Consider the following 56,495-nt stretch of genomic DNA (forward strand, 5'->3'; position numbering starts at 1 on the left):
TATTCATCATTAGTCGCAGCATCCGCTTTAGGTGGATGTCCTGGCTCTTGTTCTGCATCTGACAGAAACCGGTTTGTAGGGTGATTCATTCAGGTATCTCATGCTACATTGCCCCACTTGTTATTGGTCTGTGAATCAATGGAGTGACCCATGTCTGCCATCCCCTTTTCCGTGCTCGATCTGGTGCCGGTTCCTGAAGGCTCCCAGCCAGCCGAGTCGTTCCACCGCTCGCGCGATCTGGCGCAACATGCCGAGCGCTGGGGTTACCACCGCTACTGGCTGGCCGAGCATCACAACATGCCGGGCATCGCCAGTGCCGCCACTGCGGTGCTGATCGGCCATCTGGCGGGAGCGACCCGCACCCTGAGGATAGGGGCGGGTGGCATCATGCTGCCGAATCACTCGCCGCTGGTGATCGCCGAGCAGTTTGGCACGCTCGCCTCCCTCTATCCGGATCGAATCGATCTGGGCCTTGGGCGCGCACCGGGCACCGATCAGCGCACCATGCAGGCACTGCGCCGCCAGCGCAGCGGGGAAGTGGATGATTTTCCGGCAGATGTGCGCGAGCTGATGGACTATTTTGGCGACGAGGTGGGAGCGGTGCAGGCGGTACCCGGCCAGGGATTACATCTGCCGGTCTGGTTGCTGGGTTCGAGTCTCTACAGTGCCCAGCTGGCGGCGGCCATGGGGTTGCCGTTTGGTTTTGCCTCTCACTTCGCCCCCGCGTTACTGCTGCAGGCGCTGGAGATTTACCGCACCCAGTATCGCCCCTCGGCCCGCTGGCCCAAGCCCTATGCGGTGGTGTGCGTCAACATGATCGCCGCCGACAGCGAGCGGGAGGCCCGCTTCCAGTTCACTACGGTGCAGCAGCAATTCCTGCGCCTCTATCGCGGTGATGCCGGCAAGTTGCCTGCCCCTGTCCAGTCACTGGGTGATACCTGGTCACCCCGCGAGCTGATGGCCATGGAACAGACCCTGGCCCGCTCCCTGGTAGGGGATCAGGAACAGGTGCGTCATGGCCTCAAGTCGCTGCTGGTGGAAACCCGGGCCGACGAGCTGATGTTCAACGGCCCTATCGTCGATCATCAGGCGCGGCTGCGCTCCTTCGAGATCGCCGCCGAGTTGATGAAGAGTCTGTAAGCCAGGCAGTTTGCGGCTGGTGCTTGTCAGCCGCAGGCGACACCTGTTTCCATGGCCTGTAGTTAACATTATGATTTTAAAAGGTTGTCAGGTTTATGTCGGCTTGCTGTCGTCTCACCTTGCCCGATGTTGACCCTATGCTGGCCCCGTCAATCACCACAAGGAGTGCAAGATGATCGTCAGGAAGTTGAGATTGCAGCGGGGCTGGTCACAGGAGCAGTTGGCGACCTTCTCCGGCTTGAGTGTCCGCACCATCCAGCGGATTGAGCAGGGGCAGCAGCCCGGACTGGAATCCCTCAAGGCCCTGGCCGCCGTCTTTGAACTCGATGTGGCTCAACTGGATGGAGTACAGCAACAGGAGCACGAGATGAAAGGCAGCGAGACGAGGAAACGGGATTGGGGGCAGGTATCGGCCGAGGAGCGGGCGGCGATGAGCTATGTGGAGGATCTCAGAGGCTTCTACTACCACATCGCCAGCTATCTGGTGGTGATCGGCGGGCTGTTTGTCATCAACTACCTGAGCAACCCGGGTTATATCTGGGCCTGGTGGGCGGCGCTGGGCTGGGGGCTGGGACTGATCTCTCACGCCATCAACCTGTTCCAGCCCTTCAAGTTGTTCGGCCCGGAGTGGGAGCGGCGCCAGATAGAGAAACGGCTGGGGCGCAAGTTGTAACCCGCCTGACAATAAAAAGCCCGACTATCAGTCGGGCTTTTTCATGCAGCCAGTATGGGCTGCGATCAGCTCGCATGCACCGGGCAGGGGGTAGCGATCAGGGCATCATCCTCGTAGCGCCACAGGGTGAGGCTGTTGCCCCAGACGCAGCCAGTATCCAGCGCCTTGATATCCTGCTTGTCGGTCTTGCCCATCAGGGCTGCCCAGTGGCCGAACACCAGGATGGGATCATCCACATGGTGCTCGCGCTGCTCGAACCAGGGGCGCAGGCCCGGGGTCGATTCGCTGGGACCCTTCTTGCATTTGAAGTCGAGCCGGCCGTCGAAGTAGCAAAAGCGCATCCGGGTGAAGGTGTTGATGATGTAGCGGTAGCGGTCGATCCCGACCAGATCGTCCCGCCAGCAGTCTGGCTGGTCGCCATACATGTTGTGCAGCAGCCAGCTGTACTGGTCACCGCGCAGCAGGCTCTCCACCTCGCGGGCACAGTTGCGGGCGGTGCGGGCATCCCAGGCCGGCGAGATGCCGGCATGCACCATCATGATCGGCAGATCTGGGTGTTCCGCCAGGAGCGGCCGGTGGCGCAGCCACTCCAGCAGTTCGTCCCGATCCGGCGCCTCCATCAGGCTCTGCAACCGGTCTCTTTTCTTGAGCGGTGCGACGCCGTTGGCGACAGCCAGCAGGTGCAGATCGTGGTTGCCGAGCACGGTGACGGCGCGGTTGCCCAGTCCCTTGACGAAGCGCAGGGTGTTGAGGGAGTCGGGGCCGCGGGCGACCAGGTCGCCACAGAGCCAGAGTACGTCATGCGCGGGATCGAACTCGGCCAGATCCAGCAGACGGCGCAAGTCGTCGTAGCAGCCCTGGATATCGCCGACAAAACAGTTCGCCATGAAACCTCAGTTGATAATATTGGGGATGGCCAGCGTGAAGGGGGCGATGGGCGCCTCAAATTGCTGACCAGAGCCATCTTGCAGGGTATAACGTCCTTCCATCACCCCGAGCGGGGTCGCCAGCGGGACGCCGCTCTGGTAGCGGTAGGTCTCCCCTTCGGCGATCACGGGTTGTTCCCCCACCACGCCCGGACCTTCGACTTCCAGCATCTTGCCATTGGCATCCGTAATGAGCCAACGCCGGTGCAGCAATTGCACCGGGCCGGGACCCAGATTCTCGATTTCAATGAGATAGTGAAACTGATATGGGTCTTTGGAGTCCGCCACATAACTGGGGTAGGGGCGGATCACAATGCGCGGGGTGGTCACGGGATCAGGCCTTTGGCTGATCCGCCAGCCAGTTGGCGATCATGACAAATTGCTCCAGGGTGAGGTTCTCGGGGCGCAGGTTGCCATCGATGCCAAGCTCGGTCAGCTGGGCGTCGGTGATGAAGTTGGAGAAGCTGTTGCGAATGGTCTTGCGACGCTGGCCGAAGCCCTCGGTGCAGACGCGATTCAGGCAACGGATATCCTTGGCGACGATGGTCGGGTTCTTGTGCGGCACCAGACGCACCACGGCGGAGTCCACCTTGGGGGCCGGCTTGAAGGCGCCCGGGCCCACTTCCAGCACCGGGATGACCTGGCAGTAGTACTGGGTCATCACGCTCAAACGGCCATAGGCCTTGCTGCCGGGACCGGCGGCCAGACGCAGTACCACTTCCTTTTGCAGCATGAAGTGCATGTCCTCCACCCGATCGGCGAACTCGCACAGGTGGAAGATGAGCGGGGTGGAGATGTTGTAGGGCAGGTTGCCAAAGATGCGCAGCGGCCCCTTGCCTTCTCCCATCAGGGTGCTGAAGTCAAAACGCATGGCGTCGGCTTCGATGACGGTGAGCTTGTCCTTCAGTGTCGGGTGCTCGCGCAGGCGGGCCGCCAGATCCCGGTCCAGCTCGACCACGGTCATCTTGTCCATCTGGGCGGCAACCGGCTCGGTCAGCGCGGCCAGACCCGGGCCGATCTCCACCAGGTTCTGGCCCGGCTGCGGATTGATGGCGGCCACGATCTGGTCGATCACGTAGCGATCGTGCAAGAAGTTCTGACCGAAACGCTTACGGGCCGTGTGGCCCATGTGCACCTTACTGCTCATATCTTTTTTTCTCTACCATCTTGATGGCGTGGTTAATCGCGGTGGTAAGGCTACCGGGATCGGCCAGGCCTTTGCCTGCCAGATCCAGTGCGGTGCCGTGATCCACCGAAGTGCGGATGAAAGGGAGTCCAAGGGTGATATTGACCGAACTGCCGAAGCCCTTGTATTTGAGCACGGGCAGTCCCTGGTCGTGGTACATGGCGAGTACCGCATCCGCATCCTTGAGGTATTTCTCCTGGAACAGGGTGTCGGCCGGCAATGGGCCGACCAGATCGATTCCCTCCTGGCGCAAGGTGGCCAGGGCGGGTTCGATCACGTCAATTTCTTCACGACCGAGATGGCCCCCTTCCCCGGCGTGGGGATTGAGGCCGCAGACGTAAATGCGCGGTTTGGCGATGCCAAACTTGGCCTTGAGATCCGCATCCAGGATACGGATCACCTTGCCGAGGCGATCCTCGGTGATGGCCTTCGCCACATAGGCCAGGGGGATGTGAGTGGTTGCAAGCGCCACCCGCAGCCCCTCGGTTGCCAGCAGCATCACCACGTCGGCGGTGTTGGATTGCTGGGCGAAAAACTCGGTGTGGCCGCTAAACGATACGCCCGCCTGGTTGATGATCCCCTTGTGCACGGGTCCGGTCACCACGGCGGCAAACTCACCGCTCATGTTGCCGTCGCAGGCGCGCTGCAGGGTGGCCAGCACATAGGCGCCGTTGCCTTCGTCGAGCTCTCCGGGCACCACGGTGGCGCCGAGAGAGACGGGGCTGACGGTCAGGGTGCCGGCCCGCTGTGGATGCGCGGGCGCGGCGGGATCGTAGGGCTCAAGCTCGATGGACAGACCCAGCAGGGCGGCGCGTTGACGCAGCAGCGCCGGATCGGCGATCACCACCAGCTGGTGGGGCCAATCCTGCTGGGCTATCTGCAACACAAGATCCGGACCAACCCCGGCCGGTTCACCCGGGGTCACGGCAAGGCGACGACAACGCATCAGCTGCTGGCGCCTTCGATCTGGATGTAAGCCTCATCACGCAGCTCATCCAGCCACGCCTGGGACTCTTCCACGAAGCGGCGGTTGTAGATCAGCTGATAGGCGCGCTGTTCCTGGGCCTTGTCGGTGGCATCCTGGCTGCGACGATCTTCCAGCTGGACAATGTGCCAGCCGTGAGAGCTGCGGAACGGGGCACTGATCTGGCCCGGTTGCAGGCGGCCCACCATGTCGCGGAACTCCGGCACATAGACGTTGGGATCAGACCAGCCCAGTTCACCACCCTGCACTGCGGAGCCCGGGTCTTCGGAGTATTTCTCCGCCATGCTGGCGAAGCTCGCCTTGCCGCTCTTGATGTCGTGCAAAATGCCGTCCAGCATGCCCTTGGCTTTCTCTTCGCTCAGAATGATGGAGGGCTTGATCAGGATGTGACGGGCTTTCACCTCGGTCTGCATCACCTGCTGCTGACCCTTGGTGTCGAATACCTTGATAATGTGCAGGCCGGCACCGGAGCGCAGCGGGCCTACTATGTCTCCCTTGGTCGTGCCCTGAACCGCTTCGGCCATCAGGGTCGGCATCTCCTGCGGGCTCATCCAGCCCCAGTCACCTCCTTCCAGCGCCTTGGGGCCGTTGCTCTCGGCAATGGCCAGCTTGCGGAAATCGGCCCCCTGTTTGAGCGCGGCCAGAATGCCCTCGATCTTGCTCTTGGCGGCATCCAGCTGGGCTGCGGAAGGGTTGTCAGGCAGGGCAATCTGGATATGACCGAGGTGATACTCGTTCTGCTGCTGACCCTGTTTTTTCAGGATGTCGACTACCTGTTTCACCTCCTGCTCGGAGATGTTGATGCGACGGCGCACCTGGTTGCGGCGTACCTCGTTCATCAGGATCTCGCGGCGTACCTCTTCCCGGTACTGGGCATAGCTCATGCCTTCGCGCGCGAGCTGGGCACGCAGCTGATCCAGGGTCATCTTGTTGTCGGCGGCGATCCCCTGGATGGCTTGTTCCAGCTGGGTATCGCTGATCTTCAGGCCCTGGCGTTCGGCCAACTGCAGTTGCAGGCTCTCCTGGATCAGGCGATCCAGCGCCTGTTTGCGCAGTGTGGCGTCGTCAGGCAGAGACTGGCCGCTCTCCTGGGCGGAGATTTTGACCTTGTTGACCAGGGCATCCTGTTGGCTGGCAAGTACCACGTCCTTGTTGACCACGGCCAGAACCTTGTCCATCAGCTCGGGGGCAGCCATGGCGGCCTGGCTCATGGCGCCGAACATTCCCGCGGTCAGCAGGGCTATCAGGGTCTTTTTCATATCCATCTCTCAAGGCTGGACCAGCATCATTGCTGGTCTTTCAGATTAAACGGGCGAACATAGGGCAACAGTTCGGTATCCATCGTGACGCTGCGGCCACCGGTACCGACACTGCCGAGTCCCTTCATCTCGAACTGCAGACCGATCGATTTCTCCGAAGTGGGTCTCAGGGTGACGTTGTCAGGCTGGTTGTGCCACTCCAGGCTCAGGTTGATGCTCCAGCAGCAGGAGTCGTATTTGACACCGATCTTGCGGTCAATGTTCACATCCTGCTTGATATCGCGATAGTAGCCGCCGTAAACCTGCCACTGATCGGCAATCGGCGCCATCATGACCAGACCTGCCTGGCTAAGGTCCTCTGCCAGGGCGGCGTTGGTCGGGTAGCGGTAATCCCGGTTGCCATCCTGAATAAAGCGGTAGTTGAGCTGGGTTACCAGCTTGTCATGACGGTATTCCACGGCACCATTGCCTGAACTGAACGCTCCCTCCTCGGTATCGTACTGGGCGCCAGCGTGGGCGAACCACTGATCCGTGATCCGGGCATCCCCCTCAAAGGAGAGCAGAGAACGGGCGTTGGTGCTCTCGGGATCCGAGGAATAGAGACGAACCTTGGGAGAGGTCAGCTCGAACGCCTGGGCGACGGAGAGACGCAGCCGCTCATCCCCGACGTTGTCATAGATCCGGCTGGTGAGACCAGCGCTGATCCGGTTGGCATCGCTGATCCTGTCGAGACCGGCGTAACGGCGATCGCTGAACAGGCTGTAGTAGTCCTGTCGGGTAGTAGTGGAGTCGTAGACCCCGATATCGTCCTGGTTCTCGTAGGGGATGTAGAGATACTGGAACTCGGGTTCCAGAGTTTGGGTTCCCTTGCCGTCAAACCAGTCGACCGAGCGATCGAAATTGAGGCCCCCCTTGAGGCGGAAGGACGGCAGGGTGCGGGTAATGGTGCCCTCTTTCAGTGCTGATTCGTTCCCTTGCATATACAACCGGGCATCGCGATCCAATGCCGTGTTACCCCTTGGGTTAGGGTGTTTATAAGTATCAGGAACGTCTTGGTCGTAGGAGGTAAACATCAGCTTGTATTGGCTGGTGAGGTAGTAACCGGGCGCGTCCACCAAGGGAACCGTCAGGGTTGGGGCCAGGTGCAGTCGGGTCGCGGTATAGCGCTCCCCTTTCTGGAAGTCGCTGGCGTTGCCGCGGTCATAACCAAACTTGGTCAGCTCGCTGTTCCAGGCCAGATCGAACCACTTTCCCTGCTGGTAGTAGTTGTAGTCGATGCGCGGCATCATCTCGTGCGGCAGCAGCGCATAGGGGCTCAGGATCTGGTAGCGGCGCACTTCCGAAGTGAGATTCCAGCTCTCCTGGTAGTAACCGGCGGTAAAGGATTGCTGCAACTGATCATCAATCTGGGTGCCTACCAGCGGGTCGAAGTCGTTGAAGTAGTTGTAGTCCCTGTCCCGCACCTTGGTGTAGTCGAGCCCGAAGCGCAGGGAACCGTCCATCAGGCTGGAACCGTGGCGAACGTTCAGCAGATAGCGGTGGCCGTCAGACAAACCGGCCAGGCTGGGGTTGCTCGGGCTGTATTGCTTGTCATCCGCCAGGTTTTCGAAATAGAGAGTGCCGACGTGGGCGGGGTCCGGCATGTAGCGGAATTCCACCTGTTCCATCAGGCCGCGCTTGTCCATGAAGCGGGAGGTGATGGTGGCGTCGTAATTGGGGGCAATGTTCCAGTAGAAAGGCTGGGTGATCTCCATGCCGTTGCCGGAGCTCTGCTTGTAGCCCGGATAGAGCAGACCCGTCTTGCGTTCATCCTTGATGGGGAAGTTGATGTACGGGAAATAGAACACCGGATAGTCATAGAGCCAGAGGCTGGCGTTCCAGGCTTCACCGAACACCTCCTTCTGATCGATGTCGATGCTGCCTGCCTTGAGGGTCCACACCTCCTGACCGGGGGGACAGGTAGTGTACTGGGCCCCCTCCATGGTGATGTTCTGGTTGTTGTTGGTCATGGTGACCCGTTTGGCAAAGCCGCGCACCGGTGAACCATGAACCTGATACTTGCCCTCTTCCAGTTCGGAATTTTTGGTATCCAGGTTGGACTTGAGGGTCTTGTCGCTGGTGACGGTCACCTGACCGTCGTTGTAATAGATGTTGCCGATGGCGATGACATCCCGGCTCTTCTGATCGAGTTGGGCATAGTCGGAGTCAAACTTGCGAACCCCCTGACGCACCTTGACGTCCCCTTCATAGACGGCGGTGCCGCCCTGCTTGGCCTCAAGGCGATCGGCGTCGACCTCGACCGGCAGGGCATTGGCATCTTCCGCCGAAGAGGGCTTTTCGACCTTGGGGACATAGTCATAGCAGAGGCTGTCGAGAATACCGGTCGCAGGCGGCGGATTGAACGGGGCCGCCTGCACCATCATGGAGGTCAGGGCCGGTGCCAGGCTGATAGTCAGGGCGATGGGATAGCGGTATCCCAGTGTCCATTTTGTCATGTGAAAGACTCGTGCAATCCGTGATAGGTACGGTTGATCCAGGGCATGCATTTTACGACAGGTTTCATCGAGTTGACATTGCATGTCATTGCTTTATGTTAGCCGGCAATGATAAAGCATTATTGCGGCCAGGGCTAACAGCCAAGTGCTGCTTTCCACCTTGGTCCTCGACTTATGCACGATCGCGATTCCCTGCTTCTGCAGTGGGCACGCCGACTCTCCGGTGATGCCAGCCTCCATCTTACCCTTATTTCCGGTGATGCCAGTTTCCGCCGCTACTTTCGTGGCGGTGGTCTTATCTGGGTGGATGCCAATCCAAAAACCGAAAAAAATCATGAGTTTGTTCGCAATGCGGCGGCCTTGCGTGCGCGTCAGCTGCTGGCGCCCGAGGTCAAGGCAGTGGACTATGAACTCGGTCTGCTGGCGGTGACCGATCTGGGGGATACCCAGCTTATTGGCTGTCTGAATACCGACAACGTACTGGCCTGGTATGACAAGGCCATCGGGCTGTTGCCCCGCCTTGGGGCTGTTGAGCTGGACTTGGAGCCCTTTGATGCCGCCTTTATGGCCAGGGAGAACAGCATCTTCCCCGAGTGGCTGCTGGGCCACCACCTTCAACTGACCCTGAGCGCGGCAGAACAACAGCTGCTCGACGATACCTTTGCCTGCCTGACCGCCAGCAACCTGGCCCAGCCGCAGGGAGTGATGCACCGGGATTTTCACAGCCGCAACCTGATGGTATGTGGTGGCAATACCCCCGATACCAGCGAGCTTGCCATCATCGATTTTCAGGACATGGTCATCGGCCCCCTTAGCTATGATCTGGTCTCCCTGCTCAAGGATTGCTACGTGCGCTGGCCGGACGAAGTGATCGAACAGGGGATGCGCCATGGTTTTGCGACCCTGCAGCAGGCGGGGCTGCTCGGCGATCTCGATTACGCCAGCTTCCGCCGCCATGCGGATCTCACTGGCATGCAGCGTCACCTGAAAGCCGCCGGCATCTTCACCCGACTCTATCATCGGGATGGCAAGTCAGGTTACCTCCAGGATATTCCCCGTACCCTGGGATATGTGGTGGATGTCTGCCAGCTGCACGGGGCCAGCGAGCCCGTGCTCGCCCGTTTTGGCGACTGGTTGCGGCAGGTGGTGCTGCCGGGACTCGCCCGGGTGGCAGAGGAGCAGGCATGAGGGCGATGATCCTGGCGGCAGGACGTGGCGAGCGGATGCGCCCGCTTACCGATACCCTGCCCAAGCCGCTGCTGGTAGTGGGGGGCAAGCCCCTCATCGTGCATCATATCGAAAAGCTTAAAGCTGCGGGGGTGACCGAATTGGTCATCAACACAGCCTGGCTCGGCCACAGGCTGGTGGAGGTGCTGGGGGATGGCAGCCAGTTCGGGGTGACCATCAACTGGTCGGCAGAGGAGAGTGCGCTGGAGACCGCAGGGGGCATAGTGCAGGCACTGCCGCTGCTGGGCAGCGACTCCTTTCTGGTGATCAACGGGGATACCTGGCTCGATCTGGACTACCGTACCCTGGTGACCCAGCCTCTGGGTGAGGATCTGGCCCATCTCTGGCTGGTACCCAATCCCCCCCAGCATCCCCAGGGGGATTTTTCCCTGCAAGAGGGGCGGGTGCTGGATATTCCCGGGTTTACCTTCAGTGGCGTCGGACTCTATCATCCGGCAGCATTCTCCGGCCTGACGAGCGGTGCGCGCAAGCTGGCCCCCCTGCTGCGGGAGTGGATGGCACAAGGACGAGTGGGCGGCAGCCTGCTGGCCGGCGAGTGGCACGACATAGGCACAGTCCCGCGACTGCGCGAGCTGGATGATCTGCTTCTGGCTCGCGCTCATTAACATCAAGAGGTCTTGAACCATGCGTATTTGGGGTAAGGTGCTCGGCGCCTTCTTCGGTTTTCTGCTCGGCCACCTGATCGGTGCCTTCATCGGCCTCTGGATTGGCCACCGCTTCGATCGGGGCATGGGATTACAAAGTGCATTTCGTCGCGGGCCGACCCAGGAGCAGCAGGCGGTCTTCTTTCATGCCACCTTCGCCGTCATGGGGCACATTGCCAAGTCCAGTGGTCAGGTGACCGAGCAGGAGATCCGGGTGGCCTCCAATCTGATGGACCGGATGCGACTGGCAGGAGAGCTGCGAGCCCGCGCCCAGGAGTCGTTCCGTCAGGGCAAGGAGGCCGGTTTCCCGCTGCGTGAGACCCTGGCCGAGTTTCGTCGTGCCAGCCAGGGGCAGCGGGACATTCTGCGCTTCTTTCTGGAAGTGCAGTTGCAGGCCGCGTTTGCCGATGGCCGGGTCGAGGATGGGGAACGTGCCATTCTGCACACCATCGCCGACGAGCTGGGCTTCAGCCGTATCGAGCTGGCCCGGATCCTGGCCATGGCCGAAGCGCAGATGAACTTCTTCAATCGCGCCCATGGCCAGTACCAGGGCGGTGGTGCGGGTGGCCAACAGTATCGTCAGGAAGCACCGTCAGCCGATCGTCTCAAGGATGCTTATCAGCTGCTCGGGGTGAACGAGAGTGACAGCGATCAGGATATCAAGCGTGCCTATCGCAAGGAGATGAGCAAGCACCACCCCGACAAGTTGGCCGCCAAGGGGCTGCCACCCGAGATGATGGAGATGGCCAAGGAGAAGGCCCAGGAGATCCAGCAGGCCTGGGAGTGGATCCGCGAAGCCCGCGGCATTCGATGACCTGTTCTCGTCGATGACAAAAAAGCCCCGCATGATGCGGGGCTTTCTTGTTTATGGCTGGTGCCGTTTATTTGGCCGGGATCTGCTCCAGCACGCGGGTCAGCAGCTGCCAGAAGCGCTCGACCGCGACGATGTGCACCTTCTCGTCCGGGGAGTGGGCGCCGCGGATGGTCGGGCCGAAGGAGACCATGTCCCACTCTGGGTAGGCGCTCTTGAACAGACCGCACTCGAGGCCGGCGTGGATCACCATGATGTTGGGGCGGCTGCCGAACAGCTCCTCATAGGTGCCGCGCACCAGCTCCATCACCGGGGAGTTGACGTTCGGGGCCCAGCCCGGGTAGGCGCCGGTGAACTCGCAGCTGGCGCCGGCCAGGGTGAACAGGGAGCGGGTCATCTGCTCAATCTGGTCGCGGCCCGAGTCGATGAGGGAGCGGATCAGGCACTGGACGTACACTTCCCCGTCCAGGGTCTTGATGACGCCCAGGTTAGTGGAGGTCTCGACCACGCCGGTCATGCTGTCACTCATGCGCATTACGCCGTTCGGGCAGGCCATCAGGGCATCCAGCAGGCGATCGCGCAGGGAGGCGCTCATCACCTTGGCGGGGGCGGCAGTCTGGGTCAGCAGGAGGGTCAGGTGCGGCTCGGTGGCGGCCAGCTCGGTCTGGTAGATGCCGGTGAAGCGATCGACCAGGGCCTTGAACTCGGCTACGTTGGCACCCGGCACCACCAAGGTGGCACGGGCCTCACGGGGGATGGCGTTGCGCAGGGTGCCGCCATGGATCCCGGCGAGCTCCACATTCAGGGCCTGGGCGGCCTTGAGCAGGCGCACCAGCAGCTTGTTGGCGTTGCCGCGGCCGCGGTGGATATCGCCGCCGGAGTGGCCACCGACCAGCCCCTTCACCTGCAGCTCGAATGCCTCACCCGCCGGGGCAGCGGTCAGCTCGAGGGGGAAGCGGATGTTGGCGTCGACGCCACCGGCGCAGCCCATGTAGACTTCACCGTCCTCTTCGGAATCGGTGTTGATGAGGATCTCGCCCTCCAGCCAGCCGGCCTCGAGGCCGAAGGCGCCGGTCATGCCGGTCTCTTCGTCGGAGGTGAGCAGCACCTCCAGCGGGCCGTGCTTGAGGCTCTTGTCGGCCAGCACCGCCAGGCAGGCGGCCATGCCGACGCCGTTGTCGGCGCCCAGGGTGGTACCGCGGGCGGTGACCCACTCACCGTCCACGTAGGCATCGATGGGGTCCTTGGTGAAATCGTGCGGGGTATCGGCGTTGGCCTGGGGCACCATGTCGAGGTGCGCCTGCAGCACTACCGGCTTGCGGTTTTCCATGCCCGGGGTAGCGGGCTTCTTGATGAAGAGGTTGCCGACCTTGTCCTGCTTCACCGCCAGCCCTTCGGCGCTGGCCCACTCGGTGATCCAGCTGGCGAGCGCCTGCTCGTGCTTGGAGGGGTGGGGGATGGAGCAGATTTTCTCGAAGAAATGCCACACCAGGGTGGGAGAGAGGGAACTCAGTTGTGCCACGTCAGGACTCCTTACCAGCACGGAATAGTGAGAGGCCCCGTCAACGGGCCCGGGAAGTGGATAACGATAATACAGCCAATCGCAGAAAAATGTGAGCAGACAGCGTAAATCTCGGGTCGGTTATGCTGCTGGGAAAGGTTGTGGCAGGCAATGATCAGGTTCGAGGGGGGCTGGCTGGTGGAAAAGAAATTATGTGACGCATCTCACAAAAAAAGTTGAATTTATGGCGCCGACTGGTAAATTAGCTCCCGTGGTTCGCCACCCGTCAGGATGACGATGAAAGCCTCCAGGGAACCGAAGCAAAGACAAGTGCGCCTCCATGGAACCGAGTGTTCGTTCAAGGATTTGAGCCCGCATTAAAGGTACGTAACTTGTTAAGCAATCAGGAGTTTAAAGATGCCAGGCAGCAACTCAACCTATTGGTTCGCCCCGTCTCTCTATACCCAGGGTTTCAGCTACCCTAACCCCTTCGTCACCCGTCGCTAAGACGGTCTGTCCGAACAAACGGACAACCCGCCTGTGACAAACAGGCATGACGAGAAAGCAGCAGGTGTGTGAGGTAAATCCTCCTCCCTGCTATTTTTTTATCTGCTGTTTGGCGTTGTGATGGATTTTGCGTCAACCGGACGGGTAGTCGCTTGGTCATTTGGCTCTTTATATGAGTCATCTGGGGATAATCTGGACGATCTTTCCTTCATTTGGCATACGTTTGCCAGTCATTTTATCTGCAAACGGTGCTATCATACCGGCCCAACAGCCTGTCCGCGGTGTTGGCACTCCATGCAACCGATCGCCGGATATGCCCATCTTGCTTCCACTGCCATAGATCCGCTGCCGAGGCTTAGCCCTGAGGCAGCCAAAGTGCAATCTGAATTCAGTCGAGCAAGGGCCGTCATTGCTTGGTTATCGGGGAAGCGTCCCGGTTACCATCATTTTAAGTGATTGTTTTAAATAACTATTCGAGATCGATAACATGCCGAAGAAGTTTTATGTATCGTGGGACAACCTGCAACGTGAAGCGCGCCGTCTGGCCCGTCGTCAACTGCCAGTCAGCCAGTGGAAAGGGATCATCGCGGTCAGCCGTGGCGGCCTGGTGCCCGCTGCCCTGATGGCCCGTGAACTCGGCATTCGCAACGTGGAGACCCTGTGCATCTCCAGCTATGACCATGACAACCAGCGCGAGCTGGTGGTGGTCAAGGCCGCGACCACCGCAGGGGATGGTGAAGGTTGGCTGGTGGTGGACGATCTGGTGGATACCGGTGGCACAGCCAAGGCGATCCGCGAACTCTATCCCCGCGCCAAGTTCATCACCATCTTCGCCAAGCCGATGGGCGAGCCGCTGGTAGATGACTTCGAGGTTGCCATTCCGCAGGATACCTGGATTGAACAACCTTGGGATATGGCGCTGGAGTTCACCACGCCAATCTGCGACGAAAAATAACAGTTTCACAGGGCTCCACTTCGGAGCCCTGTTTTTTTGTCTGTCAATTGGGCCTGGGGTGGCTGTGTGACGACAAATCTGGTTAAGATGAACCATTGCCTGATCATGAATGAGATTTTACCTTGGACTTGAACGACGACCTCAACCTGACCGACCGACTGTTTACCCGCGTCAAGAAGGTATTGGAGACTTCCGAGATATCCAATACCAGTCCGGCGGCGGAAGAGGGCGAGTCAGAGGAGATGTTTATCGATGGCTCCCTGTCAAATCGCTGGTATCGTCTGCTGCGGCGCCCTTCCTGGGCCTGGCAGGGCGCCGATCCGGTCGAAGTGGAGCAGACCCTGGCGCGCATCGCCATGGCGACCGGGGAGCGAACCCATGATTGCTACTTCGATACCATCAAGGGTTATGTGCCGGGCAACTGGATCTATGAGTGGAGCCAGGTGGCCGGCACCTATTTCAAACGGGGACGCGAACTGCGCGAGCAGGGAGATTCGGCGGCTGCGCTGAAGCAACTGCTCAAGGCGGTGCGCTACTACTCCATCGCCAGCTACCCACACCTCAAGAATGACGAGCTGGCGGATCAAGCCCAGCTTTTAGGCAACATGGCCTATCGCGAGGCGGGCCGGCTGTTCAAGGTGCCGCTCAAAGAGATCCAGGTGCCGTTTCGCGGCAAGCATATTCAGGGCTATCTGCACCTGCCGACCACCGACAAGCCGGTGCCTCTGGTGATCATCAGCGGTGGGATCGACTCCCTGCAGCTCGATTTCCTCGCCTTCTATCTCAAGCGGCTGGAACCCAACGGCATCGGCATGCTCTCGCTGGACATGCCGGGGATCGGCTATGCCGAACATTGGCCGCTGGTGCAGGACACCAGTCGCCTCCATCAGGCGGTGCTGCAGTATCTCTCCGAGGTGGCCTGGGTCGATCACCAGCGCATCGCCATGGTAGGCATGCGCCTTGCAGGGAATATTGCTGCGCGTTTGGCCTTCATCGAGCCTTTCAAGCTGCGTACCGTGGTGTGCGTGGGGGCGGGGGTCAATCAGGTATTCACCAGTCCTGAGCTTTTTGCAAAATGCCCTCGCATGATGCGAGACAGCCTGGCCAACCGGCTGGGAGAGGATGCAGCCCAGTGGGATACCATGCGCACCAAGTGCCAGGTATTTTCACTCAAAACGCAAGGATTGCTGGGGACTCGCACCTCGGTGCCGATATTAAGTATCGGGCACAAGAAAGATTTCATCTGTCCCGAGAGCGATGTCCGGGCACTGGCGGCGGCCAGCCGCAATGGCAAGGCGGTCGTGTTCGACAAGCAACCCTTGCTGGAGGTGTATGACCAGGCAATGGAGGAGATTGTCGAGTGGTTGAAACGACATCTGTGTGTCTGATGTCGCGCTAAAAATCTGATGCCATCACAAGGTGGCGCGGCTTGTTTAACAGGGAGGTTAACATGTCTGAAAGAGTGACCTACAAGCGACTGCTGAGGCAATTCGCTGCCATAGGCCCCTATCTGCGCGAGGATTTGTGTGAAGAGGGGCGTTATCGTTTCGACTGTCTGTCCGTCTGTGTCAGCGCAAAGCCGGCACCGGACAAGCGGGAGTTCTGGGGCTGGTGGCTGGTACTGGAGCAGGATGACCATCACTTCCGTTATCACTATCAGCTCGGTTTCTACGATGCAGACGGGGTGTGGCTCGACAAACCCGTCCCCAAGAAACACCAGGCAGAAGTGGAACGGACCCTCAATCACTTCTACAAGCTTCTGGTGGACAGATTGACTGTGCTTGAGTGCCACCTGGCGCCAGCCGAGCAGGTAACCAACGAACTGGCGGTCACCGCCGCCTGATCCCCGATACCCTGCGAGGGACTCACACCCTCGCAGGGTTATTCTTGTTCTCCCCTTCGCGGATTTTCGCCCCTTCTTCCGACGTTAATTGCCTTGCAGGGCCTGATGGCCGTGGGTATAAAGGGATTCCTTACTTTTTAGCCTTTATGCTCCCATGGAAAACAGAACCATAGTCGTCAAGTTGGGCACCAGCGTGCTCACAGGGGGGTCTTCCCAGCTCAATCGTGCCCATATGGTCGAGCTGGTCAGACAGTGTGCGGCCTTGCACCGTCACGGCCATCGCGTCGTCGTCGTCACCTCGGGGGCCATTGCCGCCGGGCGTGAGCACCTGGGGCACCCGCCACTTGCGCCAACCCTGCCCAACAAGCAGATGCTGGCGGCGATAGGCCAGACCCAGCTGATCCGGGTATGGCAGGATCTGTTCAACCTCTATGGTCTGCATATCGGCCAGATGCTGCTGACCCGTGCCGATCTCGAGGATCGCGAACGCTACCTCAATGCTCGCGACACCCTGCGTACCCTGCTCGATCACCGCATCATTCCGGTCATCAACGAGAACGACGCCGTGGCCACCGCCGAGATCAAGGTGGGGGACAACGACAACCTCTCGGCTCGTGCTGCCATCCTGGCCGATGCGGATCTGCTGATCCTGCTTACCGACCAGAAGGGGCTGTTTACCGCCGATCCGCGCACCAACCCGGATGCCCAACTGATCGAGGAGGTGCAGACCATAGACGACACGCTGCGCAAGCTGGCGGGTGGCAGTGTCAGCGGCCTTGGCACCGGCGGCATGGCCACCAAGCTGCAGGCGGCCGACGTGGCCCGCCGTGCCGGTATCGACGTGGTGATCGCCACCGGCCAGGTGCCGGAGGTAGTGGGGCGCCTGGCCAAGGGCGAGCGTATCGGCACCCGTTTCCCGGCCCTGGCCACGCCGCTGGAAGGGCGCAAGAGCTGGATCCTGGCAGGTCCCCCTCCCCACGGCGAAGTGCATGTGGATCAGGGGGCCGTGGCCGCCATGCAGGAGAAAGGCTCCAGCCTGCTGCCCAAGGGGATCGTCGCGGTCAAGGGGGATTTCGTGCGCGGCGACGTGGTGCGTATCCTGGGACCCAAGGGCGCCGAGCTGGCGCGCGGCATCTGCCGTTACAACCATCAGGAGCTCGACAAGCTGCAGGGCGTCCATTCGGACCAGATTGAACAGGTATTGGGTTACGGCTATGGCGCCGTGGCCATTCATCGGGATGATATGGTGCTGCTGTGATCGCAGCATCCGCATGAACAGAAGGGAACAGTCATGAGTCTGGAAAAAATGGGGCAGGCGGCCCGTGAGGCCGCCTATCAGCTGGCCACCGTCAGCACGGCACAGAAGAATCGGGCGCTGGCTGCCATCGCCGACGAACTGGAGGCGCGAAGCGCCCAGATCCTGGCTGCCAACGAGAAGGACATCGCTGCAGGGCGCGAGGCGGGGCTGTCGGAGGCCATGCTGGATCGGCTGTTGCTCAATCCGGCCCGTTTGGCCGGCATCGTAGCTGACGTGCGCAAGGTGATCACCCTGGATGACCCCGTGGGGGCCGAGATCGACAGCCGGGTATTGGAGAACGGCCTGCGTCTCTCCCGCCGCCGGGTGCCCATCGGCGTCATCGGCGTGATTTACGAGGCGCGCCCCAACGTTACCATCGATATCGCCAGCCTCTGCCTCAAGACCGGCAACGCCAGCATACTGCGCGGCGGCCGCGAGACCTTCCACTCCAACCTGGAGCTGGTGCGGGTGATCCAGAGTGCGCTGGCCGCCTCAGGTTTGCCCGAGGCAGCGGTACAGTACATCGACAACCCGGACAGGGCTCTGGTCGGTGAGCTGCTGCGCCTCGACCGCTACGTGGACATGATCATTCCCCGCGGCGGCGCCGGGCTGCACAAGATGTGCAAGGAGAACAGCTCCATCCCCGTCATCATCGGCGGATTCGGCATCAGCCATATTTTCGTGGACGAGAGTGCCGATCTGGTGCGTGCCTTGCCCCTCATCGACAACGCCAAGGTGCAGCGCCCCTCCGCCTGCAACGCCCTCGATACCCTGCTGGTGCACGAGAAGATTGCCGAGCGTCTGTTGCCTCAGCTGGTGAGCCTGATGAACGAGCGCAAAGTGGCGCTGGTGGCCACCCCGGAGGCCATGCCCCTGCTGGCTGGTGCCGAGCAACTGCGCGCAGCGGGTGTCGAGGACTTTGATACCGAATGGCTGTCGCTGACCCTGGGGATCAAACTGGTGGCGGACGTCAACGAGGCGCTGGCCCATATGCGCGAGCACAATGCCAGCCACTCGGACGCCATCCTCACCAACGATCTGGCCAATGCCGAGCGTTTCGTCAATGGCGCCGGTTCGGCGGCGGTCTATGTCAACGCTTCCACCCGTTTCACCGACGGTGGCCAGTTTGGTCTGGGGGCCGAGGTGGCGGTATCGACCCAGATGCTGCACGCCCGTGGTCCCATGGGGCTCACCGAGCTCACCAGCTACAAGTGGGTGGGCCAGGCGGACTATCTGAGCCGCGCCTGATGTATCTTGGTGCCAGAGATGAAAATGCCGACCCCGGGGTCGGCATTTTGTTTTTTGAAGGTTCCCGGCATCGCGCCTGGGTACTTATTCCTGGGGATCCCGCTCAATGACGATGTTGGAGAAGCCCAGCTCCTTGAAGTAGTTCTCGCGGTAATCCTTCACGCTCTTCTTGTCGCGCCGGCATACCTGGGCCAGTTGCGCCTCCATGGCATGGAAGCTGGCGAGGTCGATCCCTTCGGCGGCGGCAACGGCATCATAGATGCTATTGAACTTGTCGTTGGCGTAGCCGATCTCCCTGGCCTGCTTCTTGTAGGTGTAAGTAATCTTGAACGCCATGGCGTTATTCCTTTGATTTGGCTTGCTTGCGCTGAACGTAGAGGTAGAGGCTCTCTACCTTTTCCCGTGCCCAGGGGGTCTTGCGCAAAAACTTCAGGCTGGACTTGATGCTGGGATCCTGGGTAAAGCAGCGGATATTGATCTCCTGCCCCAGTTTTTCCCAGCCGTAGTGTTCGACCAGGGCGGTGACGATGGCTTCCAGTGTCAGCCCGTGCAGCGGGTTGTTCTTCTGTGAAGAGGCGGGCCGTTCGCTCATGCCTGCTCCGCCAGCTTGGCAAAGGGTTGACCCATGCGGGTGGTGACCCCGTTGGCCAGATGGGGCTCGAAACCGGCCAGCATGCCCGGGCCAAACAGGCAGACCACGGTGCTGCCGAGCTTGAACAGACCCATCTCGGCACCTTTTTGCAAGGTGATGGCCTCGTCGCCTGTGTAGTCCCAGCGCACCACCTTCTTCTCTTTGGTCGGCGCTATGTTGCCGGCCCAGATGGTCTCGATGCTGGCCACGATAGTGGCACCGACCAGCACCAGCGCCATGGGGCCATGCGGGGTGCGGAAGGTGGCCACCACCCGTTCGTTGCGGGCAAACAGGTTGGGCACGTTTTCGGCGGTGAGCGGGTTGACCGAGAAGAGATCCCCCGGCACGAACACCATGCTCTCCAGCACGCCATCGAGCGGCATATGGATGCGGTGGTAATCCTTGGGCGCCAGATAGATGGTGGCGAAGTCGCCATCCTTGAACGGCGCCACCAGATCCTCATAACCGCCCAGCAGCTCGCGGGCGCTGTAGTCGTGGCCCTTGGCCTGGATGATACGGCCTTGGCTGATGGGGCCGAGCTGGCTGACGGTGCCATCGACCGGCAGGGCCAGGGTCATGGCGTCTTCCACCAGGGGGCGAATACCGGGCTTGAGCTCACGGGTGAAGAACTCGTTGAAGCTCTTGTAGTGGGCAGGGCTCTCGTGCAGCGCCTCGCTCATGTCGACCTGGTACTGCTTGATAAAGGCCTCGATCACCTTGGTGGTGAGGTTGCCCGCTTCGGCGGCGGCAAGCTTGCCCACCAGGCGGGAGAGGGCGTGTTTGGGCAGACAGTATTGACCGGCAATTTTCAGGTTGTCAGTAATGCTCATGTTCATCATCAACGTAGGTTAAACAGGGTCACAGGCGTGCCTGTTGGCGACCGTGACGGGCTTCCTGCATGGTTTCCAGGATGCGGTGATAGTTGTGGAAGCGATCGGCGCTGATGGCGCCCGCTTCGACCGCGGCGCGCAGGGCGCAGCCGGGATCGTCCTTGTGGGTACAGTCGCGGAACTTGCAACCGCCCAGATAATCGCGGAACTCGACGAAGCACCAGGTGATGCGGTCGGCTTCCAGATGCCAGAGGGCGAACTCGCGGATCCCGGGGGAGTCGATGAGATCGCCGCCGCTCGGGAAGTGGTAGAGCCGCGCCGTGGTGGTGGTGTGCTGGCCGAGCCCCGAGTTCTCGGAGATCTCGCCGGTGAGCACATCCAGCCCCGGCATCAGGGCATTGGTGAGGGACGACTTGCCGACCCCGGACTGGCCGACGAAGATGCTGATCTTGTCGGTCAGGGCGGCTTTCAGCTCATCGAGTCCTTCGCCGCTCTCGCAACTCACCAGCAGCACTTCGTAACCGAGTTTGCGGTAGGTTTCGAGTTGGCGCTCGATGCGCGCTCTGGCCGCATCATCGAGCATGTCGACCTTGTTAAGCACGATGAGAGGCTGGATCTCCACATCCTCGGCGGCTACCAAGTAACGGTCGACGATGTTGGTGGAGAACTCGGGCATCACCGCCGAGACGATGATGATCTGGTCGATGTTGGCGGCGATGGGTTTGACCCCGTCGTAGAAGTCCGGCCGGGTCAGCACCGAGTGGCGCGGATGCACCGCCTCAATGACGCCCGCAGTGGTGGCATTGAGGCCGGGCCGCCAGACCACCTTGTCGCCGCACACCAGGCTGCTGATGCTGCTGCGTCTTAGATTGCTGCGGTGGATGGTGCCGTCGCTCGCTTCTACGTCTGCATGCTGACCGAAACGGCTGATCACCACCCCCTCGATGGCCGGGCCAAACAGGGTGTCATCCACGACAGTGGTGTGCTCTTTTTGCAGTCGCCGCTCGCGGTTGGCCTGGACGCGCCTTTGTTGACCCAGATTGAGTTTTGCTTTCTTTGCCACTCGATTCGCCAGTTTATGAACAGATCCAAAGCCAGTATGATACATGCAATTTGGCAAAATTCCGCCATTCCTCCCAATAGAGAGAGCAATCATGACAGTCAGCGCGCAGAACCTGGTATGGATCGACATGGAGATGACGGGTCTCGACCCTGAAGAGAACGTGGTACTGGAGATCGCCACCATCGTCACCGACAAGGACCTGAACGTGCTGGCCGAAGGGCCTGTCATCGCCATCCACCAGAGCGACGAAGAGCTGGCCAAGATGGACGACTGGAACGTCAATACCCACACCAAGAGCGGTCTGGTGGACCGGGTCAAGGCGAGCCAGCACGACGAGGCGAAAGCCGTCGCCGAGACCCTCGACTTCATTCGCCAGTGGGTACCGGAGCGCACCAGCCCGCTGTGCGGCAACAGCATCGGCCAGGATCGCCGCTTCATGGTCAAGCACATGAGCGATCTGGAAGCCTTCTTCCACTATCGCAACGTCGATGTCAGCACCATCAAGGAGCTGGTACGCCGCTGGCAGCCGGAGCTGCTGGATCAGTTCAAGAAGAGCGGTACCCACCAGGCGCTGGACGACATTCGCGAATCCATTGCCGAGCTGCAGTTTTACCGCAGCCACGTCTTCAAGATCTGAGTCTGCGGCAAGGGCTTGTGGTCTCCCGGTTGCTAAAATCGACAGTTCGGCCAGCTTTTGAGCGAACGCGCGCAACCAGACAAAAAAGCCCTTGCAATTGGAATGACTGCTCTTATAATTCGGCTCCCGTACAGTAGCGCAAGCAACCAAATGCTGTACGGCCTGTTTTAAGGCAGTTGCGGGAATAGCTCAGTTGGTAGAGCACGACCTTGCCAAGGTCGGGGTCGCGAGTTCGAGTCTCGTTTCCCGCTCCAAAATTTGATGATGACACTGGTGCAAACCAGCCCGATGCGGGAATAGCTCAGTTGGTAGAGCACGACCTTGCCAAGGTCGGGGTCGCGAGTTCGAGTCTCGTTTCCCGCTCCAATCATCATTTCGCTTAAAGACAACCCTTTGTTGCGGGAATAGCTCAGTTGGTAGAGCACGACCTTGCCAAGGTCGGGGTCGCGAGTTCGAGTCTCGTTTCCCGCTCCAAACATTTGCAGATGACATTCCGTTGCGGGAATAGCTCAGTTGGTAGAGCACGACCTTGCCAAGGTCGGGGTCGCGAGTTCGAGTCTCGTTTCCCGCTCCAAACATTTGCAGATGACATTCTGTTGCGGGAATAGCTCAGTTGGTAGAGCACGACCTTGCCAAGGTCGGGGTCGCGAGTTCGAGTCTCGTTTCCCGCTCCAAAAATTTGTAAGTGACATTCCGTTGCGGGAATAGCTCAGTTGGTAGAGCACGACCTTGCCAAGGTCGGGGTCGCGAGTTCGAGTCTCGTTTCCCGCTCCAATCACTTGCAAATGACATCATGTTGCGGGAATAGCTCAGTTGGTAGAGCACGACCTTGCCAAGGTCGGGGTCGCGAGTTCGAGTCTCGTTTCCCGCTCCAATCTCTCCTCGAAGTCCTATCACTCCTCCTGATTTATCAATGACATCGCGCTGCGATGATTTTTCGTATCTGGCGTTTGCCCAGATCGGCTTTTCCATTTTTTGCAAACCGGGTTTGTACGTGGCTGGTCGTAGGGGACGGGATCATGACCCGTGGCGGGGGAGCTGAAAACGACGGACAAAAAAATAGGAGGGGCGGCGGCTCCTCCTACGGGTTCGCTGGCACGGGCTTAGATAACGGTGACGTTCTCGGCCTGCGGGCCTTTCTTGCCCTGGGTCACAGTGAACTGGACTTTTTGACCTTCAGCCAGGGTCTTGAAACCCGCGCTCTGGATGGAGGAGAAGTGAACGAATACGTCCGGACCCTGGGATTGCTCGATAAAGCCAAAACCCTTGGTTTCGTTGAACCATTTGACCTGGCCGGTGCGAATGTCAGACATGTGCTAAATCCTATCTATAACAATATGAAACTAAGCCCGGTGGGGCTGCATTTGCCTTGTTGCAGGGGTTGGCTCATGACTGACCACGTCTCATTGTCCCAGTAGCACGCAGAACAATCCCTGTCTAAAGCAAAAACGATTGTACGTTAGCACCTACCCTTGTCAATTTTGCCCCTTTCGTTTTTTGAACAAGCTAAAAATATTGTGAAGTCAGCAGCTTATTTGAGGGAAAACGGCATAAAAAAACGGGAGGCCTGGCCTCCCGCTTCTCTTACTCCTTGAGGGCGAACCCCTCGCCCTGCCGATCGTAGCGATAGATGGCCTGGCCGTAGGAGCGAATTTCCACCCGCTGGATGCGACGATTTTCGTCCACCAGGATGAAGACCGATTTGCCGGATTGCAGCCGGGTCAGCGGACGATCCGGCCCTTCGATGGCGATGAGGCGACTCAGTTCCACCCCCGGCAGCTCGAATTTGCGGAAAATGGAGTAGAGGGTCTCGCCAGCCTGCACTTCGTGCTGCAACCAGGTACCGTTGACCTTTTCTTCCACCGCCAGTTTGGCGGCAACTGCCGAAGAGGTGCTGCCGACAGTCAGTGCCTGGCTGGGTACGGCAAGGGGAATATCGAGTGAACCTGACGGGGCCACCGTTGGTGCACTGGGGGCCGGCTCCCAGGCCAGCACCAGCAACCAGAGCGGGGTCAGGATCAGCAGCCCTATGGTGTTTTTGCGGGGCAGCGGGCTGCTCAGCTTGAACCTGGCGGCCTTGGGTTCCTGGCTACGTTGGCCAAAGCGGCTCATACCCTGGCCGATGCGCTGGCGCAGGGGCAGGGTTGCGGCATTGATACGATGGAGCAGGGATCCTTGTGATTCGTCTTGGCGACGCTGCTGGGCTCGTCTGTTATGGCCACGTGGGCGACGGTCCGGGGTGGGCACGGCATTTACCTCTCACTACATTGCCTGCCATCAGGCAAATACGCTGCCTATGGTAAACGGACTCGCCCCCGAGGGGGAGAGTCCGTGAGAGGAAAATTATCAGCTGAGACGAAATTGTCCCAACAATTGCTGCAATCGCTCTGCGGCCTGACGCAGAGCCTGACTGGCTTTGGCCGTTTCGGTCGCATCCAGGGCGATGTCGTTGGCCAGTGCGTTGGTTTTTGACAGATTGCCGGAGACGGTCTCGGAAACCGAGCTCTGCTCCTCGGCGGCAGAGGCGATCTGGTAGGTCATGTCGTTGATGGTGGAGATGGCCTGATAGATGCTGCCAAGTGCCTCTTCCGCCAGATCCGCCTCGCCTACCGCCTGGTGGGTCAGCTGCTGGCTCTGGTTGATGGCGTTGACCGCGTTGGCCGAGCTGTGGCGGATCTTCTCGATCAGCTCCTGGGTGTTCTGCACCGCCTGCTGGGTGTTGCCTGCCAGCTTGCGTACCTCGTCGGCCACCACTGCAAAGCCGCGGCCCTGCTCGCCGGCGCGCGCCGCCTCGATGGCGGCGTTGAGCGCCAGCAGGTTGGTCTGGTCGGCAATGCCCTGAATGACGGTGAGGATGCTGGTGATCTGCTCGCTGTCGTGGGCCAGCCCTTCCACTACCTCGGCCCCTTTCCCTGCCTCTGCGGCGACCTTGTGCATCGACTGGATCACCTGCTGGAAGCGTACCTTGCCCTGATCCGCCGCGCTCTGGGCCTGCTTGGCCGAGTCGGCGGTGTTGTTGGCGTGGGTGGCCACCTCCTGGCTGACGTAGGACATCTCCTGCACTGCGGTCAGCATCTGTTCCATCTCTGCCTGATGATGCTGCAGGTTGTTGTCGGTCTGGCCGGCGATGCGGTCGGTGTCACCGGCGTGACGGTTCACCTCGCTGGCAGTTTTCAGCACATCGCCCAATAGCCCCTGCAGCTTGTCAATGAAGCGGTTGATGCCCTTGGCCAGATCCCCCAGCTCGTCCACCGAGCGGGTGGTGAGGCGCTTGGTGAGATCCCCTTCGCCGTCGGCGATGTCATCCACCAGGCTGACCATCTGACGGATGGGGCCCGTGATGCTGCGAGCGATCACCAGCATGGTGGCCAGCGCCAGCACCAGCACGATGAGCGCACCCACCAGCTGTTGGGTCATGGCGGCCCGGTTCATGTCGCTCAGTTGAGCTTCCAGCTGATCGGCGCCCGCCAGCACTACCTTGTAGGGCAGGGTGACTATGATGGCCCAGTTGCGGGCCATGCCCGGCACCATGATGGGCACCGAGATCCGGAATGAATCGTTCAGCTCCTGACGCTGAACCTCCGGCTTCAGATATTGTTGCCACTGCTGGCCGAGCACCTTGTCGGCCCGCCCACCCAGCAGGCTGGCATCCCCGCTGGTGCCGGTGATGACACCGGCGGCGCTGACGATCAGGGTTTCGCCCTTGCCCTCATAGATGTTGCTGTTGAGGGTCTTGGCCTGGCGGCTGATGGAGTCTACCGCCAGATCCAGTGCGGCGATCCCCTTGAACTGGCCACCCACCATGATGGGGGTGGTGATGGTGCTGACCAACACCTGCTGGCCGTTGATGTCCACCTTGAAGGGATCGATGAGGCAGGAGCGTCCCTCCCGTTTCGGACAGGAGTAGTAGTCGTTGGCCGGATTGCCGAACTCGTCGGGGTCGGTTTTCTCGATGGAGAGCAGCAGATCCGTGCCGATCTGATCCTTGTCACGATAGAAATAGGGCACGAAGCGACCCTTGTCATCGCTGCCGAGCGCGCTCTGGCCGGCGAAGCTGGCGTCCTGGCCATCGAAGCCGCTCGGTTCGAAACCGGCAAAAGCGCCGTACAGTTGCGGCTCGAGTGCGAGCTGGGCCTTGAGCAGATCGGTGGCCTGCTGGCGAGTCAGGGGCAGCTTGCCCTCCTGCTGCAGGGCGAGGGCGCTGGCCATCTGCTGGGTGTAGGAGAGTCCCTTTTGCAGCAACTGGGTGATGGCGGCCGCTTCGGCACGGGCGTTGGCGCTGACTTTCTGCCAGGCCTCCTGTTGCAGGGCTGCGCGGCTGGAGCTGATGGTCAGCTGTTGGGTTTGTTGGCCCGAGTAGTGGTTGAGCAGGATCAGGATCACCAGGGCGGTGGTCATGGCGATCCCGGCCATTACCAGAATACGATTCTGGATAGAACGAAACTGCATCGTGCGTTCCTTGTGACGTGGAAAGTTGTTTGAATTATCGGCAGGGCGGGAGGCTTCTCCAGCAATGCTGCCTAGCAAAGCGGAAAAAACTGAACGGTTTTGCGATCCTCTTCAAAAATTGATGGGCATGCCCTATCGACCGCTTATTTCTTGTCCGGCACCCTCATGGTTTTCCCATCCGTCACTGTCGGTGCTAAAATGCGACGGTTTTTTTTTACGCATTGGCCCAAGGCCCTCTACACAAGGCTTAAAGATGAAAGTCAAAACCCGTTTTGCTCCCAGCCCGACCGGCTTTTTGCATGTCGGCGGTGCCCGTACCGCACTCTATTCCTGGTTGTTTGCAAAGAATCAGGGCGGTGAGTTCGTGCTGCGTATCGAGGATACCGATCTGGAACGTTCCACCCAGGAGGCGATCGACGCCATCATCGAGGGCATGGAATGGCTGGAGCTGAACTGGGATGAGGGCCCCTACTATCAGACCAAGCGTTTCGATCGCTACAACGCCTTGATCGACGAGATGCTGGCCGACGGTCGCGCCTACAAGTGCTACTGCTCCAAGGAGCGTCTGGAAGCGCTGCGTGAAGGCCAGATGGCCAACGGCGAGAAGCCCCGTTACGACGGCAAGTGCCGCCATGGTGATCACGATCACCCGGCCGATGCGCCTCACGTCATCCGTTTCCGCAACCCGACCGAAGGTTCCGTGGTGTTCGACGACCACGTACGTGGCCGCATCGAGTTCGCCAACACCGAGCTCGACGATCTCATCATCCGCCGCACCGACGGTGCCCCCACCTACAACTTCTGCGTGGTGGTGGACGATTGGGATATGGAGATCACCCACGTGGTGCGTGGTGAAGACCACATCAACAACACCCCGCGCCAGATCAACATCTACAAGGCGCTGAACGCGCCGGTGCCGGAGTTTGCCCACGTTTCCATGATCCTGGGTGACGACGGTGCCAAGCTCTCCAAGCGCCACGGCGCTGTCTCCGTGATGCAGTACCGTGACGACGGCTATCTGCCGGAGGCTCTGTTGAACTATCTGGTGCGTCTGGGTTGGTCCCACGGCGATCAGGAGATCTTCAGTCTGGAAGAGATGATCAAGCTGTTCAGTCTGGATGCCATCTCCAAGTCCGCCTCCGCGTTCAACACCGACAAGCTGCTGTGGCTGAACAACCACTACATGCGCAGCCTGGATCCGGCCTATGTGGCCAAGCACCTGGCTTGGCACATGGCCGACCAGAAGATCGACACCAGCAATGGCCCGGCCCTGGCCGACGTGGTGACCCTGCTGGCCGAGCGCTGCAATACCCTGGTGGAGATGGCCGCCCAGAGCCGCTATCTGTTCGAAGAGTATGAAGCTATCGACGAAGCGGCTGCCAAGAAGCATCTGCGTGGCGTCGCCGCCGAGCCCCTAGCCTTGGCCAAGGCCAAGCTGGCTGCCCTGGATACCTGGACTACCGAAGCGCTGCACGAGCTGATTGAAGCCACTGCCGCCGAGCTGGGTCAGGGTATGGGCAAGGTCGGCATGCCGCTGCGCGTGGCGGTGACCGGTCTGGGTCAGTCCCCGGCCATCGACGCCGTGATGGCGCTGGTGGGCAAGGAGCGCGTGCTCGCCCGCATCGATCGCGCTTTGGCGTATATCGAAGCGCGCATGGCTGCCGAGTAAGCTGGCCATCGTCAGGCCGGGCGGGATACCTGCCCGGCTGGACACCAGATACAAAAAATCCGAAACGCCATGTTTCGGATTTTTTTATGGTTGCAGTTTTGTGTGGCGGAGCCTGGCTGAGCAGGCTCCGGAGCGGGATCAGGTCAGCTTGAAGGAGTTGATCTGGCTGTCCAGATCCTTGCTGTGTTGCTCCACCAGCTCGGAGGCCTCCTGCAGCTCCCGCAGTACCACCACGGAGCCTTCGGCGATCTGCTTGACCTGCTCCAGGTTGCCGCGCATCTCTTCGGCCACCGAGCTCTGTTGCTCGGAGGCGGCGGCGATGTGGCGGTTCATGTCGGCCACCCCTTGCACCCGCTGCACTATGGTGGCGAGTTGATCCCCCGCGCGAGTGACCTGCTCTACTCCCTTGTCCGCCTGTTGCACGCTCTGGGACATCAGCTCGGCCGCTTGGGCAGCATTGCCCTGCAGCTGTTCGATCATCTTCTGGATCTCGACGGTGGCCGCCTGGGCCCGGTTGGCCAGCTCGCGTACCTCGGAGGCGACTACCGCAAAGCCACGACCGGCCTCACCGGCGCGGGCTGCCTCGATGGCGGCATTCAGCGCCAGCAGGTTGGTCTGCTCCGAGATGCCGCGAATGGTGTCGACCACAGAGCCGATGCGATCCACCCCCTGTTCCACCTGATTGACCACAGTGGCGGAGCGCTGGATGTTGCCGGAGAGGGTGTCGATTGTGTTGACGGTTTCCGCTACGCAGCGGCTGCCCTCTTCGGCCAGCTGGCTGGTTTCTGTGGTGGCATGGGAGGCCTGTTCCGCATGGGCCGCCACTTCACGAATGGCGCCGACCATCTGGCTCATGGCGCTGGCCAGCTGCTCTATCTGGCCGAACTCTTCGTTGATCGCCTCGTTGGCCTCTTCCATGCAAAGGGTTACCTGGGAGGCGATTTCGTTGAGCTCCTTGCAGGCGGCACGCTGGTTGCCAAACACCGCCTTGAGGTTTTCCTGGGAGTGGGAGACCGCCTTGGCAATGTCACCGAACTCATCGCGGGAGTGGAGCAGCACCTTGTGGCTGAGATCCCGCTTGGCGAAGCGCTCCAGCAGGCCGACCAGATAATGTACCTGCTTCACCATCAGGCGGGAGCCGGTCAGCAGCAGGATCACGAACAGCAGCCCCATGATGGCCGTCTCCATCAGACCGGTCCAGAGCAGGCGGTCGGCAATGGCATTTGCCTTGTCCGGATCCAGCCCTTCGCTGAGCAGGGTGGCTTCCAGATTGTTGGCATCGAACCAGAGCTTGGTGAGCAACAACAAGGTACTGAATACCATCAGCAGTACTACCTTGGGTACCAGCCGTATATCACTCATCCGCTTCTCTAGCAGGTTTAGCTGCATATTTTTTCTCCTTTAAAAAACTGCTTTTTCCTTTGTCCTCAGGGCTATCGGCATTATCTTCCCTTTTATTAATTTGCACTGTGTTTAAAGTTGGAAAATGTATGCGACATCACTTAACTCATCTGCGGGCCACCGATCTGCTGATGGCCTTCCTCTCCGTTATCTCGGTATTGCTGGTTACGGCCCGTTGGTGGGGGCACGAAACCCTGACTTCCCAGACACTGCAACTCTTCTATGACCTCGACAGCCTGATCTGTTACTTCTTTCTCGCCCACTTCGCTTATGGCCTGGCCCGCGCTCCTGACAGGAAGGCCTACTTCAAGGCCAACTGGTTTTATCTGCCGGGCAGTCTGCCCATGGTGGAGTCCCTGCGCTGGGCCCGGTTGATCCAGTTGTGGCGGGTCTATCAGTTGCTGCGTAGCCAGCCGGACCTGCTGGCCATGTTTCGTCGCGAGCGAAACGAAACCACCATCTCCGGCATCCTGTTCCTGTTCGTCCTCTTGCTGGGGCTCGGCTCCGGGATCATGTACTGGATTGAATCCGGTCAGCCGGGCAGTGAAATCGAGACCCCCTATGATGCGTTCTGGTGGACCCTGGTGACCCTCTCCACCGTGGGTTACGGGGATCTGGTGCCCAAGACGGAGGAGGGGCGCTTTGTGGCCAGTCTGCTGATCCTGTTCGGGGTCGGCCTGTTTGGCGCGCTCAGCGGTTTCATGGCCAGCCTGTTTCTGCAGCCCAATCGCGGTGATAACGACACCGAGAAGTGGCGTCATCACTACAATGCCCAGCAGGAGCAGTTGTTGCAGGAGTTGCGAGCGCTGCGGGCCGAGGTACGGGAGCTGAGAAACAAGTGATGATGAGGTCAAAAAGTGGCCAAGTCATGCATGGCAGGGCAGGGAGTGCCCCCGGGGGAAGCGTTTTCTTTGCTTGTCCTTTAACCTGCCGGCGGCTTAACATTCAGCCTCTTACCCAAAACTGAAAAGAGAACCGATCGACCATGCGCGCCCTTCTCGGGATTTTGATCTGCTTGTGTGCCGGCCAGGCACTGGCCGAGACCCGTTATGTTTCAGACAACATATTTACCTATATCCACAATGGCCCGGGGACCCAGTACCGGATCCTGGGCAGCGTCAAGGCGGGTGAGCCGCTGGAGATAAAGTCGGTGAACGGCGAAGCCGGTTTCACTCAGGTGGTGGACGGCCGTGGCCGTGAAGGGTGGATCAAGAGCAGCGAGCTGCAGAGCCAGCCCAGCCTGCGCGAGCGCCTGCCCCAGGTCGAGAAGGAGCGGGATGAGCTCAAGAGTCGCCTGCAGAACCTCAACGGCGACAACGAGAAACGCTTTGCCGAGAAGGATGGCCAGATTGAACTGCAGAGCAATGAGATAGCGTCGCTCAAGGCCCAGCTTGCCAGCCAGGGCGAGGAGATGAGCAATCTCAAGGAGCAGAACGATGCCCTGACCCAGAGTTATGACAACCGGGAACACGACATGCAGATGGACTGGTTCATCCGTGGCGGTGCCATGGTAGGGGCCGGCATCCTGCTCGGCATCCTGTTGCCCATGCTGCCTCGTCGCCGCAGCCGCAGCGATCGCTGGATGAATTGACAAAAATTGTCTGACTGAGCAGAAGGGTCGCCATGGCGGCCCTTCTCTGTTTTTGTCGTTTGACGCAGGGCCGGAGGGGGCATAAAGGGAGAGCAAAATTGTATACAAAACAAGATGTGAAGCTGGCCTGAAAAGGGCATTTTCACCCTGAGATAGCCATAAAACTCCCATGTCAGCGATTTTTGTTAAAACAAGGCAACAAATTTATTTCATATAGGGTGCAATATTGTATACATTATCGGCGTTTCGGCGGCACGGCCGCCTTCGTCGATATCAGCCCTAGGGCGTACAGGAAGACCCCATATGTTCAAAGCGACTCAAGTGCTTGCAGCTGACTATATTCCCTCCGATCTGGCCGCCCTGCGCGAAGCCATCACCCAGAACTATGTGGTGGATGAAAATGCCTATCTGGCAGAGCTTGCCGCCATGCTGCCGGGAGATGGCGCCTCGCTGGAACAGGTGACCCAGCGGGCCCGCACCCTGGTGACCAAGGTGCGCAAGGAGAGCGGTTCCGGCGACGGTATCGACGCCTTCCTGCAGGAGTACAGCCTGGATACCCAGGAGGGGATCATCCTGATGTGTCTGGCAGAGGCGCTGCTGCGCATCCCCGATGCCCAGACCGCCGATGCCCTGATCAAGGACAAGCTTTCCGGCGCCAACTGGTCTTCTCATTTTCGCAAGAGCGACTCCACCCTGGTCAACGCCTCGACCTGGGGCCTGATGCTGACCGGCAAGATCATCAAGCTCGACAAGAAGCTGGACGGCAATCCGGCCAACCTGCTGGGGCGCATGGTCAACAAGCTGGGCGAACCCGTGGTGCGCTCTGCCATGTACGCCGCCATGAAGATCATGGGCAAGCAGTTCGTGCTGGGGCGCGATATGAAGGAGGCCCTCAAGGCGAGCCGCAAGTCCCGCGAGCTGGGTTACACCCACACCTACGACATGCTGGGTGAATCGGCGCTGACCATGCAGGACGCCGACAAGTACCTGGCCGACTACCACAACGCCATCGAGGCGGTGGGCGGCGAGCGGATCAGCGACGGCGGCCCGGCACCTTCCATCTCCATCAAGCTCTCGGCGCTGCATCCGCGCTATGACGTGGCCAACCGCGAGCGGGTGCTCGGCGAGATGTGCGAGCGGCTGGTGGGGCTGGTGCGTCTGGCCCGCGACAAGGACGTGGCCATCAGCATCGACGCCGAGGAGATGGACCGCCTCGAGTTGTCGCTGGATCTGTTCGAGCAGCTCTACCGCTCCGAGGCGAACCGTGGCTGGGGCAAGCTCGGCATGGTGGTGCAGGCCTACTCCAAGCGTGCCCTGCCGGTCTTGTGCTGGCTCACCGCCCTGGCCCGCGAGCAGGGGGATATCATTCCGGTACGTCTGGTGAAGGGGGCCTACTGGGACAGCGAGCTGAAATATGCCCAGCAGGCCGGTCTGCCCGGCTACCCGCTGTTTACCCGCAAGGCCGGTACCGACATCTCCTACCTCGCCTGTGCCCGCTACCTGCTGAGCGAGCCGACCCGCGGTTTCATCGCGCCCCAGTTTGCCACCCACAACGCCAATACCGTGGTCAGCATTCTGGAGATGGCCGGCGATCGCCAGTTCGAATTCCAGCGCCTGCACGGCATGGGGGAGGAGCTGCACAACGCCGTGCTCAATGACAACCCGGGCCTGCACTGCCGCATTTATGCACCGGTCGGCGCCCACAAGGATCTGCTGCCCTACCTGGTGCGCCGTCTGCTGGAAAACGGCGCCAACACTTCGTTTGTGCACAAGCTGGTGGATCCCAACACCCCGGTGGACAGTCTGGCCGAGCACCCGCTGCGTACCCTCAAGCGCTACTCGAGCTTTGCCAACGACCGCATCCCGCAGCCGGTGAACCTGTTTAGCGATCGCAAGAACTCCAGTGGCGTGAACATGAACATCGTCTCCATCCAGCGCCCCTTCTTCGCCGGGCTCAAGGAGTTGGAGAGCAAGCAGTGGCTGGCGGGCCCCATCGTCGATGGCGAGACCCTCAAGCGTAATGAAGCCCGCGTGGTGCTGAGCCCGCAGGACGTGAGCCTGACCGTCGGCAAGATCCACTGGGCCGACGAGCAGGCGGTTGAGCAGGCGCTGGCCTCTGCCCATGCCGCCTTCCCGCGCTGGCGCGAGACGCCGGTCTCCGAGCGTGCCGCCGCGCTGGAAAAGCTGGCCGATCTTTTGGAAGCGAACCGCAACCAGTTTATTTCGCTCTGTACCCGTGAGGCGGGCAAGCTGCTGCAGGACGGCATCGACGAGGTGCGCGAGGCGGTGGATTTCTGTCGCTACTACGCGGTGCAGGCTCGCAGCATGATGGGTCAGGCGACCCTGCTGCCCGGCTACACCGGCGAGCAGAACGAGCTGTTCCTGCAAGGGCGCGGCGTGTTTGTCTGCATCAGCCCGTGGAACTTCCCGCTGGCCATCTTCCTGGGGCAAGTCGCGGCGGCGCTGGCCACCGGCAACACCGTCATCGCCAAACCGGCTGAGCAGACCGGCCTCATCGCCCATCTGGCGGTGACTCTGGCCCATCAGGCTGGCATCCCGGGTGACGTGCTGCAGCTGCTGCCGGGCGACGGTGCCACAGTGGGCGCCAAGCTGACAGCGGATCCCCGCATCGGCGGCGTCTGCTTCACCGGTTCCACCGAGACCGCCAAGCTCATCAACCAGACCCTGGCCAATCGTGACGGCGCCATCCTGCCGCTCATCGCCGAGACCGGCGGCCAGAACGCCATGATTGTCGACTCCACCGCATTGCCGGAGCAGGTGGTGCGCGACGTGGTGAGCGCCGCCTTCCAGAGCGCCGGCCAGCGTTGTTCCGCCCTGCGGGTGCTGTTCCTGCAAGAGGAGATCGCCGATCGGGTGCTGGAGATCCTCACCGGCGCCATGCAGGAGCTCAAGGTCGGTAACCCGGCCGAGCACAACACCGACGTGGGCCCGGTCATTGACGCCAAGGCCAAGGCGGGGCTGGATCTGCACCTGGCCAGGATGATCCCGAAAAGCCGCCTGATCGCCCAGGCCCCCATGCCGAAGGCAACCCAGGAGGGACACTTCGTCCAGCCGACCGCACTCGAGATCCGCTCCATCAAGGAGCTGGAGCGCGAGCAGTTCGGCCCCATCCTGCACGTGGTGCGCTATGTCGCCCGGGATCTGGAGCAGGTGATCAGCGACATCAACGGCACCGGCTACGGCCTGACGCTGGGCATTCACAGCCGCAACGAATCCCACGCAGAAGAGCTGGCGAGCCGCATCAACGTGGGCAACGTCTATATCAACCGCAACCAGATCGGCGCCATGGTCGGAGTGCAGCCGTTCGGTGGCCAGGGCCTCTCCGGCACCGGCCCCAAGGCGGGCGGCCCCCACTATCTGAGCCGCTTCGTCACCGAGAAGACCCGTACCATCAACACCACGGCGGTGGGGGGCAACGCCTCCCTGCTGGCAATGGGGGATGCCTGATCGACAGTTACCGACATCAGGCCGCCTGCGGGCGGCCTTTTTCATGGGCGTTTTTCATGGGTGTTGAAAAGCCGCCATCTTGGGGTCGCCACCCGGCTTGCCGCGCCTTAATATGGTGGCCGGTTGTCGCTTTCATCCGTCACCGCCGCCCTGTCTGGGCGAGCATCTCGACCGACGTCACAACAAAGAGTGCTGCATCTATGCCATTAACCGAACAGGCCCGCTGGTTCGTGCTGGGGGGCGATCACCTCGTCCTGCTGGATGACCAGGGGCGCATTCCACAAGGCCCCCGCGCCTGTCTGCCCAGCCACCTGCAGCATGCCGCCTTTGAGCGCTTTGACGAGTGGGAGGGCCTGCCCTGCTATCTGCTGGATCTGGGGGAAGAGGCCGAGACGTCTCTTATGACCCCCTTGCGCCAGCTGATGGTGGCGGGGGATGAGGCGGGTTTTCATCTGGCGGGGCGCGCCTGGCAGCTGGCGACTTTTCGCCGAACCCACCGCTTCTGCGGCGAGTGCGGCGCCCCCATGGCGCCCAAGGCGGGGGAGTGGGCGCAAGGGTGCCGCCATGGCCACATCGTCTATCCGCGTATCTCCCCCTGCATCATAGTGGCGGTGCGCAAGGGGCCGGCCATCCTGCTGGCCGCCCATCGCCGTCACCATCAGGTCGAGGATCCCATGTATACGGTGCTGGCGGGCTTTGTGGAGGCGGGGGAGAACCTTGAGCAGTGCGTAGCGCGCGAGGTGTTCGAGGAGAGCGGCATCCGGGTGCGCAACGTGCGCTATGTGGCCAGCCAGCCCTGGCCTTTCCCCCACAGTCTGATGATGGGCTTTACCGCCGACTACGAGAGCGGCGAGATCCGGATACAGGACGAGGAGCTGGTGGCCGCCGACTTCTTCGAAGCTGACCGTCTGCCAAGGCTGCCTCCCCGTGGCACCATAGCGCGGCGACTCATCGAGCTTTGCCTGGCGGGCGAGGCCTGAGGCGAATCGTTATCCCCCCGTTGTAAAAAGGGACGCTTGTTTGCGTCCCTTCACATCTTTGCAACCGGCCCTGGATTTGCCACCCATTGGGCAGTCCGTTCCGGCGGGCAAAGTGGTATCATGGCCGCCATTTTATGCGTGATATGAATTCAGGAACTGGGATGAAAGAGCTGAAGAACGATCGTTACCTGCGTGCCCTGCTGCGCCAGGAAGTGGACATGACCCCGGTATGGATGATGCGCCAGGCTGGCCGTTATCTGCCGGAATACAAGGCGACCCGTGCCCAGGCGGGGGATTTTATGTCCCTGTGCCGCAACGCCGAGCTGGCCTGTGAAGTCACCCTGCAGCCGTTGCGCCGCTACCCGCTCGATGCCGCCATCCTCTTCTCCGACATCCTCACCGTGCCCGACGCCATGGGGCTGGGTCTCTACTTCGAGCAGGGGGAAGGCCCGCGCTTCGAGCGCCCGATCACCTCCATGGCCGAGGTGCAGGCGCTGCCGGTGCCGGATCCGGAAGACGAGCTCGGCTACGTGATGAACGCGGTGCGCACCATCCGCCGCGAGCTCAAGGGCGAAGTGCCGCTGATCGGCTTCTCCGGCAGCCCCTGGACCCTGGCTACCTATATGGTGGAGGGGGGCAGCTCCAAGGCATTCACCAAGATCAAGCAGATGATGTACGCAGAGCCGCAGACCCTGCACCTGCTGCTCGACAAGCTGGCCGACAGTGTAATCGCCTATCTGAACGCCCAGATCAAGGCGGGTGCCCAGGCGGTCATGGTGTTCGACACCTGGGGCGGCGTGCTCACCCCGCGCGATTACCGCGACTTCTCCCTGCAGTACATGCACAAGATCGTCGATGGCCTCATCCGCGAGCACGACGGTCGCCGCGTGCCGGTCACCCTGTTCACCAAGAACGGCGGCCAGTGGCTGGAGCAGATCGCCGCCACCGGCTGCGATGCGCTGGGTCTGGACTGGACCACCGACATCGCGGACGCCAAGCGCCGGGTCGGCGACAAGGTAGCGCTGCAGGGCAACATGGACCCTTCCATGCTCTACGCCTCTCCCGAGCGCATCCGCGAAGAGGTCGCCTCCATCCTGGCCGGTTTCGGTCATGGCAATGGCCACGTCTTCAACCTGGGCCACGGCATCCATCAGGATGTGAACCCGGAGCATGCGGGCGTGTTCGTCAACGCGGTACATGAGCTCTCGGCTCAATACCACAAGCGCTGATAGCGGCGCGTTTTATCGTGACGACGGGGCCTTGGGGCCCCGTTTCGTTGGTGGCGGGGCTGCATCCTGACCGCCGCTCGGGTTACACTGCAACCCGGTAGAGGGCGGTCGACTTCAGGCGGGCACGGCAGCGTGCACTCCGGAGCTGGCGCCCTGCGGTCATGGCTGGAGGCTGGATGAGCAAACGAGTATTGGATTGGGGTATCGATCTGGGCGGTACCAAGTGCGAGTGCGTGGTGCTGGAGGGGGACGAAGTGCTGCTGCGTCATCGCATCCCCACCGAACGCCAGGGCGGTTATGAGCATATGATCGGCCAGATCGCCAAACTGGTAGAGGAGTGCGCCGCCAAACTCGGCCAGCGTCCCGCCGTCATCGGCATGGGCACCCCGGGAGCGCGGGATCCGCAAACCGGCCTGATGAAGAACTGCAATACGACCGAGCTCAATGACAAGCCATTCAAGGAAGATCTGGAGCGCAGGCTCGGTGTGCCCGTGCTCATCGCCAACGACGCCAACTGCTTCGCCCTGGCGGAAACCCATCTCGGGGCGGTGCGCCAGCATCATCCGGATGCGAAAGTGGTGTTCGGTATCATCATGGGCACCGGGGTGGGGTCGGGCATCGTCATCAACGGCCAGATCCTCAACGGCCACCACGGCATCGCCGGTGAGTGGGGCCACAACGTGCTCTCACCCGATGGCCCCGAGTGCTACTGCGGCAAGCGCGGCTGCGTCGAGACGATGATCAGCGGCCCGGCGCTGGAGGCCTGGTACGAAGCCAAGGCCAAGCGCCGCCTCTCGCTCGCCCAGATTGCGGCAGCTAGCACCCACGATCATGTGGCCAAGCTCACCATCGACCGGCTGCACCTGCTGTTTGGCCAGGCCTTGGCCAACGTGGTCAACATCCTGGACCCGGACGTCATCGTCATCGGTGGCGGGGTGGGCAACGTGCAGAGCCTTTATCGCGCCGGGCGGGAGACAATTTTGCCCTTCCTCTTTAATCCCCGCTTCCGGGCCCCCATTATTGCACCAGCCCTTGGCGACAGCGCCGGGGTATTTGGCGCGGCCTTGCTGGCCCGCGGTGAATTTCAGGATGCCCTGCTGTCGTGAGCCGGGTGTCGGGTGGCCCAAGGGTCACCCCTTTTTGCTGGTAAGGAATGCATCCCAGATGATCAAGATTGCCATCAATGGTTACGGACGGATCGGTCGCAACGTGTTGCGGGCCCTCTATGAAAGCGGGCGCGACAAGACCATCAAGATCGTCGCCATCAACGAACTGGCGGCGCCGGAGGCCATGGTGCACCTGACCCGCTTTGACACCAGCCACGGTCGCTTCCACCATCCGGTGCAGCTGGCGGGCAACAGCATGCAGGTAGGCGAAGACCTCATCTCCCTGTTTGCCGAGAAAGACCCGTCCAGATTGCCGTGGCGAGCGCTGGGGGTGGACGTGGTGCTGGACTGCACCGGGGTGTTCGGATCGCGCGCCGATGCCGAGCTGCATCTGGCGGCGGGGGCGGGCAAGGTCCTCTTCTCCCATCCGGCCGATGCGGATGTGGATGCCACTATCGTCTACGGGGTCAATCACCAGGTGCTGACCGGGCGTGAACGGATCGTCTCGAACGCCTCCTGCACCACCAACTGCGTGGTCCCCGTCATAGAAACATTGCATCGAGAATTCGAAATAAATTGTGGTACTATTACGACAATTCATTCGGCCATGCATGACCAGCAAGTCATCGATGCCTACCATGGCGACTTGCGCCGAACTCGCGCCGCCAGCCAGTCCATCATCCCGGTGGATACCAAGCTGGCCAAGGGGTTGGAGCGTATCCTGCCCCACTTCGCCGGCAAGTTCGAGGCGATCGCGGTACGGGTACCGACCATCAATGTAACAGCGATGGATCTGAGTATTACTGTTCGTAAAAAAGTGACAGTTAGTGACGTAAATCAAGCCCTGCAACGGGCATCCAGAGGTACATTACAAGGTATTCTGGATTACACGGAAGAACCGCTGGTCTCCGTAGACTTTAATCATGATGCACACTCCTGCATCATTGATGGTACCCAGACCCGGGTGAGCGATGCCAACCTCGTCAAGATGTTGATGTGGTGCGATAACGAATGGGGCTTCGCGAATCGGATGCTGGATACTACCCGGGCCATGATGGTTGCAGGCTGAGCCTGCCCCGGGCGAAAGGTTACTGTTTTTAACATTACCTGGAAAATATAGAGGACTGAATATGTCTGTTATCAAGATGACTGACCTGGATCTGGCGGGCAAACGCGTTCTGATCCGTGCTGACCTGAACGTGCCGGTAAAAGACGGCAAGGTCACCTCCGATGCACGTATCGTCGCTACCCTGCCGACCATCAAGCTGGCTCTGGAAAAGGGCGCCAAGCTGATGATCACCTCCCACCTGGGTCGTCCGACCGAAGGCGAGTACAACGAAGAATTCTCTCTGCTGCCGGTTGTCAACTATCTGAAAGACGCTCTGTCCTGCCCGGTTCGCCTGGCCAAGGATTACCTGGATGGCGTGGAAGTCGCTGCCGGTGAGCTGGTTGTGCTGGAAAACTGCCGCTTCAACAAGGGCGAGAAGAAGAACGCCGAAGAGCTGGCCAAGAAGTATGCCGCTCTGTGTGACGTCTTCGTAATGGATGCATTCGGTACTGCTCACCGCGCCGAAGGTTCCACCTACGGTGTGGCCCAGTTTGCCCCGATCGCCTGTGCAGGCCCCCTGCTGGCCGGTGAACTGGAAGCCCTGGGCAAAGCCATGCTGAAGCCCGAGCGCCCGATGGTTGCCATCGTTGGCGGCTCCAAGGTCTCCACCAAGCTGACCGTACTGGAATCCCTCTCCAAGATCGCTGACCAGCTGGTGGTCGGTGGTGGCATCGCCAACACCTTCATCGCCGCTGCCGGTCACAACGTCGGCAAGTCCCTGTGCGAGCACGACCTGATCGACACCGCCAAGAAACTGGCTGCCGAAACCAATATCCCGGTGACCACCGACGTGGTTGTGGGTGCCGAGTTCTCCGAGTCCACCCCGGCCACCATCAAGTCCGTCTCTGACGTGACCGACGGCGACATGATCTTCGACATCGGCCCTGACTCTGCCAAGGCCCTGGCCGACATCATCATGAACGCCAAGACCATCCTGTGGAACGGCCCGGTCGGCGTGTTCGAGTTCGACCAGTTCGCCAAGGGTACCGAAGTGATCGCTCGCGCCATCGCTGAATCCCCGGCCTTCTCCATCGCTGGCGGTGGTGACACCCTGGCCGCCATCGACAAGTTCGGCATCGCCGACAAGGTCTCCTACATCTCCACCGGCGGCGGCGCCTTCCTGGAGTTCGTGGAAGGCAAGGTACTGCCGGCTGTTGCGATTCTGGAACAGCGCGCCAAAGCCTAATTGACCCGAGACGGGGGGCAAAAGCCTCCCGTTTCGTTTATCATGTGGCCGCTGTGCCGGTTCATGATGAACCCCCCATTTTTTATTAACGGCATACGAGACAGGACGATTAAACATGTCTAAGAAAATTTTCGACTTCGTAAAACCCGGCGTGATCACTGGTGATGACGTTCAGAAAGTGTTCGCCATCGCGAAAGAGAACGGCTTCGCTCTGCCGGCCGTCAACTGCGTCGGTACCGACTCCGTGAACGCCGTGCTGGAAGCTGCCGCCAAGGTGAAAGCGCCGGTTATCGTTCAGTTCTCCAACGGTGGTGCAGCATTCACCGCTGGTAAGGGTCTGAAGCTGGAAGGTCAGCAGGCTGCCATCATCGGTGCCATCTCCGGTGCCAAGCACGTGCACGCCGTTGCCGAAGCTTACGGTGTACCTGTGATCCTGCACACCGACCACGCTGCCAAGAAGCTGCTGCCGTGGATCGACGGTCTGTTGGAAGCGGGCGAGAAGCACTTCGCTGAAACCGGCAAGCCGCTGTTCTCCTCCCACATGCTGGATCTGTCCGAAGAGTCTCTGGAAGAGAACATCGACATCTGCTGCGAGTACCTGACCCGCATGGCCAAGATGAACATGACTCTGGAGCTGGAACTGGGTTGCACCGGTGGCGAAGAAGACGGCGTCGACAACAGCCACATGGATCAGTCCGCTCTGTACACCCAGCCGGAAGACGTGGCTTACGCCTACGAGCGTCTGTCCAAGATCAGCCCGCGTTTCACCATCGCTGCCTCCTTCGGCAACGTACACGGTGTCTACAAGCCGGGTAACGTCAAGCTGACCCCGTCCATCCTGGATGCGTCCCAGAAGTACGTTTCCGAGAAGTTCGGTATTCCGGCCAAGTCCCTGGACTTCGTATTCCACGGTGGCTCAGGTTCCACTCTGGAAGAGATCCGCGAATCCATCTCCTACGGCGTCGTGAAGATGAACATCGACACCGACACCCAGTGGGCGACCTGGGAAGGCATTCTGGACTTCTACAAGACCAACGAAGCCTACCTGCAAGGTCAGCTGGGCAACCCGGAAGGTGCCGACAAGCCGAACAAGAAGTTCTACGATCCGCGCGTATGGCTGCGTGCCGGTCAGACTTCCATGATCAAGCGTCTGGAACAGGCTTTCTCCGACCTGAACGCCATCGACGTACTGTAATTCGTTACCGTACCTTGATTGCATGAAAAGGCGCCCTTCGGGGCGCCTTTTGCATTTCTGTGATCCGGTGAGACTGGTTTGCAGTGAGTGAGCTGGGTATTATCGAAACAAATCTGCTTATTTTATTAAACAATTTGCAACCAAGGCAGGATGCTGAGCATGCAGGCAGGAAAGCACAACGCACATCAGGAACACGCGGCCTCCTATTACGCCGCGACTCGCAACGATTCGCAGGAGTGGCCCGAACTGGCCGGTGAACATCAGGCGGATGTCTGTGTCATTGGTGGTGGCTTTACCGGCCTCAATACCGCCATCAACCTGGCCGATGCCGGCTACAAGGTGATACTGCTGGAGGCCAACCGCATCGGCTGGGGTGCGTCCGGGCGCAACGGCGGCCAACTCATTCGCGGCATTGGTCACGACACCAGCCAGTTTGCCCGCTGGATTGGTGAAGAAGGCGTGCGTGAGCTGGATCTGATGGGATTGGAGGCGGTGCAACTGGTGCGCGAGCGAGTTGCGCGTTTTGCCATCGACTGCGATCTCACCTGGGGCTATTGCGATCTCGCTACCCGTCAGCGTCATCTGGCCGGTTTCGAGGAAGAGCTCGAACATCTGGCGAGCCTGGGCTACGAGCATGAGGTGAGGCTGGTGCCGCGCGAGGAGATCCACACGGTCGTGGGTTCGGATCGCTACATCGGCGGCCTCATCGACATGGGGTCAGGACACCTTCACCCCCTCAACCTGGCCCTTGGCGAGGCGCGCGCCGCCCAAAGCCTGGGCGTCGCCCTGTTCGAGCAATCCAGAGTCACCCACATCGACTATGGCCAACGGGTGGAGATCACCACCGCTCACGGCCGGGTGAGCAGCGACTATCTGGTGATAGGGTGCAACGCCTATCTCAACGAACTCAATCCTGAACTCGGGGGCAAGGTGCTGCCTGCAGGTTCCTACATCCTCGCCACCGAGGTGCTGGAGAAACGGCTGCGCCAGCGCTTGCTACCGCAGAACATGGCGGTGTGCGATCAGAACGTGGCACTCGACTACTACCGCCTCTCCGCCGACGGCCGCCTGTTGTTTGGCGGTGCCTGCAACTATTCCGGCCGTGATCCTCGCGATATCAAAGCCTTTATGCTGCCCAAGCTGCTGCGGGTATTCCCCGAACTGGCCGGCACCGCCATTGAATTCCAGTGGGGGGGGATGATAGGCATAGGCGCCAACCGCTTGCCGCAAATCGGCCGCCTCAAGCAGCACCCCAATGTCTTCTACGCCCAGGCTTATTCGGGGCATGGGGTCAATGCCACCCACATGGCGGGCAAGCTGGTGGCGGAGGCTATTCGCGGCGAGAGCCGGGGCTTCGATCTGTTTGCCAGCGTGCCCCACATCACCTTTCCGGGCGGCCCAGCACTGCGCTCCCCGCTGCTGGCGCTCGGCATGCTGTGGCACCGGATGAAGGATTTGCTATAAGGACATGATCCTGAGCGGGGTTAGTGGGTGGGTTCTGCCAGCCGCCACCCCTGCTCCGTCTTCATCATCCACACCTCGGCTTGCTGGGGCAGCACCTGGCCAGCCTCGAAGTCGCCATATTTGCGCTCCAGCTCCATCAGTCCCATCTCCTGCTGGAAGGGGCCGACCTTGTCGTAGACCAGATCCTCGTCGTGCAACACCTGCAGTTGAGCCAGCCCCTGCTTGAAGTGGAGCTGGTAGCTGACCTTGACCAGATAGACGCCTTCCATGCGCTCCTCCTTGTCCAGGATGGCGAAGTCGCTGATCTCGAACAGGCTGGCGTCCGTTTCCGCCATCAGCTTGTCACTGACCTGCTGGCGGATCACCTCTTCACCGGGGCCCGCGCTGCAGCCATAGAGCCAGAGGGCCAGCAGGGGGATGAACCACTTTTTCATCAAAACTCCGGACGGGCGAAACAATGGAGGGCAAATTTTGCCACGCTGTCGCTCATATACAAGGGATTGCCAGAAAAATCAGCGAGTAACAGTGGGGATGGCCCAGCGGTGCGCCAGGCCAATTCCCATCTATGGCAGCTTGTCGAGCTGAGCCAGAAACTCGGCCGGGCCCATAAAGCCGGTGACTCTTTGCCCCGTGAGTTCGTTGCCGGCGCGATCGAAGAAGATCAGGGTGGGCAAGCCCAGCACATTGAGACCGTTGAGCAGCTCGACATCGGCGTCGTCATTGGCAGTGACATCCGCCTGCAACAGCACCATGTTGGCAAAGCGCTCGCGCACCGCAGGATCGCTGAAGGTCTTGTGCTCGAACTCCTTGCAGGCGACGCACCAGTCGGCATAAAGGTCGAGCAGCACCGGTTTGCCGCGGGCGGCGGTGAGCTGGGTCTTGAGATCATCCTGGGTCTTGATGCGAATAAACTGCGGCGCTCGGGTTTCGGCACTGGTCTGGGCGCCGGAGGGGGGCAGCAGCAGATCCTTTCCCACCACCACGGCACTGATCATCGCCAGCAGCAGGACAAAACCGCGCAGGCTCTTGCCGATGGAGTGGGGCTGATGCTGGTTGTGGTGATAGAGGTAGGCGCACAGCGTCAGCCCCCAGCCGAGCCAGGCCAGGGTGGTGGTCTGATCGCTCCAGAGCCGTGACAGCAGCAGGATGGGCACCGCCAGCAGAGCAAAACCAAAGAGTTGCTTGATCACATCCATCCAGGCGCCGGCCTTGGGCAGCAGCTTGCCGCCCGAGGTGCCGAGCAGCAGCAGCGGCAGTCCCATCCCCAGCGACAGGGCGTAGAGCGCCGCACCGCCGAGCCAGAGATCGCCGCTCTGGGCCACGTAAATCAGGGCGCCGGAGAGCGGTGCCGTGGTACAGGGGGAGCAGACCAGGCCGGAGATCATCCCCATGATGGCCACCCCGGCCACCGAACCGCCCTGCTGGCGGTTGGAGAGGCCGGAGAGGCGCGTCTGCACGCTACTCGGCAGCTGCAGGGTGTAGAGCCCGAACATGGAGAGAGCCAGCAGCACGAACATCACCGAGAGGCCGGTCAGCACATAGGGGTGCTGTAGCGCCGCCTGGAATTGCAGCCCGGCCGAGGCCACCACCAGCCCGAGCAGGGTGTAGGTGAGCGCCATCCCCTGGACATAGACGAAGGAGAGCAGGAAGGCGCGGCGGGTGGAGAGGCGATGGCCGGCACCGGCGATGATGCCGGTCAGAATGGGATACATGGGGAAGACGCAGGGGGTGAAGGCGAGCCCCAGCCCCAGTGCAAAGAAGGCGGCGATGCTGAGCCAGAAGCCCTGGCTGCCGAGGGCGGCGGCCAGTTTATCCTGTTGGCTGGACGGTGCAGCCGGCGCCGCCTCGTTATCACCCGACGTGGCCATCAGCGACTGCACCTCGACCACCTTGGTGGTCGGCGGGTAGCAGAGCCCCACGGTGCAGCCCTGGTAGCTGATTTTGAGGCTCGCTTGTGGCCCTGCCTCGGTCAGGGTGACGGGGATCTCCACCTCCTGGTAATAGACCCGGGTCTTGCCGAAGAAATCGTCTTCGTGTTCGGTCCCCTCGGGCAGGACGGGCTCGCTGAAGGTGAGGTCGTTGCCCTGAAAGCGCAGGCTGTGGCGATAAATATAGTAATCATCGGCGATGCGAAGTCGAAGCAACAGCCGGTTGCCCTGCTGTTCGCTCTCCAGGGTGAATGCCTCGTCGACTTTCAGGAAGGCGGGCTTGGCACTAGCCTGAATGCCCAGGCTCCCCAGCAGATCACTGCTTGCCTGGACGGGGGTGCACAACAGGCCCAGCAGCAGGGTAAACAGGGCGGGCAGCAGATAGCGCAGGCGAGTGCGGTTCATGGGGTCTCCTCTTTCAGCCAGTCGAGATAGGCGGGTAGACCCGCACTGACCGGCAGCGCCAGCAACTCGGGTACCTCGTAGGGGTGGTGGGTGAGGATACACTGTTGCAGCTCGGCAAAGAGTGGCATCCGGGATTTGATGATGAGCTGGATCTCGGTGGTCCGTTCCACCTTGCCTTGCCAGCGATAGACGGAGGTCACGCCCGGCAGCTGATTGATGCAGGTGGCCAGTCGCCGGGTCAGCAGCTGTTCGCAGACAAGGTCGGCACTGGGTTGGTCTGGGCAGGTGCAGAGCACCACAATGGCGTCAGTCATAAAGGGGGATCTTCACCTCGGTGGGGTAAACCGGCAGGGTCATTTTTGTTAATGAAATGCCCCGAAAATCAGCGGGTACTATACCCCAGAGCCGCCCTCAATATCATCTGTCGCCATTTGTGAACCTGCGCCAAAAATTTGTGGGGGTCATGAGATAGACGCTGCCATGGGGACAGGGCAGAATGAGCGAGCTTGTTCCCACTAGACGTAAGGAAATGTATGACCCAACAGAATGAGCAGCAGAGAAACCGCATGTTGAGCCTGCTGCGCGAAGGTGAGCGCCGCATGTTGGTTCAACTCGCCGGTCTGCTGCGTACCACTGCCGATGACATCAATGCCGAGCTGGAAAAAGAGGGGCTGCAGAGTTTCCTGGAGCAGCCCATCACGGTGGATTATCTCAATGGCGTGGTGCAGCACCATCTGTTCGAGCGCAAGCACAAAGGGGATATGGCGGTGGCCCAGCAGATGCTTGGTGAATACCAAAGCGAGCTGGAAGCCCTGCAATTAGCCCAGGCTCAACCCGAAGAGGCTGATGCCACCGATGAAGAGGGTGCCGAGCTCAAGGCTCAGGCCTGACGTTTCTCTCTCCCCGCTAGCCGCTTTTGTTCTCTCAGGCACCATCATTGCGATCATGATGGTGCCCTGTTTTTTTGGAGGCCTTGCCGCTTAGCCCAGCGCCTTCTGCGGCATCGGTTGGGGGATGGGGAATACCTTGTCATAGCCCCAGTTGTAGGCGAAGGCGTAGACCAGATAGAAGGCTACGAAGCCCAGATCCAGCACCAGCGCCTCCAGCAGGCTGATGTCCAGCCACCAGGACATCACCGGCAGGGCGACGGTCAGTAGCCCCCCCTCGAAACCGAAGGTATGCACAATCCGTTGCCACAGGCTCTTGTGGGTATGGCCCTGATACTTCATCAGCAGCTTGTCGACGCCGATGTTGTAGACATAGTTCCAGACGGTGGCGAGCACCGAAAAGAACAGTGCCAATGGCCCCATGTGGTTGAGCCCGACTCCGGTGACCCAGCTCGCCAACGGGGCGGCAATCAGCAGGCCAATCAATTCAAAGCCGATGGCATGGCGCAGGCGATCGTTACGGGTTCGCATAAATCACTCTCTCAATCAGGTTCATTCACGAATATCGGGCCAATCTATCGATAAAAATTGATGTATTCACGTTACTATCTATCTGCAAATCAGATAGGTTGGTCGACAAGTATCACAAGCAAACAGGAATTCCGGGATGGGGCCGTCACTGGAACAACTCAATGTACTGCTGGCCGCCGCCGAGACCGGCTCGTTTTCGGCTGCGGCGCGCAAGCTGGGCAAGGCGCAGTCGGTGGTGAGCACTGCCATCGCCAATCTGGAGATCGATCTGGGGTTGATCCTGTTTGACCGCACCGGCCGTTATCCCCGGCTGACGGTGGCCGGGGTTCGTATGGTGCAGGAGGCGAGCATACTGTTGGCGCAGGGTGAGCGTCTGCAGGCGATCGCCGGCGAGCTGGCGGCGGGGGTGGAGTCACGGCTGACCCTGGCCATTGACGATGACTCCCATCTCCCCTGGCTGGGCGCCTTGCTGGAAGAGTTTGCCCGCCGTTACCCGGCTGTCGAGCTGGAGCTGCTCTTTCCCTTGATGGAGGATGTGACCGACATGCTGGTCAGCGGCCGTGCCCAGCTTGGCATCAGTTACCAGCAGGCTGTTCCCCAGCGGGAGATAGTCACCCGTACTCTGGGGGAAGTGGCCATGCCGCTGGTGGTCTCGCCGGATCATCCGCTGGCGCACAGGGTGCTGGTGCAAGAGGTCGATCTGCAGGGGGCGCGCCAGCTGATTGCCACCGGGCGGCGGGATGGCCCCGAGCGTCAGCGCTTTCGCATTGCCTCCCAAGTGTGGTGGGTCGAGGGAGATCTCGGCGTGCTGGAGCTGGTCAAGCGCGGGCTGGGATGGGGCGTGGTGCCCGAGTTCTTGCTGGACAGGCCCCTGGCGCGCAAGGAGGTGGTGGTGCTCAACCCCGACTTTATCGCCAGGCATGAACTGGTGCTGGAGCTGCAGTGGCACCGCGCCCGCCCACTTGGGCAGGCGGGGCGCTGGCTGAAGGAGGCACTGCTGGCGCGCGTGCCTCGTTAGTCCGGATTGCGGGTCAGTCGGCGAGGGAGTAGGGCAGTGGCTGCAGGGTGAGGCTGGCGCTCTCATCCTGCTTGAGACGGAACAGGGCGTCGGCCTCGGTGTCTTTGGGCAGCACAGCGGTGAGCCACACCTGACCATCCTGTTGCCAGGCGTTGAGCACCATACCGCTGCGACGCCAGTTGTCACCGAGCCGGATTTCCAGCGTATCACCACTGGCCACTGGCTCGCTGGCAACACCCGCCAGCAGGAACAGGGCACGATTGTTGGCGCCGCGATACTTGGCGCGCGCCACCGTCTCCTGACCCATGTAGCAACCCTTGGTAAAGCAGATGCCATCGAGGGCCTGCAGGTTGAGCATCTGCGGAATGAACTCCCCCTGATGCACCGCTTCCATGTGCGGCAGACCCGCCTTGATCTCGAGCCCCCACCAGAGGGATTCGTCGCCCACCGGCAGGGTATCGGCTTGCTGGTCGCTCACCAGCAGCCAGCGATCCTGTTCAATCTTCACCGCCATGCCGCCGTCGACCAGCCCGCTTTGGGTCAGGCCAAAGTGATTGGCGATCCAGGCGTCGCTGCCGGTTCCGGCAATCCCGGTGGCGTGGCGCTCGTCGGTGGCGATCTCCACCTTGGAGAAAACGGCGAATTTCTTCAGCTCCGGCAGCTGGCGCTCCAGCACGGAGGGGGTCGTCAGCATCAGCAGGCTCTCTTCGAGACAGAGCAGGCGGAAATTGCTCCACAGCTTGCCCTTGGGATCGCAGTGGCCACCCAGGGTATTTTGTCCCGGTTGCAGGGCATTGACGTCACAGGTGACCTGACCTTGCAGGTATTTGACGCGATCCTGGCCGGCGATGCGGGTGATGGCTATCTTGGTCAGGGCAAAGCGGGTCGGCTCGGCAGGAAAAACAGGTGGTTGCAGGCTCACGATGGTATTCCAGAGAGAAAGTATGTGAGCTGCATGGTAAAGACGTAACTAATGTTTGTCAGCCGGAAAATCCAGCTGGTACCATCCCACGGTCTTTGTAAGGAGAGTTCCATGTTGAGCCCAGTTGAAAAATCCCGCCTGAAGTGGGCCTGCCGTCGTGGCATGCTCGAGCTGGATGTGATCTTTATGCCCTTTTTTGAACACGAATTCGACACCCTGAGCGAGGCCGATCAGCAGACCTTTATCCGCCTGCTGGAGTGCGATGACCCGGACCTGTTCAAGTGGTGCATGGGTCATGGTATCCCCGAAGACCCCGCCTTTGCCGCCATGATCCCGATGATCCTGGAGCGCAACCAGGCTCGTCACGACCGCCAGGGCTGATCCGGTGGAGCGGGTGAGCATGACGGTTCACCCCTCCCGCTATCAGCGGATCTGGCTGCTGGCGCTCTTTCTGTTGTTGCTATGGCCTGTGGCAATGTTGATCGATGGTTGGCGTTGGGCCCTGTTTATTCCCTGCTGGCTGGCCGCTCTGGTGCTGGGCTGGCGTGCACTGCCACGCGATGCCTTTATGCTGGAGTGGGATGGCCGCTGGCTGTCGTGGCAAGGCGCCCGCTATCAGCTGGGCCCCGGGAGTCGCACTCTGCCCGGGGTGCTGAAACTCTCTCTTTTGCCTGAACAAGGGGCGCCCTGCATCCTGTGGATCTGCTCCGATTCGCTTCCCCCCGCACACTATCGCCTGTTGGCCCGGGCTATCCATTTCCTGTCGTCTGATAGCGGACGTTGAATGCCGCGCTTTCGCAGCCTCATTGTCAGGCTGGGGGGCAGTGATGATGTTGCTTTCTGCTTGTCGCTTTGCCAAAAAAGAGTGACCCCGCCTTAAGCGGGGTCACGGATGGGCATTTGCCTGGCCGGGATCAATCCCGCTCCGGGGTCAGTACGGTGGGCTTGGGATCCGGCAGCATGTCCGGATAGTCCAGGTTGTAGTGCAGGCCGCGGGACTCCTTGCGCTGCAGGGCGCAGTTGACGATAAGCTCGGCCACCTGCAGCAGGTTGCGCAGTTCCAGCAGGTTGTTGGAGACCCGGAAGTGGGCATAGTACTCCTGCACCTCCTGTTTGAGCAGGTCGATGCGGCGTTTGGCGCGGGCCAGACGCTTGTTGGTACGCACTATCCCCACATAGTCCCACATCATCAACCGCAGCTCGTGCCAGTTGTGCTGGATCACCACCAGTTCGTCGGAGTCTTCCACCTGGCTCTCGTCCCAGGCGGGCAGGTGAGGCGGCTCCACGCTTGTCGGCAGCTTGGCCAGGATGTCGGCACCCGCCTGGTGGGCATAGACCACACATTCCAGCAGGGAGTTGGAGGCCATCCGGTTGGCGCCGTGCAGCCCGGTGTAGGTCACCTCGCCGATGGCATAGAGGCCGGGAATGTCGGTCTGGCCATTGTTGTCGATCATCACGCCACCACAGGTGTAGTGAGCCGCGGGCACGATGGGCATGGGCTCTTTGGTGATGTCGATGCCGACCGCGAGGCAGCGCTCATGGATGGTCGGGAAGTGCTTGATGATGAACTCCGCCGGCTTGTGGCTGATGTCCAGATACATGCAGTCGGCGCCGAGGCGCTTCATCTCGTGGTCGATGGCACGGGCGACGATATCCCGCGGTGCCAGCTCGGCGCGCTCGTCAAATTCCGGCATGAAGCGGCTGCCGTCGGGGCGGCGCAGATAGGCGCCTTCGCCGCGCAGGGCCTCGGTCAGCAGGAAGTTGGGATCGTCAGGGTGAAACAGGCTGGTGGGGTGGAACTGGTTGAATTCCAGGTTGGCCACCCGGCAGCCGGCGCGCCATGCCATGGCGATGCCGTCCCCGGAGCTGACGTCCGGGTTGGAGGTGTACTGGTACACCTTGGAGGCGCCACCGGTCGCCAGCGCCACGAAGCGGGCGCGAACAACTTCGACCTGCTCGGCGTTGCGATTCCAGACATAGGCGCCGAGGATCCGGTTGCCCGGCAGACCCAGCTTGCGGGTGGTGATGAGATCGACCGCGTTGAAGCGCTCCATCAACTGGATGTTGGGGTGGGCGCGTACCTGATCGATCAGGGTCAGTTGCACCGCCTTGCCGGTGGCGTCGGCCGCGTGGAAAATGCGGCGATGGCTGTGGCCCCCTTCGCGGGTCAGGTGATAGTGGGATTCACCCTCGGAGTCTTCTTCCTGATCGAAGGGGACTCCCTGCTGGATCAGCCACTGAATGGAGTCGCGGGCGTTGCGGGCGGTGAACTCGACCGCGGCCGGGTCGCACAATCCTGCCCCGGCATTGAGCGTGTCGCTCACGTGGGATTCGATGCTGTCGGTCTCGTCGAACACGGCAGCGATGCCTCCTTGCGCATAGAAAGTAGCCCCCTCACTGATGGGCCCCTTGCTCAGAACCAGGACTTTGGCCTGGTCTGCCAATCGCAACGCGAGAGACAGACCGGCGGCACCGCTGCCAATGATCAGTACGTCGCAAAGGTATTCAACACTTGCTTTCATAAGTATCATTGGCCTGGATTAAGAACTGGCACCATGGTAGCCCAAGCGGGGGCGTATATGCAGCCTGCATCACATTTTTTTCAATGCAAGCGAACTTTCTCTGATTCTCCCTGTCTGAACTTGTGCGCTTAGGAAGGGCCGGAAAAGAAAAACGATAACCTGATGGGGGTTTTACGGCTCCAATGAGCGACCAGAATCTACTGGACGAACAGCTGGTTGAACGTGTCCAGCGTGGCGACAAAGCAGCGTTCAACCTGCTGGTAAAAAAATACCAGCACAAGGTGGTCAACCTGGTGGCCAGGTATGTCAACAATCCCGGAGATGTGCCCGATGTGGCGCAAGAGGCCTTTATCAAAGCCTACCGAGCTTTGCCGACATTCCGTGGTGAGAGTGCTTTCTATACTTGGTTGTACCGAATTGCCGTCAACACGGCGAAGAATTATCTGACCTCCCAGGGGCGCAGACCGCCCAGCAGTGATGTGGAGGCTGACGAAGCAGAGTCCTATGGTGGTGGTGAAGCCTTGCAAGAGGTCTCAACCCCTGAAAACCTGGCGCTGACCGACGAGATCAAGCGCACCGTGTTTGCCGCCATAGAGGCCTTGCCGGAAGACCTGAGGACAGCGATCACCCTTCGTGAACTGGAAGGGCTGAGCTACGAAGAGATTGCCGAAATCATGGATTGCCCAGTGGGTACGGTCAGATCCCGTATCTTCCGGGCGAGGGAAGCAATCGACAAAAAGCTGCAACCTCTGATCGAGAACTAACTGGGGAAAGACGGGTTTAACTTATGGCAAATAAAGAGCAAATCTCTGCCCTGATGGATGGTGACCTGAGTGACGCACAAGTACTGAACGAGCTGGAGCTGGACTCCGACTTGCAAGATACTTGGGGTCGTTACCACCTGATCGGCGATGCCATGCGGGGGGACCTGCCGGTCAATCTGCAGCTGGATCTCAGCGACAGCATCATGGCCGCACTGGAAGATGAGCCCACCGTACTGGCACCCAAGCCGGTCGAGGCCAAACCGGTTGCGCCTCAGGCACAGCCGGAAATGGAACCAACCAAGACAGATTCCAATGTGGTGCCGCTGTTCCGCCGTATCGGCCAGCAACTTGGCCAATACGCCATCGCGGCGTCGGTCGCCGCAGCGGTCATCTTCGGGGTACAACAGTATCAGGGACAGGATGGCGTGCCGGCCAACCCTGTGCTCAATACCATCCCCATCGGTGGCAGCGCGGCCCCGGTCAGCGTGCACTATCCGCAAGAGGGTAACCGCAATCGCCAGCAAGGGTTGACCGAGCAGCAGATGCAGGAGCAGCGGGAACGGATCAACGCCTTCCTGCGTGACCACCAGTTGCAGCAACGTCTTCTGCAAGACAGGCAAATTCAACAATAACGAGTCGTCAGGGATACCAACAACGTGCGCCAGTCCAGCCGTATTTTGCTGGCCTCTCTCCTGCTGATCAGTGCCAAGGCCTCGGCCGACGATAAGTCGGCCGAGGCCTTGTTGCAGCAGATGCAGAGTGCCGTGCAGCAGCAAAACTTCGAGTTATCCATGGTCAAAGCCCGTCAGGGGCGCCTTGAGCCGATCCGCATCAGTCATGCCGTGATCGATGGCAAGGAGGTCGCTCATCTCAGCTATCTCGACGGCAAGGCCATCGAGTATCTGCAGCGCCAGGATGAATTCACCTTTTTCGAAAACAGTCATGAGCCCTACACCCTGAAGGGCGCGCGCTTCCCGGGCGTCTGGTCGACCCTGGTGAAGATGCCGCTTTCCCGGGTGATGGAAAGCTATGACGCCGTGCTGGCCGGTCGCAGCCGGGTCGCGGGTGTGGTGGCCCAGGTCGTCAGACTGGTGCCAAAAGAAGCAGACAAGTATGGCTTCGTGCTCTGGATCGATGAGCAGAGCAACCTGCTGTTGCGGGTCGACATGGTGGAGCGGGAAGGCAATCTGGTCGAGCAGGTGCTGGGTGTCGATCTGGAGCTGCAGAGCAAGCCGGCGCCCTGGCTGGTTGCCCTGGCCAAGCGCAAGCTGCCGGAGGCGCTGGCGCTGGAAGATGCCTATCCTGCCCCGCAGCAAGTGCTGAGCTGGCAGATCACCTGGCTGCCGGATGGCTTCAAGGTGCTCTCTCGCGACAAGCACCAGCTGGTGACCACCAGTCTGCCGGTGGACTACATGATGCTCTCCGACGGCCTGGTGGACCTCTCCGTCTATGTGGCCCGGGTCGATCCCAAGCAGGCGGTGCGCCAGCAGCTGATTCGCCAGGGAGCCACTTCGCTGGTGAGCTATGTCAACGAGGTGGGGGTCGAGATCACAGTCGTGGGGGAAGTGCCTGCCGAGACGGCCAAGCGGATCGCCGAGTCGGTCCAGCCCCTGGCCCGAAACGAAGCGGTACAATAACGCTGGCACAGGGGGGAAGGGCGCTTGCCGAACCTGGCAAAGCGTGTTCAGATCCCGTGCTTTGCAAGCCCGAGGTGTTGCCGTGAACGAGATGAGTGAAGAGCTGGCGACGGTTGTGGCCATTGAGGGTGACCATGCCTGGGTGGAGTGCGAACGGCGCTCCGCCTGCAGCGGTTGCCAGCAACAATCCAACTGTGGCACCGGTACGGTTGCCAAGGCGTTTCCCCTCAAGGCGCCGCGTCTGCGGGTGCGCCTGACTGCCAAGGTGCGGGTCGGCCAGCAAATCCGGCTCGGAATTCCTCAAGAGAGCCTGCTGCGCGGGGCCGCACTGGTCTATGTGCTGCCGCTCTTCTGCCTGTTGGCGGGGGCTCTGCTGGGCCAGCTCTGGCTGGCGCCGCTGCTCGCCGGGGGGGAGGGGATCACCATTCTCTCCAGCGTATTGGGGGGCGTGCTCGGCTTTTTACTGGTTCGTTACTTTTCCAACCGCCTGGATCAGGGGCGCTATGGCCCCCGGATGATCGGAGTGGTGGTTCCTGTCCGCAATCTCTCTTGACCCGGTGGGCGCTATTTGACGGGCGCTGGCGACTAAAGAATGGCCGTCAGCCGGGTTATCCAGTAAAATCGCGCCTCCATAACCGACCTTAAACCAATTTTGAGTGACTCTTGCTCGATGAAACACATTCGTAACTTCTCGATTATTGCGCACATCGACCACGGTAAATCGACCCTGTCGGACCGTCTGATCCAGACTTGCGGCGGCCTCTCCGACCGCGAGATGCAGGCTCAGGTGCTTGACTCCATGGAGCTGGAGCGCGAGCGCGGCATTACCATCAAGGCGCAGAGTGTGACCCTGAACTACCAGGCACAAGACGGTAACACCTACCAGCTGAACTTTATCGATACCCCGGGCCACGTGGATTTCTCCTACGAGGTTTCCCGCTCTTTGGCGGCCTGTGAAGGGGCACTGCTGGTAGTGGATGCCGGCCAGGGGGTTGAGGCACAGACTCTGGCCAACTGCTACACCGCCATGGAAATGGATCTGGAAGTGGTGCCGGTGCTGAACAAGATTGACCTCCCGGCCGCAGAACCCGAGCGTGTTGCCGAAGAGATCGAAGATATCGTCGGCATCGATGCGGTGGATGCGGTGCGCTGCTCCGCCAAGACCGGCCTTGGCGTCGATCTGGTACTGGAAGAGATCGTGGCCAGAATCCCGGCACCGGAAGGTGATCCGAACGCTCCGCTGCAGGCGCTGATCATCGACTCCTGGTTCGACTCCTATCTGGGCGTCGTCTCCCTGGTGCGGATCAAGAACGGTTCGCTCAAGAAGAACGACAAGATCAAGGTCATGAGCACCGGCCAGACCTGGGGCGTCGATCGCATCGGTATCTTCACCCCCAAGCAGGTGGATACCGACGGCCTGGGTTGTGGCGAGGTAGGTTGGGTTGTCTGCGGCATCAAGGACATCCACGGCGCGCCGGTGGGCGATACCCTGACTCTGGCCAAGCACGGTGCCGAGAAGGCGCTGGCGGGCTTCAAGAAGGTGAAGCCGCAGGTCTATGCGGGCCTGTTCCCCATCTCCAGCGATGACTACGAGTCCTTCCGCGATGCGCTGGAGAAGCTGTCGCTCAACGACGCCTCCCTGTTCTACGAACCGGAGAGCTCCACTGCGCTGGGCTTCGGCTTCCGTTGCGGCTTCCTCGGCATGCTGCATATGGAGATCATTCAGGAGCGTCTGGAGCGTGAATACGATCTGGATCTGATCACCACGGCGCCGACCGTGGTCTACCAGATCGAGCAGACCGATGGCACCACCATCCACATCGACAGCCCGGCCCAGATGCCTGCCATCACCAGCATCAAGGAGATGCGCGAGCCGATCGCCGAGTGTCACATCCTGCTGCCGCAGGAGTACATGGGCAACGTGATCACCCTCTGTATCGAGAAGCGTGGCGTGCAGACCAACATGGTCTACCACGGCAAGCAGGTGGCGCTGACCTATGAGATCCCGATGGCGGAAGTGGTGCTCGACTTCTTCGACCGCCTCAAGTCCACCAGTCGCGGTTACGCCTCCCTGGATTACGGCTTCAAGCGCTTCGAAACCTCCGACATGGTCCGTCTGGACATCATGATTAACGGTGAGCGGGTCGACGCCCTGGCCATCATCACCCACAAGGACAACGCCCAGTATCGCGGCCGTCAGGTGGTGGAGAAGATGCGCGAGCTGATCCCGCGCCAGATGTTCGACATCGCCATCCAGGCTGCCATCGGCAACCAGATCATCGCCCGCAGCACCGTCAAGGCCCTGCGCAAGGACGTGACCGCCAAGTGTTACGGTGGTGACGTGAGCCGGAAGAAAAAGCTGCTGAACAAGCAGAAAGAAGGTAAGAAGCGGATGAAGTCCCTGGGCCGTGTCGACGTGCCGCAGGAGGCTTTCCTCGCGATTCTCCACGTCGGAAAGGATTGATAGATGGCTAGCACGTTTTCCCTGATCCTGGTGGTGGTCTGCGCGATCACCGGTGTTATCTGGTGCCTGGACAAGATGATCTGGTCCAAGCAGCGCGCGGCCAAGATCGCCGTGGCCCGTGCCCACGGTGGCGCCAATCTGGACGAGAAGACCCTGGCCAAGGTCGCTCCCGTGCCGGTCTGGATCGAACAGACCGCCGGGATCTTCCCGGTCATCACCTTCGTGCTGGTATTGCGTTCGTTCATCTTCGAACCGTTCCAGATCCCGTCAGGCTCCATGATGCCCACCCTGCTGGTGGGCGACTTCATCCTGGTGGAGAAGTTTGCCTACGGTCTGCGGGATCCGGTGACCAACACCAAGTTCCTCGAGACCGGTGAGCCCAAACGCGGTGATGTGGTGGTGTTCAAGTACCCGCTCGAACCTCGGGTGGACTACATCAAGCGGGTAGTCGGCATGCCGGGGGATAGGATCATCTATCGCAACAAGGAGCTGATGATCCGGCCCAAGTGCGAGGAGCAGGAAGGAAAAACGTGCCCGGGCTTCCAGAAGCTCGACATCAAGTTTGAACAAAGAGGTGAATTTACCCAGATGGGGATCCCCCTTGACCGCTATACCGAGCAGTTGGGCGACGTCTCCCACGAGACCCTGCGCAATCCGCTGATGCCCGATATGGTCGGCCGTTACTATCGCCA

53 protein-coding genes and 7 tRNA genes (1 of these 60 running past the window's edge) are annotated in these 56,495 nt (G+C 60.7%); 39 read left to right on the forward strand and 21 right to left on the reverse strand.

All coding sequences use genetic code 11. The features are described from left to right. The first annotated feature begins 150 nt into the window (after positions 1-150). Together MRK42_RS04075 and MRK42_RS04080 are read left to right on the forward strand one after the other, a co-directional pair. Positions 151-1,140, forward strand: coding sequence for a luciferase-like monooxygenase (locus tag MRK42_RS04075; protein WP_338611790.1), 990 nt, complete (start codon positions 151-153; stop codon positions 1,138-1,140). Between the two features lie 172 nt (positions 1,141-1,312). Next, on the forward strand, positions 1,313-1,813 hold the full coding sequence (locus tag MRK42_RS04080; RefSeq protein WP_338611791.1) for a 2TM domain-containing protein: 501 nt from the start codon (positions 1,313-1,315) through the stop codon (positions 1,811-1,813). Between the two features lie 65 nt (positions 1,814-1,878). Here MRK42_RS04080 and MRK42_RS04085 read toward each other — a convergent pair whose 3' ends face one another. The 6 genes from MRK42_RS04085 to lptD are packed head-to-tail and all read right to left on the reverse strand — an operon-like array spanning position 1,879 to position 8,664. Then, on the reverse strand, positions 1,879-2,700 hold the full coding sequence (locus MRK42_RS04085) for a symmetrical bis(5'-nucleosyl)-tetraphosphatase (protein ID WP_042070114.1): 822 nt from the start codon (positions 2,698-2,700) through the stop codon (positions 1,879-1,881). Positions 2,701-2,706: 6 nt separating this feature from the next. Beyond that, complete coding sequence (gene apaG / locus MRK42_RS04090) at positions 2,707-3,069, reverse strand: Co2+/Mg2+ efflux protein ApaG (protein WP_026458356.1); 363 nt, start codon at positions 3,067-3,069, stop codon at positions 2,707-2,709. Positions 3,070-3,073: 4 nt separating this feature from the next. After that, positions 3,074-3,886 carry a 16S rRNA (adenine(1518)-N(6)/adenine(1519)-N(6))-dimethyltransferase RsmA gene (gene rsmA, locus MRK42_RS04095; protein WP_042070113.1) on the reverse strand — a complete coding sequence of 271 codons (813 nt, stop codon included), beginning with the start codon at positions 3,884-3,886 and terminating at the stop codon, positions 3,074-3,076. Further along, positions 3,876-4,871, reverse strand: coding sequence for a 4-hydroxythreonine-4-phosphate dehydrogenase PdxA (pdxA, locus tag MRK42_RS04100; RefSeq protein ID WP_354688904.1), 996 nt, complete (start codon positions 4,869-4,871; stop codon positions 3,876-3,878). Before pdxA ends, rsmA begins: the two co-directional genes overlap by 11 nt. Next, entirely contained in the window at positions 4,871-6,169 is a 1,299-nt protein-coding gene (gene surA, locus MRK42_RS04105; protein WP_354688905.1) for a peptidylprolyl isomerase SurA, read from the reverse strand. Before surA ends, pdxA begins: the two co-directional genes overlap by 1 nt. A gap of 26 nt (positions 6,170-6,195) precedes the next feature. Further along, on the reverse strand, positions 6,196-8,664 hold the full coding sequence (gene lptD, locus MRK42_RS04110; RefSeq protein ID WP_354688906.1) for an LPS assembly protein LptD: 2,469 nt from the start codon (positions 8,662-8,664) through the stop codon (positions 6,196-6,198). A 174-nt stretch (positions 8,665-8,838) separates the two neighbouring features. On the opposite strand from lptD, the gene MRK42_RS04115 reads away from it, so the two are divergent. Genes MRK42_RS04115 through djlA form a run of 3 tightly spaced genes read left to right on the forward strand, consistent with a single transcriptional unit; the run spans position 8,839 to position 11,370 of the window. Beyond that, positions 8,839-9,852, forward strand: coding sequence for a phosphotransferase (locus MRK42_RS04115; protein ID WP_354688907.1), 1,014 nt, complete (start codon positions 8,839-8,841; stop codon positions 9,850-9,852). Further along, on the forward strand, positions 9,849-10,517 hold the full coding sequence (gene murU, locus MRK42_RS04120) for an N-acetylmuramate alpha-1-phosphate uridylyltransferase MurU (protein ID WP_354688908.1): 669 nt from the start codon (positions 9,849-9,851) through the stop codon (positions 10,515-10,517). The genes MRK42_RS04115 and murU overlap by 4 nt, the downstream gene beginning before the upstream one ends. A gap of 19 nt (positions 10,518-10,536) precedes the next feature. Continuing rightward, positions 10,537-11,370, forward strand: coding sequence for a co-chaperone DjlA (gene djlA / locus MRK42_RS04125; protein WP_354688909.1), 834 nt, complete (start codon positions 10,537-10,539; stop codon positions 11,368-11,370). A 67-nt stretch (positions 11,371-11,437) separates the two neighbouring features. On the opposite strand, the gene MRK42_RS04130 is transcribed toward djlA, so the two are convergent. Further along, complete coding sequence (locus MRK42_RS04130) at positions 11,438-12,889, reverse strand: aminoacyl-histidine dipeptidase (protein WP_354688910.1); 1,452 nt, start codon at positions 12,887-12,889, stop codon at positions 11,438-11,440. A 973-nt stretch (positions 12,890-13,862) separates the two neighbouring features. Here MRK42_RS04130 and gpt point away from each other — a divergent pair. The 5 genes from gpt to MRK42_RS04155 all read left to right on the forward strand — a co-directional run bounded on the left by gpt (position 13,863) and on the right by MRK42_RS04155 (position 18,718). Then, positions 13,863-14,330, forward strand: coding sequence for a xanthine phosphoribosyltransferase (gene gpt / locus MRK42_RS04135; RefSeq protein WP_026457557.1), 468 nt, complete (start codon positions 13,863-13,865; stop codon positions 14,328-14,330). Between the two features lie 122 nt (positions 14,331-14,452). Further along, positions 14,453-15,718 (forward strand): esterase FrsA, encoded by a 1,266-nt coding sequence (gene frsA / locus MRK42_RS04140; protein WP_124239573.1) that lies wholly within the window; start codon positions 14,453-14,455, stop codon positions 15,716-15,718. Positions 15,719-15,780: 62 nt separating this feature from the next. Beyond that, a complete protein-coding gene (gene crl / locus MRK42_RS04145) occupies positions 15,781-16,173 on the forward strand; it encodes a sigma factor-binding protein Crl (protein WP_026457559.1) in 393 nt (130 codons plus the stop codon). 154 nt (positions 16,174-16,327) lie between these two features. Then, positions 16,328-17,431 carry a glutamate 5-kinase gene (gene proB / locus MRK42_RS04150; RefSeq protein ID WP_042028272.1) on the forward strand — a complete coding sequence of 368 codons (1,104 nt, stop codon included), beginning with the start codon at positions 16,328-16,330 and terminating at the stop codon, positions 17,429-17,431. Positions 17,432-17,464: 33 nt separating this feature from the next. Then, positions 17,465-18,718, forward strand: coding sequence for a glutamate-5-semialdehyde dehydrogenase (locus MRK42_RS04155; protein ID WP_338611794.1), 1,254 nt, complete (start codon positions 17,465-17,467; stop codon positions 18,716-18,718). Positions 18,719-18,802: 84 nt separating this feature from the next. Here the strand turns inward: MRK42_RS04155 and MRK42_RS04160 are convergent, their stop codons facing one another. Genes MRK42_RS04160 through rsgA form a run of 4 tightly spaced genes read right to left on the reverse strand, consistent with a single transcriptional unit; the run spans position 18,803 to position 21,242 of the window. Then, positions 18,803-19,054, reverse strand: a complete 252-nt coding sequence (locus MRK42_RS04160) for a DUF2960 domain-containing protein (protein WP_042028274.1) — start codon at positions 19,052-19,054, stop codon at positions 18,803-18,805. Between the two features lie 4 nt (positions 19,055-19,058). Next, positions 19,059-19,310, reverse strand: a complete 252-nt coding sequence (locus MRK42_RS04165; RefSeq protein WP_338611795.1) for a VF530 family protein — start codon at positions 19,308-19,310, stop codon at positions 19,059-19,061. Continuing rightward, positions 19,307-20,179, reverse strand: a complete 873-nt coding sequence (gene asd, locus MRK42_RS04170; RefSeq protein WP_201891699.1) for an archaetidylserine decarboxylase — start codon at positions 20,177-20,179, stop codon at positions 19,307-19,309. Before asd ends, MRK42_RS04165 begins: the two co-directional genes overlap by 4 nt. 28 nt (positions 20,180-20,207) lie before the next feature. Then, on the reverse strand, positions 20,208-21,242 hold the full coding sequence (gene rsgA, locus MRK42_RS04175) for a small ribosomal subunit biogenesis GTPase RsgA (protein ID WP_201942097.1): 1,035 nt from the start codon (positions 21,240-21,242) through the stop codon (positions 20,208-20,210). Positions 21,243-21,333: 91 nt separating this feature from the next. Here rsgA and orn point away from each other — a divergent pair, with 91 nt between their 5' ends. The 8 genes from orn (at position 21,334) to MRK42_RS04215 (ending at position 22,753) form a co-directional block, all read left to right on the forward strand. Then, positions 21,334-21,879 (forward strand): oligoribonuclease, encoded by a 546-nt coding sequence (gene orn / locus MRK42_RS04180; protein ID WP_201942094.1) that lies wholly within the window; start codon positions 21,334-21,336, stop codon positions 21,877-21,879. Positions 21,880-22,057: 178 nt separating this feature from the next. Beyond that, positions 22,058-22,133, forward strand: a tRNA-Gly gene (locus MRK42_RS04185). A 36-nt stretch (positions 22,134-22,169) separates the two neighbouring features. Further along, positions 22,170-22,245 (forward strand) — tRNA-Gly (locus tag MRK42_RS04190). 32 nt (positions 22,246-22,277) lie between these two features. Beyond that, a tRNA-Gly gene (locus tag MRK42_RS04195) sits at positions 22,278-22,353 on the forward strand. Between the two features lie 24 nt (positions 22,354-22,377). Beyond that, positions 22,378-22,453: transfer RNA gene (locus MRK42_RS04200), tRNA-Gly, on the forward strand. A 24-nt stretch (positions 22,454-22,477) separates the two neighbouring features. Then, positions 22,478-22,553, forward strand: a tRNA-Gly gene (locus MRK42_RS04205). Between the two features lie 24 nt (positions 22,554-22,577). Further along, a tRNA-Gly gene (locus MRK42_RS04210) sits at positions 22,578-22,653 on the forward strand. Positions 22,654-22,677: 24 nt separating this feature from the next. Beyond that, positions 22,678-22,753 (forward strand) — tRNA-Gly (locus MRK42_RS04215). Positions 22,754-22,982: 229 nt separating this feature from the next. Here the strand turns inward: MRK42_RS04215 and MRK42_RS04220 are convergent. The 3 genes from MRK42_RS04220 to MRK42_RS04230 all read right to left on the reverse strand — a co-directional run bounded on the left by MRK42_RS04220 (position 22,983) and on the right by MRK42_RS04230 (position 26,328). Further along, entirely contained in the window at positions 22,983-23,192 is a 210-nt protein-coding gene (locus tag MRK42_RS04220; RefSeq protein ID WP_005297820.1) for a cold-shock protein, read from the reverse strand. Between the two features lie 271 nt (positions 23,193-23,463). After that, the gene (locus tag MRK42_RS04225; RefSeq protein WP_338611796.1) at positions 23,464-24,126 is read right to left on the reverse strand and encodes a LysM-like peptidoglycan-binding domain-containing protein; all 663 of its coding nucleotides are present in this window, start codon (positions 24,124-24,126) and stop codon (positions 23,464-23,466) included. A gap of 99 nt (positions 24,127-24,225) precedes the next feature. After that, on the reverse strand, positions 24,226-26,328 hold the full coding sequence (locus MRK42_RS04230; RefSeq protein ID WP_338611797.1) for a methyl-accepting chemotaxis protein: 2,103 nt from the start codon (positions 26,326-26,328) through the stop codon (positions 24,226-24,228). A gap of 253 nt (positions 26,329-26,581) precedes the next feature. On the opposite strand from MRK42_RS04230, the gene gltX reads away from it, so the two are divergent. After that, positions 26,582-27,997, forward strand: a complete 1,416-nt coding sequence (gene gltX, locus MRK42_RS04235) for a glutamate--tRNA ligase (RefSeq protein WP_216992992.1) — start codon at positions 26,582-26,584, stop codon at positions 27,995-27,997. A 138-nt stretch (positions 27,998-28,135) separates the two neighbouring features. On the opposite strand, the gene MRK42_RS04240 is transcribed toward gltX, so the two are convergent. Next, the gene (locus MRK42_RS04240) at positions 28,136-29,386 is read right to left on the reverse strand and encodes a methyl-accepting chemotaxis protein (RefSeq protein WP_026455921.1); all 1,251 of its coding nucleotides are present in this window, start codon (positions 29,384-29,386) and stop codon (positions 28,136-28,138) included. Positions 29,387-29,418: 32 nt separating this feature from the next. Between MRK42_RS04240 and MRK42_RS04245 the strand changes: the two genes are divergently transcribed. The 10 genes from MRK42_RS04245 to MRK42_RS04290 all read left to right on the forward strand — a co-directional run bounded on the left by MRK42_RS04245 (position 29,419) and on the right by MRK42_RS04290 (position 42,725). After that, positions 29,419-30,240 carry a potassium channel family protein gene (locus MRK42_RS04245; protein ID WP_042070094.1) on the forward strand — a complete coding sequence of 274 codons (822 nt, stop codon included), beginning with the start codon at positions 29,419-29,421 and terminating at the stop codon, positions 30,238-30,240. Positions 30,241-30,383: 143 nt separating this feature from the next. Continuing rightward, positions 30,384-30,989, forward strand: coding sequence for a TIGR04211 family SH3 domain-containing protein (locus MRK42_RS04250; RefSeq protein WP_042028283.1), 606 nt, complete (start codon positions 30,384-30,386; stop codon positions 30,987-30,989). A 303-nt stretch (positions 30,990-31,292) separates the two neighbouring features. Next, complete coding sequence (gene putA, locus MRK42_RS04255; protein WP_338611798.1) at positions 31,293-34,457, forward strand: bifunctional proline dehydrogenase/L-glutamate gamma-semialdehyde dehydrogenase PutA; 3,165 nt, start codon at positions 31,293-31,295, stop codon at positions 34,455-34,457. A 200-nt stretch (positions 34,458-34,657) separates the two neighbouring features. Beyond that, positions 34,658-35,437, forward strand: a complete 780-nt coding sequence (gene nudC, locus MRK42_RS04260) for an NAD(+) diphosphatase (RefSeq protein WP_338611799.1) — start codon at positions 34,658-34,660, stop codon at positions 35,435-35,437. Between the two features lie 161 nt (positions 35,438-35,598). Continuing rightward, on the forward strand, positions 35,599-36,666 hold the full coding sequence (gene hemE / locus MRK42_RS04265) for a uroporphyrinogen decarboxylase (RefSeq protein ID WP_338611800.1): 1,068 nt from the start codon (positions 35,599-35,601) through the stop codon (positions 36,664-36,666). A 176-nt stretch (positions 36,667-36,842) separates the two neighbouring features. Beyond that, positions 36,843-37,772, forward strand: a complete 930-nt coding sequence (locus tag MRK42_RS04270) for an ROK family protein (RefSeq protein WP_338611801.1) — start codon at positions 36,843-36,845, stop codon at positions 37,770-37,772. A gap of 58 nt (positions 37,773-37,830) precedes the next feature. Continuing rightward, on the forward strand, positions 37,831-38,841 hold the full coding sequence (gene epd, locus MRK42_RS04275) for an erythrose-4-phosphate dehydrogenase (RefSeq protein WP_338611802.1): 1,011 nt from the start codon (positions 37,831-37,833) through the stop codon (positions 38,839-38,841). A gap of 61 nt (positions 38,842-38,902) precedes the next feature. Next, on the forward strand, positions 38,903-40,066 hold the full coding sequence (locus tag MRK42_RS04280; RefSeq protein WP_338611803.1) for a phosphoglycerate kinase: 1,164 nt from the start codon (positions 38,903-38,905) through the stop codon (positions 40,064-40,066). A 115-nt stretch (positions 40,067-40,181) separates the two neighbouring features. Next, positions 40,182-41,261, forward strand: coding sequence for a class II fructose-bisphosphate aldolase (fbaA, locus tag MRK42_RS04285; protein ID WP_026456218.1), 1,080 nt, complete (start codon positions 40,182-40,184; stop codon positions 41,259-41,261). Between the two features lie 159 nt (positions 41,262-41,420). Continuing rightward, positions 41,421-42,725, forward strand: coding sequence for an FAD-binding oxidoreductase (locus MRK42_RS04290; RefSeq protein WP_201942075.1), 1,305 nt, complete (start codon positions 41,421-41,423; stop codon positions 42,723-42,725). A gap of 20 nt (positions 42,726-42,745) precedes the next feature. Here MRK42_RS04290 and MRK42_RS04295 read toward each other — a convergent pair whose 3' ends face one another. The 3 genes from MRK42_RS04295 to cutA form a co-directional block, all read right to left on the reverse strand. Next, positions 42,746-43,159: a hypothetical protein gene (locus MRK42_RS04295; protein WP_201942072.1), complete on the reverse strand. Its 414-nt coding sequence runs from the start codon at positions 43,157-43,159 to the stop codon at positions 42,746-42,748. Between the two features lie 129 nt (positions 43,160-43,288). Then, positions 43,289-45,058, reverse strand: coding sequence for a protein-disulfide reductase DsbD (locus MRK42_RS04300; RefSeq protein WP_201942069.1), 1,770 nt, complete (start codon positions 45,056-45,058; stop codon positions 43,289-43,291). Next, the gene (cutA, locus tag MRK42_RS04305; protein ID WP_201942067.1) at positions 45,055-45,372 is read right to left on the reverse strand and encodes a divalent-cation tolerance protein CutA; all 318 of its coding nucleotides are present in this window, start codon (positions 45,370-45,372) and stop codon (positions 45,055-45,057) included. The genes MRK42_RS04300 and cutA overlap by 4 nt, the downstream gene beginning before the upstream one ends. A 219-nt stretch (positions 45,373-45,591) precedes the next feature. Here cutA and MRK42_RS04310 point away from each other — a divergent pair, with 219 nt between their 5' ends. After that, positions 45,592-45,948: a hypothetical protein gene (locus MRK42_RS04310; protein ID WP_026456213.1), complete on the forward strand. Its 357-nt coding sequence runs from the start codon at positions 45,592-45,594 to the stop codon at positions 45,946-45,948. Between the two features lie 90 nt (positions 45,949-46,038). Here the strand turns inward: MRK42_RS04310 and MRK42_RS04315 are convergent, their stop codons facing one another. After that, positions 46,039-46,476 carry a PACE efflux transporter gene (locus MRK42_RS04315; RefSeq protein WP_201942065.1) on the reverse strand — a complete coding sequence of 146 codons (438 nt, stop codon included), beginning with the start codon at positions 46,474-46,476 and terminating at the stop codon, positions 46,039-46,041. Between the two features lie 136 nt (positions 46,477-46,612). On the opposite strand from MRK42_RS04315, the gene MRK42_RS04320 reads away from it, so the two are divergent. Beyond that, positions 46,613-47,494 (forward strand): LysR family transcriptional regulator, encoded by an 882-nt coding sequence (locus tag MRK42_RS04320; RefSeq protein ID WP_201942062.1) that lies wholly within the window; start codon positions 46,613-46,615, stop codon positions 47,492-47,494. 13 nt (positions 47,495-47,507) lie between these two features. Here MRK42_RS04320 and ygfZ read toward each other — a convergent pair whose 3' ends face one another. Beyond that, positions 47,508-48,416, reverse strand: coding sequence for a tRNA-modifying protein YgfZ (gene ygfZ / locus MRK42_RS04325; protein ID WP_201942059.1), 909 nt, complete (start codon positions 48,414-48,416; stop codon positions 47,508-47,510). Positions 48,417-48,527: 111 nt separating this feature from the next. Here ygfZ and sdhE point away from each other — a divergent pair, with 111 nt between their 5' ends. Next, a complete protein-coding gene (gene sdhE / locus MRK42_RS04330; RefSeq protein WP_042028298.1) occupies positions 48,528-48,797 on the forward strand; it encodes an FAD assembly factor SdhE in 270 nt (89 codons plus the stop codon). A 19-nt stretch (positions 48,798-48,816) separates the two neighbouring features. Further along, positions 48,817-49,200, forward strand: a complete 384-nt coding sequence (locus tag MRK42_RS04335; protein ID WP_338611804.1) for a protein YgfX — start codon at positions 48,817-48,819, stop codon at positions 49,198-49,200. Between the two features lie 130 nt (positions 49,201-49,330). On the opposite strand, the gene nadB is transcribed toward MRK42_RS04335, so the two are convergent. Continuing rightward, the gene (gene nadB / locus MRK42_RS04340; RefSeq protein WP_338611805.1) at positions 49,331-50,938 is read right to left on the reverse strand and encodes an L-aspartate oxidase; all 1,608 of its coding nucleotides are present in this window, start codon (positions 50,936-50,938) and stop codon (positions 49,331-49,333) included. A gap of 182 nt (positions 50,939-51,120) precedes the next feature. Between nadB and rpoE the strand changes: the two genes are divergently transcribed. From rpoE to lepB, 6 genes are all read left to right on the forward strand, one after another. After that, the gene (gene rpoE, locus MRK42_RS04345) at positions 51,121-51,702 is read left to right on the forward strand and encodes an RNA polymerase sigma factor RpoE (protein ID WP_042028302.1); all 582 of its coding nucleotides are present in this window, start codon (positions 51,121-51,123) and stop codon (positions 51,700-51,702) included. Between the two features lie 23 nt (positions 51,703-51,725). Then, entirely contained in the window at positions 51,726-52,334 is a 609-nt protein-coding gene (locus tag MRK42_RS04350; RefSeq protein ID WP_026458675.1) for an RseA family anti-sigma factor, read from the forward strand. 24 nt (positions 52,335-52,358) lie between these two features. Next, positions 52,359-53,339: a MucB/RseB C-terminal domain-containing protein gene (locus MRK42_RS04355; protein ID WP_124239621.1), complete on the forward strand. Its 981-nt coding sequence runs from the start codon at positions 52,359-52,361 to the stop codon at positions 53,337-53,339. A 91-nt stretch (positions 53,340-53,430) separates the two neighbouring features. Continuing rightward, a complete protein-coding gene (locus MRK42_RS04360) occupies positions 53,431-53,892 on the forward strand; it encodes a SoxR reducing system RseC family protein (protein ID WP_354689041.1) in 462 nt (153 codons plus the stop codon). Positions 53,893-54,009: 117 nt separating this feature from the next. Next, on the forward strand, positions 54,010-55,803 hold the full coding sequence (gene lepA, locus MRK42_RS04365) for a translation elongation factor 4 (RefSeq protein ID WP_042028307.1): 1,794 nt from the start codon (positions 54,010-54,012) through the stop codon (positions 55,801-55,803). Positions 55,804-55,806: 3 nt separating this feature from the next. After that, positions 55,807-56,495: the 5' portion of a signal peptidase I gene (lepB, locus tag MRK42_RS04370; protein ID WP_338611807.1), read on the forward strand. 235 nt of this gene lie beyond the right edge of the window; 689 of the gene's 924 nt are visible here — the first part of the coding sequence; its start codon is at positions 55,807-55,809; the stop codon falls past the right edge of the window.

The organism is Aeromonas sp. 19NY04SH05-1 (assembly GCF_040581895.1).
Taxonomy (GTDB): Bacteria; Pseudomonadota; Gammaproteobacteria; order Enterobacterales; family Aeromonadaceae; genus Aeromonas; species Aeromonas enteropelogenes.

Coding starts and splice junctions, on each gene's coding strand:
- MRK42_RS04075 (WP_338611790.1), top strand. CDS start 151: ATGTCTGCCATCCCCTTTTCCGTGCTCGATCTGGTGCCGGTTCCTGAA.
- MRK42_RS04080 (WP_338611791.1), top strand. CDS start 1,313: ATGATCGTCAGGAAGTTGAGATTGCAGCGGGGCTGGTCACAGGAGCAG.
- MRK42_RS04085 (WP_042070114.1), bottom strand. CDS start 2,700: ATGGCGAACTGTTTTGTCGGCGATATCCAGGGCTGCTACGACGACTTG.
- rsmA (WP_042070113.1), bottom strand. CDS start 3,886: ATGAGCAGTAAGGTGCACATGGGCCACACGGCCCGTAAGCGTTTCGGT.
- pdxA (WP_354688904.1), bottom strand. CDS start 4,871: ATGCGTTGTCGTCGCCTTGCCGTGACCCCGGGTGAACCGGCCGGGGTT.
- surA (WP_354688905.1), bottom strand. CDS start 6,169: ATGAAAAAGACCCTGATAGCCCTGCTGACCGCGGGAATGTTCGGCGCC.
- lptD (WP_354688906.1), bottom strand. CDS start 8,664: ATGACAAAATGGACACTGGGATACCGCTATCCCATCGCCCTGACTATC.
- MRK42_RS04115 (WP_354688907.1), top strand. CDS start 8,839: ATGCACGATCGCGATTCCCTGCTTCTGCAGTGGGCACGCCGACTCTCC.
- murU (WP_354688908.1), top strand. CDS start 9,849: ATGAGGGCGATGATCCTGGCGGCAGGACGTGGCGAGCGGATGCGCCCG.
- djlA (WP_354688909.1), top strand. CDS start 10,537: ATGCGTATTTGGGGTAAGGTGCTCGGCGCCTTCTTCGGTTTTCTGCTC.
- gpt (WP_026457557.1), top strand. CDS start 13,863: ATGCCGAAGAAGTTTTATGTATCGTGGGACAACCTGCAACGTGAAGCG.
- crl (WP_026457559.1), top strand. CDS start 15,781: ATGTCTGAAAGAGTGACCTACAAGCGACTGCTGAGGCAATTCGCTGCC.
- proB (WP_042028272.1), top strand. CDS start 16,328: ATGGAAAACAGAACCATAGTCGTCAAGTTGGGCACCAGCGTGCTCACA.
- MRK42_RS04155 (WP_338611794.1), top strand. CDS start 17,465: ATGAGTCTGGAAAAAATGGGGCAGGCGGCCCGTGAGGCCGCCTATCAG.
- MRK42_RS04160 (WP_042028274.1), bottom strand. CDS start 19,054: ATGGCGTTCAAGATTACTTACACCTACAAGAAGCAGGCCAGGGAGATC.
- MRK42_RS04165 (WP_338611795.1), bottom strand. CDS start 19,310: ATGAGCGAACGGCCCGCCTCTTCACAGAAGAACAACCCGCTGCACGGG.
- asd (WP_201891699.1), bottom strand. CDS start 20,179: ATGAGCATTACTGACAACCTGAAAATTGCCGGTCAATACTGTCTGCCC.
- orn (WP_201942094.1), top strand. CDS start 21,334: ATGACAGTCAGCGCGCAGAACCTGGTATGGATCGACATGGAGATGACG.
- MRK42_RS04220 (WP_005297820.1), bottom strand. CDS start 23,192: ATGTCTGACATTCGCACCGGCCAGGTCAAATGGTTCAACGAAACCAAG.
- MRK42_RS04230 (WP_338611797.1), bottom strand. CDS start 26,328: ATGCAGTTTCGTTCTATCCAGAATCGTATTCTGGTAATGGCCGGGATC.
- gltX (WP_216992992.1), top strand. CDS start 26,582: ATGAAAGTCAAAACCCGTTTTGCTCCCAGCCCGACCGGCTTTTTGCAT.
- MRK42_RS04240 (WP_026455921.1), bottom strand. CDS start 29,386: ATGCAGCTAAACCTGCTAGAGAAGCGGATGAGTGATATACGGCTGGTA.
- MRK42_RS04250 (WP_042028283.1), top strand. CDS start 30,384: ATGCGCGCCCTTCTCGGGATTTTGATCTGCTTGTGTGCCGGCCAGGCA.
- putA (WP_338611798.1), top strand. CDS start 31,293: ATGTTCAAAGCGACTCAAGTGCTTGCAGCTGACTATATTCCCTCCGAT.
- nudC (WP_338611799.1), top strand. CDS start 34,658: ATGCCATTAACCGAACAGGCCCGCTGGTTCGTGCTGGGGGGCGATCAC.
- hemE (WP_338611800.1), top strand. CDS start 35,599: ATGAAAGAGCTGAAGAACGATCGTTACCTGCGTGCCCTGCTGCGCCAG.
- MRK42_RS04270 (WP_338611801.1), top strand. CDS start 36,843: ATGAGCAAACGAGTATTGGATTGGGGTATCGATCTGGGCGGTACCAAG.
- epd (WP_338611802.1), top strand. CDS start 37,831: ATGATCAAGATTGCCATCAATGGTTACGGACGGATCGGTCGCAACGTG.
- MRK42_RS04280 (WP_338611803.1), top strand. CDS start 38,903: ATGTCTGTTATCAAGATGACTGACCTGGATCTGGCGGGCAAACGCGTT.
- fbaA (WP_026456218.1), top strand. CDS start 40,182: ATGTCTAAGAAAATTTTCGACTTCGTAAAACCCGGCGTGATCACTGGT.
- MRK42_RS04290 (WP_201942075.1), top strand. CDS start 41,421: ATGCAGGCAGGAAAGCACAACGCACATCAGGAACACGCGGCCTCCTAT.
- MRK42_RS04295 (WP_201942072.1), bottom strand. CDS start 43,159: ATGAAAAAGTGGTTCATCCCCCTGCTGGCCCTCTGGCTCTATGGCTGC.
- MRK42_RS04300 (WP_201942069.1), bottom strand. CDS start 45,058: ATGAACCGCACTCGCCTGCGCTATCTGCTGCCCGCCCTGTTTACCCTG.
- cutA (WP_201942067.1), bottom strand. CDS start 45,372: ATGACTGACGCCATTGTGGTGCTCTGCACCTGCCCAGACCAACCCAGT.
- MRK42_RS04310 (WP_026456213.1), top strand. CDS start 45,592: ATGACCCAACAGAATGAGCAGCAGAGAAACCGCATGTTGAGCCTGCTG.
- MRK42_RS04315 (WP_201942065.1), bottom strand. CDS start 46,476: ATGCGAACCCGTAACGATCGCCTGCGCCATGCCATCGGCTTTGAATTG.
- MRK42_RS04320 (WP_201942062.1), top strand. CDS start 46,613: ATGGGGCCGTCACTGGAACAACTCAATGTACTGCTGGCCGCCGCCGAG.
- sdhE (WP_042028298.1), top strand. CDS start 48,528: ATGTTGAGCCCAGTTGAAAAATCCCGCCTGAAGTGGGCCTGCCGTCGT.
- MRK42_RS04335 (WP_338611804.1), top strand. CDS start 48,817: ATGACGGTTCACCCCTCCCGCTATCAGCGGATCTGGCTGCTGGCGCTC.
- nadB (WP_338611805.1), bottom strand. CDS start 50,938: ATGAAAGCAAGTGTTGAATACCTTTGCGACGTACTGATCATTGGCAGC.
- rpoE (WP_042028302.1), top strand. CDS start 51,121: ATGAGCGACCAGAATCTACTGGACGAACAGCTGGTTGAACGTGTCCAG.
- MRK42_RS04350 (WP_026458675.1), top strand. CDS start 51,726: ATGGCAAATAAAGAGCAAATCTCTGCCCTGATGGATGGTGACCTGAGT.
- MRK42_RS04360 (WP_354689041.1), top strand. CDS start 53,431: ATGAGTGAAGAGCTGGCGACGGTTGTGGCCATTGAGGGTGACCATGCC.
- lepA (WP_042028307.1), top strand. CDS start 54,010: ATGAAACACATTCGTAACTTCTCGATTATTGCGCACATCGACCACGGT.